The 55,262-nt window shown below is 68.0% G+C and carries 52 protein-coding genes, 1 tRNA gene, 1 pseudogene and 1 riboswitch (2 of these 55 only partly in view); of the genes and pseudogenes, 35 read left to right on the forward strand and 19 right to left on the reverse strand.

Annotated elements, in window-relative coordinates; translation table 11 throughout:
• From priB to dnaB, 4 genes are all read left to right on the forward strand, one after another.
• Positions 1-99 carry the 3' end of a primosomal replication protein N gene (gene priB / locus ACYVKR_RS06600; RefSeq protein WP_460480003.1) on the forward strand. It extends 198 nt beyond the left edge of the window, so only the last 99 of its 297 coding nucleotides appear in the window; its start codon lies beyond the left edge, outside the window; the stop codon is at positions 97-99.
• A 10-nt stretch (positions 100-109) separates the two neighbouring features.
• On the forward strand, positions 110-391 hold the full coding sequence (gene rpsR / locus ACYVKR_RS06605; RefSeq protein WP_460480004.1) for a small ribosomal subunit protein bS18: 282 nt from the start codon (positions 110-112) through the stop codon (positions 389-391).
• An 11-nt stretch (positions 392-402) separates the two neighbouring features.
• Complete coding sequence (rplI, locus tag ACYVKR_RS06610; protein ID WP_460480005.1) at positions 403-855, forward strand: bL9 family ribosomal protein; 453 nt, start codon at positions 403-405, stop codon at positions 853-855.
• A gap of 120 nt (positions 856-975) precedes the next feature.
• A complete protein-coding gene (gene dnaB, locus ACYVKR_RS06615) occupies positions 976-2,376 on the forward strand; it encodes a replicative DNA helicase (RefSeq protein WP_460480006.1) in 1,401 nt (466 codons plus the stop codon).
• A 90-nt stretch (positions 2,377-2,466) separates the two neighbouring features.
• Here the strand turns inward: dnaB and ACYVKR_RS06620 are convergent, their stop codons facing one another.
• Positions 2,467-3,369, reverse strand: a complete 903-nt coding sequence (locus ACYVKR_RS06620) for a LysR family transcriptional regulator (protein WP_460480007.1) — start codon at positions 3,367-3,369, stop codon at positions 2,467-2,469.
• Between the two features lie 249 nt (positions 3,370-3,618).
• Here ACYVKR_RS06620 and ACYVKR_RS06625 point away from each other — a divergent pair, with 249 nt between their 5' ends.
• From ACYVKR_RS06625 to ACYVKR_RS06635, 3 genes are all read left to right on the forward strand, one after another.
• On the forward strand, positions 3,619-5,388 hold the full coding sequence (locus ACYVKR_RS06625; RefSeq protein WP_460480008.1) for an adenine deaminase C-terminal domain-containing protein: 1,770 nt from the start codon (positions 3,619-3,621) through the stop codon (positions 5,386-5,388).
• An 80-nt stretch (positions 5,389-5,468) separates the two neighbouring features.
• Positions 5,469-6,197: a YczE/YyaS/YitT family protein gene (locus tag ACYVKR_RS06630; protein ID WP_460480009.1), complete on the forward strand. Its 729-nt coding sequence runs from the start codon at positions 5,469-5,471 to the stop codon at positions 6,195-6,197.
• Positions 6,198-6,326: 129 nt separating this feature from the next.
• Positions 6,327-7,391: a porin gene (locus tag ACYVKR_RS06635; protein ID WP_460480010.1), complete on the forward strand. Its 1,065-nt coding sequence runs from the start codon at positions 6,327-6,329 to the stop codon at positions 7,389-7,391.
• A gap of 80 nt (positions 7,392-7,471) precedes the next feature.
• Here ACYVKR_RS06635 and ACYVKR_RS06640 read toward each other — a convergent pair whose 3' ends face one another.
• Complete coding sequence (locus tag ACYVKR_RS06640; RefSeq protein WP_460480011.1) at positions 7,472-8,374, reverse strand: LysR family transcriptional regulator; 903 nt, start codon at positions 8,372-8,374, stop codon at positions 7,472-7,474.
• A gap of 139 nt (positions 8,375-8,513) precedes the next feature.
• On the opposite strand from ACYVKR_RS06640, the gene amaB reads away from it, so the two are divergent.
• Together amaB and ACYVKR_RS06650 are read left to right on the forward strand one after the other, a co-directional pair.
• Positions 8,514-10,046 (forward strand): aldehyde dehydrogenase family protein, encoded by a 1,533-nt coding sequence (gene amaB / locus ACYVKR_RS06645; RefSeq protein WP_460480012.1) that lies wholly within the window; start codon positions 8,514-8,516, stop codon positions 10,044-10,046.
• A 15-nt stretch (positions 10,047-10,061) separates the two neighbouring features.
• A complete protein-coding gene (locus tag ACYVKR_RS06650; protein ID WP_460480013.1) occupies positions 10,062-11,756 on the forward strand; it encodes a thiamine pyrophosphate-binding protein in 1,695 nt (564 codons plus the stop codon).
• Between the two features lie 75 nt (positions 11,757-11,831).
• On the opposite strand, the gene ACYVKR_RS06655 is transcribed toward ACYVKR_RS06650, so the two are convergent.
• The 3 genes from ACYVKR_RS06655 to ACYVKR_RS06665 all read right to left on the reverse strand — a co-directional run bounded on the left by ACYVKR_RS06655 (position 11,832) and on the right by ACYVKR_RS06665 (position 14,840).
• Positions 11,832-13,550: a PhoH family protein gene (locus ACYVKR_RS06655; protein WP_460480014.1), complete on the reverse strand. Its 1,719-nt coding sequence runs from the start codon at positions 13,548-13,550 to the stop codon at positions 11,832-11,834.
• A 272-nt stretch (positions 13,551-13,822) separates the two neighbouring features.
• Positions 13,823-14,311 carry a peroxiredoxin gene (locus ACYVKR_RS06660; RefSeq protein ID WP_460480015.1) on the reverse strand — a complete coding sequence of 163 codons (489 nt, stop codon included), beginning with the start codon at positions 14,309-14,311 and terminating at the stop codon, positions 13,823-13,825.
• Positions 14,312-14,462: 151 nt separating this feature from the next.
• The gene (locus ACYVKR_RS06665; RefSeq protein ID WP_460480084.1) at positions 14,463-14,840 is read right to left on the reverse strand and encodes an Mth938-like domain-containing protein; all 378 of its coding nucleotides are present in this window, start codon (positions 14,838-14,840) and stop codon (positions 14,463-14,465) included.
• Positions 14,841-14,953: 113 nt separating this feature from the next.
• On the opposite strand from ACYVKR_RS06665, the gene ACYVKR_RS06670 reads away from it, so the two are divergent.
• The 7 genes from ACYVKR_RS06670 (at position 14,954) to moaD (ending at position 22,629) form a co-directional block, all read left to right on the forward strand.
• Complete coding sequence (locus tag ACYVKR_RS06670; protein WP_460480016.1) at positions 14,954-16,189, forward strand: pyridoxal phosphate-dependent aminotransferase; 1,236 nt, start codon at positions 14,954-14,956, stop codon at positions 16,187-16,189.
• A gap of 70 nt (positions 16,190-16,259) precedes the next feature.
• Positions 16,260-17,594, forward strand: coding sequence for a homoserine dehydrogenase (locus ACYVKR_RS06675; protein WP_460480017.1), 1,335 nt, complete (start codon positions 16,260-16,262; stop codon positions 17,592-17,594).
• Between the two features lie 8 nt (positions 17,595-17,602).
• Positions 17,603-18,898, forward strand: coding sequence for a hypothetical protein (locus ACYVKR_RS06680; RefSeq protein WP_460480018.1), 1,296 nt, complete (start codon positions 17,603-17,605; stop codon positions 18,896-18,898).
• A gap of 192 nt (positions 18,899-19,090) precedes the next feature.
• Positions 19,091-20,518 (forward strand): threonine synthase, encoded by a 1,428-nt coding sequence (gene thrC / locus ACYVKR_RS06685; RefSeq protein ID WP_460480019.1) that lies wholly within the window; start codon positions 19,091-19,093, stop codon positions 20,516-20,518.
• A gap of 68 nt (positions 20,519-20,586) precedes the next feature.
• On the forward strand, positions 20,587-21,132 hold the full coding sequence (gene mobB / locus ACYVKR_RS06690) for a molybdopterin-guanine dinucleotide biosynthesis protein B (protein WP_460480020.1): 546 nt from the start codon (positions 20,587-20,589) through the stop codon (positions 21,130-21,132).
• Between the two features lie 10 nt (positions 21,133-21,142).
• On the forward strand, positions 21,143-22,375 hold the full coding sequence (locus ACYVKR_RS06695; RefSeq protein ID WP_460480021.1) for a molybdopterin molybdotransferase MoeA: 1,233 nt from the start codon (positions 21,143-21,145) through the stop codon (positions 22,373-22,375).
• Positions 22,372-22,629 (forward strand): MoaD/ThiS family protein, encoded by a 258-nt coding sequence (gene moaD, locus ACYVKR_RS06700; RefSeq protein WP_460480022.1) that lies wholly within the window; start codon positions 22,372-22,374, stop codon positions 22,627-22,629. The genes ACYVKR_RS06695 and moaD overlap by 4 nt, the downstream gene beginning before the upstream one ends.
• Here the strand turns inward: moaD and dapA are convergent.
• The 3 genes from dapA to ACYVKR_RS06715 form a co-directional block, all read right to left on the reverse strand.
• A complete protein-coding gene (gene dapA, locus ACYVKR_RS06705; protein WP_460480023.1) occupies positions 22,616-23,533 on the reverse strand; it encodes a 4-hydroxy-tetrahydrodipicolinate synthase family protein in 918 nt (305 codons plus the stop codon). The two genes, moaD and dapA, sit on opposite strands and share 14 nt — an antisense overlap.
• 267 nt (positions 23,534-23,800) lie before the next feature.
• Positions 23,801-24,121, reverse strand: a complete 321-nt coding sequence (locus tag ACYVKR_RS06710; RefSeq protein ID WP_460480024.1) for a hypothetical protein — start codon at positions 24,119-24,121, stop codon at positions 23,801-23,803.
• Between the two features lie 67 nt (positions 24,122-24,188).
• Positions 24,189-24,440 carry a hypothetical protein gene (locus tag ACYVKR_RS06715; RefSeq protein ID WP_460480025.1) on the reverse strand — a complete coding sequence of 84 codons (252 nt, stop codon included), beginning with the start codon at positions 24,438-24,440 and terminating at the stop codon, positions 24,189-24,191.
• An 80-nt stretch (positions 24,441-24,520) separates the two neighbouring features.
• Between ACYVKR_RS06715 and ACYVKR_RS06720 the strand changes: the two genes are divergently transcribed.
• A complete protein-coding gene (locus ACYVKR_RS06720; RefSeq protein ID WP_460480026.1) occupies positions 24,521-24,985 on the forward strand; it encodes a molybdenum cofactor biosynthesis protein MoaE in 465 nt (154 codons plus the stop codon).
• On the opposite strand, the gene ACYVKR_RS06725 is transcribed toward ACYVKR_RS06720, so the two are convergent.
• On the reverse strand, positions 24,982-26,016 hold the full coding sequence (locus ACYVKR_RS06725; protein WP_460480027.1) for an ABC transporter substrate-binding protein: 1,035 nt from the start codon (positions 26,014-26,016) through the stop codon (positions 24,982-24,984). The two genes, ACYVKR_RS06720 and ACYVKR_RS06725, sit on opposite strands and share 4 nt — an antisense overlap.
• Positions 26,017-26,160: 144 nt before the next feature.
• Here ACYVKR_RS06725 and ACYVKR_RS06730 point away from each other — a divergent pair, with 144 nt between their 5' ends.
• From ACYVKR_RS06730 to ACYVKR_RS06755, 6 genes and pseudogenes are all read left to right on the forward strand, one after another.
• Positions 26,161-26,814, forward strand: a complete 654-nt coding sequence (locus ACYVKR_RS06730; RefSeq protein ID WP_460480028.1) for a flavin reductase family protein — start codon at positions 26,161-26,163, stop codon at positions 26,812-26,814.
• A gap of 341 nt (positions 26,815-27,155) precedes the next feature.
• Complete coding sequence (locus ACYVKR_RS06735; protein ID WP_460480029.1) at positions 27,156-27,392, forward strand: hypothetical protein; 237 nt, start codon at positions 27,156-27,158, stop codon at positions 27,390-27,392.
• Between the two features lie 18 nt (positions 27,393-27,410).
• Positions 27,411-27,671 carry a translation initiation factor IF-1 gene (gene infA / locus ACYVKR_RS06740; protein WP_460480030.1) on the forward strand — a complete coding sequence of 87 codons (261 nt, stop codon included), beginning with the start codon at positions 27,411-27,413 and terminating at the stop codon, positions 27,669-27,671.
• Positions 27,672-27,741: 70 nt separating this feature from the next.
• Positions 27,742-28,083, forward strand: a pseudogene (locus tag ACYVKR_RS06745) (RNA recognition motif domain-containing protein); the annotation flags it as partial.
• Between the two features lie 46 nt (positions 28,084-28,129).
• Positions 28,130-28,342, forward strand: a complete 213-nt coding sequence (locus ACYVKR_RS06750; protein WP_460480031.1) for a hypothetical protein — start codon at positions 28,130-28,132, stop codon at positions 28,340-28,342.
• Between the two features lie 64 nt (positions 28,343-28,406).
• Positions 28,407-29,051, forward strand: a complete 645-nt coding sequence (locus ACYVKR_RS06755) for a glutathione S-transferase family protein (protein ID WP_460480032.1) — start codon at positions 28,407-28,409, stop codon at positions 29,049-29,051.
• Between the two features lie 236 nt (positions 29,052-29,287).
• Here ACYVKR_RS06755 and ACYVKR_RS06760 read toward each other — a convergent pair whose 3' ends face one another.
• The 5 genes from ACYVKR_RS06760 to ACYVKR_RS06780 form a co-directional block, all read right to left on the reverse strand.
• Positions 29,288-29,503, reverse strand: coding sequence for a hypothetical protein (locus tag ACYVKR_RS06760; protein WP_460480033.1), 216 nt, complete (start codon positions 29,501-29,503; stop codon positions 29,288-29,290).
• 122 nt (positions 29,504-29,625) lie between these two features.
• Positions 29,626-29,838 carry a hypothetical protein gene (locus ACYVKR_RS06765; RefSeq protein ID WP_460480034.1) on the reverse strand — a complete coding sequence of 71 codons (213 nt, stop codon included), beginning with the start codon at positions 29,836-29,838 and terminating at the stop codon, positions 29,626-29,628.
• Between the two features lie 223 nt (positions 29,839-30,061).
• Positions 30,062-30,754 carry a PA1136 family autoinducer-binding transcriptional regulator gene (locus ACYVKR_RS06770; RefSeq protein ID WP_460480035.1) on the reverse strand — a complete coding sequence of 231 codons (693 nt, stop codon included), beginning with the start codon at positions 30,752-30,754 and terminating at the stop codon, positions 30,062-30,064.
• A gap of 16 nt (positions 30,755-30,770) precedes the next feature.
• Entirely contained in the window at positions 30,771-31,634 is an 864-nt protein-coding gene (hchA, locus tag ACYVKR_RS06775; RefSeq protein ID WP_460480036.1) for a protein deglycase HchA, read from the reverse strand.
• Between the two features lie 324 nt (positions 31,635-31,958).
• A tRNA-Ser gene (locus ACYVKR_RS06780) sits at positions 31,959-32,046 on the reverse strand.
• Positions 32,047-32,194: 148 nt separating this feature from the next.
• A riboswitch (cobalamin riboswitch) is annotated at positions 32,195-32,451 on the forward strand.
• Between the two features lie 133 nt (positions 32,452-32,584).
• Here ACYVKR_RS06780 and ACYVKR_RS06785 point away from each other — a divergent pair.
• The 12 genes from ACYVKR_RS06785 (at position 32,585) to ACYVKR_RS06840 (ending at position 49,042) form a co-directional block, all read left to right on the forward strand.
• The gene (locus ACYVKR_RS06785; RefSeq protein WP_460480037.1) at positions 32,585-34,714 is read left to right on the forward strand and encodes a TonB-dependent receptor; all 2,130 of its coding nucleotides are present in this window, start codon (positions 32,585-32,587) and stop codon (positions 34,712-34,714) included.
• A gap of 63 nt (positions 34,715-34,777) precedes the next feature.
• Positions 34,778-35,809: an ABC transporter substrate-binding protein gene (locus ACYVKR_RS06790; protein WP_460480038.1), complete on the forward strand. Its 1,032-nt coding sequence runs from the start codon at positions 34,778-34,780 to the stop codon at positions 35,807-35,809.
• 10 nt (positions 35,810-35,819) lie between these two features.
• Positions 35,820-36,914 (forward strand): FecCD family ABC transporter permease, encoded by a 1,095-nt coding sequence (locus tag ACYVKR_RS06795; protein ID WP_460480039.1) that lies wholly within the window; start codon positions 35,820-35,822, stop codon positions 36,912-36,914.
• The gene (locus ACYVKR_RS06800; RefSeq protein WP_460480040.1) at positions 36,911-37,687 is read left to right on the forward strand and encodes an ABC transporter ATP-binding protein; all 777 of its coding nucleotides are present in this window, start codon (positions 36,911-36,913) and stop codon (positions 37,685-37,687) included. Before ACYVKR_RS06795 ends, ACYVKR_RS06800 begins: the two co-directional genes overlap by 4 nt.
• On the forward strand, positions 37,688-38,458 hold the full coding sequence (locus tag ACYVKR_RS06805; RefSeq protein WP_460480041.1) for a (2Fe-2S) ferredoxin domain-containing protein: 771 nt from the start codon (positions 37,688-37,690) through the stop codon (positions 38,456-38,458).
• Positions 38,459-38,562: 104 nt separating this feature from the next.
• Entirely contained in the window at positions 38,563-39,618 is a 1,056-nt protein-coding gene (cobW, locus tag ACYVKR_RS06810) for a cobalamin biosynthesis protein CobW (protein ID WP_460480042.1), read from the forward strand.
• 58 nt (positions 39,619-39,676) lie between these two features.
• Positions 39,677-43,480, forward strand: coding sequence for a cobaltochelatase subunit CobN (cobN, locus tag ACYVKR_RS06815; protein WP_460480043.1), 3,804 nt, complete (start codon positions 39,677-39,679; stop codon positions 43,478-43,480).
• A complete protein-coding gene (locus tag ACYVKR_RS06820; RefSeq protein WP_460480044.1) occupies positions 43,477-44,607 on the forward strand; it encodes an ATP-binding protein in 1,131 nt (376 codons plus the stop codon). The genes cobN and ACYVKR_RS06820 overlap by 4 nt, the downstream gene beginning before the upstream one ends.
• 80 nt (positions 44,608-44,687) lie before the next feature.
• Positions 44,688-45,281: a vWA domain-containing protein gene (locus ACYVKR_RS06825; RefSeq protein WP_460480045.1), complete on the forward strand. Its 594-nt coding sequence runs from the start codon at positions 44,688-44,690 to the stop codon at positions 45,279-45,281.
• An 89-nt stretch (positions 45,282-45,370) separates the two neighbouring features.
• Positions 45,371-46,252, forward strand: a complete 882-nt coding sequence (locus ACYVKR_RS06830) for a Rossmann-fold NAD(P)-binding domain-containing protein (RefSeq protein ID WP_460480046.1) — start codon at positions 45,371-45,373, stop codon at positions 46,250-46,252.
• Positions 46,249-47,760: an AMP-binding protein gene (locus ACYVKR_RS06835; protein ID WP_460480047.1), complete on the forward strand. Its 1,512-nt coding sequence runs from the start codon at positions 46,249-46,251 to the stop codon at positions 47,758-47,760. Before ACYVKR_RS06830 ends, ACYVKR_RS06835 begins: the two co-directional genes overlap by 4 nt.
• A 301-nt stretch (positions 47,761-48,061) precedes the next feature.
• Entirely contained in the window at positions 48,062-49,042 is a 981-nt protein-coding gene (locus tag ACYVKR_RS06840) for a Bug family tripartite tricarboxylate transporter substrate binding protein (RefSeq protein ID WP_460480048.1), read from the forward strand.
• A gap of 13 nt (positions 49,043-49,055) precedes the next feature.
• Here the strand turns inward: ACYVKR_RS06840 and ACYVKR_RS06845 are convergent, their stop codons facing one another.
• The 5 genes from ACYVKR_RS06845 to ileS form a co-directional block, all read right to left on the reverse strand.
• On the reverse strand, positions 49,056-49,949 hold the full coding sequence (locus ACYVKR_RS06845) for a LysR family transcriptional regulator (RefSeq protein WP_460480049.1): 894 nt from the start codon (positions 49,947-49,949) through the stop codon (positions 49,056-49,058).
• A 60-nt stretch (positions 49,950-50,009) separates the two neighbouring features.
• A complete protein-coding gene (locus ACYVKR_RS06850; protein WP_460480050.1) occupies positions 50,010-50,906 on the reverse strand; it encodes an ABC transporter substrate-binding protein in 897 nt (298 codons plus the stop codon).
• 13 nt (positions 50,907-50,919) lie between these two features.
• Positions 50,920-52,578, reverse strand: coding sequence for a Na/Pi cotransporter family protein (locus ACYVKR_RS06855; protein WP_460480051.1), 1,659 nt, complete (start codon positions 52,576-52,578; stop codon positions 50,920-50,922).
• Between the two features lie 282 nt (positions 52,579-52,860).
• Positions 52,861-53,361, reverse strand: coding sequence for a signal peptidase II (gene lspA, locus ACYVKR_RS06860; RefSeq protein WP_460480052.1), 501 nt, complete (start codon positions 53,359-53,361; stop codon positions 52,861-52,863).
• Positions 53,354-55,262: the 3' portion of an isoleucine--tRNA ligase gene (gene ileS / locus ACYVKR_RS06865; RefSeq protein ID WP_460480053.1), read on the reverse strand. The gene runs 950 nt beyond the window's last position; only the last 1,909 of its 2,859 coding nucleotides appear in the window; the start codon falls outside the window, past its right edge — the gene reads right to left on this strand; it ends in the stop codon at positions 53,354-53,356. The genes lspA and ileS overlap by 8 nt, the downstream gene beginning before the upstream one ends.

Genomic DNA, 55,262 nt, shown 5'->3' on the forward strand with positions numbered 1-55,262 from the left:
GTCGGAAGCATCTGGACGATCCAGGGCTTTCTGGCAACGCCCCGCAACAGCAAATCGGTGGTTCTGCACATCCAGGATATTCAACCAGATTCTTATTGAGAGGTCCGAAATGGCCACGTTCAAGAAATTCAACAAAGACAAGCGCCCCAAGCGCAACACCCAGTCGCTGCTGTTCAAGCGCAAGCGTTTCTGCCGCTTCACCGTGGCTGGCGTGGAAGAGATCGACTACAAGGATGTCGACACGCTGCGCGACTTCATCGCTGAAAACGGCAAGATCATCCCCGCACGCCTGACCGGCACGCGCGCCATCTACCAGCGTCAGCTGAACACCGCCATCAAGCGCGCGCGCTTCCTGGCCCTGGTGCCGTACACCGACCAGCACAAGATCTAAGGAGCACAGCCATGCAAGTTATTCTGCTCGACAAGGTTGTGAACCTGGGCAACCTGGGTGAGATCGTCAAGGTCAAGGACGGTTACGCTCGCAACTTCCTGATCCCCACCGGCCGTGCACGCCGCGCCACCGCTGCCGCCAAGGCCGAGTTCGAAGCCAAGCGCGCCGAACTGGAAAAGGCTGCCGCCGAGAAGCTGGCTGCCGCCCAGGCAAGCGGCGAGAAGCTGGCGGGCGCTACCGTTAAGCTGACCCAAAAGGCTGGCGTGGATGGCCGTCTGTTCGGTTCCGTGACGAACCACGACATCGCCGACGAACTGAACAAGATGGGCTTCTCCGTGGTCAAGTCGCAAGTGCGCCTGCCCAACGGCCCCATCAAGACCGTCAGCGACAACACCGTCGAAGTGGCTCTGCACACCGACGTGGTGGTGGAAGTCAGCGTGTCCGTCTACGGCGAGCACGTCTAAGCACCGCTTGCTGGCCGGGCCTGTTCCCGGCCGTGCAAACCAAAAAAGCCGCTGCAAAGCGGCTTTTTTATTGCGCTATCCTCACTCTTTTTCTCCACCGGTTTTCAGTCAGGATCATCCATGTCCGATGCACTCGAAGGGTTCGTGACCCCCGACCAGCAGGTCGCGCAGCTGCGCATTCCGCCGCATTCGATCGAGTCCGAATCCAGCGTGCTCGGCGGCCTGCTGCTCGACAACCAGGCCTGGGACCGCATGGGCGACGTGCTGGTGGAGACCGATTTCTACCGCCATGAGCACCGGCTGATCTTCAGCGCCATCGCGGGCCTGGTCAACGCCAGCAAGCCGGCCGACGTGATCACCGTCTTCGAGCAGCTGCAAAGCATAGGCAAGGCCGAGGAGGTGGGCGGGCTGACCTACCTGAACCAGCTGGCGCAGTACGTGCCCAGCGCCAGCAACATCCGGCGCTATGCCGAGATCGTGCGCGAGCGCTCGATCCTGCGCAAGCTGGTGACGGCCAGCGACGAGATCGCCACCAACGCCTTCAACCCGCAGGGCAAGCCCGTGGAGCGGGTGCTGGACGAGGCCGAGCAGAAGATCTTCGCCATCGGCGAGGAAGGCTCGCGCATGAAGCAGGGCTTCCAGTCGCTGGAGTCGCTGGTGGTGGACCTGCTGGACCGCGTGCAGGAGATGGCCGACAACCCCGCCGACGTGACCGGCGTGCCCACGGGCTTTTCCGACCTGGACCGCATGACCAGCGGCCTGCAGGCGGGCGACCTGGTGGTGCTGGCGGCGCGCCCGTCGATGGGCAAGACCTCGTTCGCGGTGAACATCGCCGAGCACGTGGCGCTGAACGAGGGCCTGCCGGTGGCGATCTTCTCGATGGAAATGGGCGCGGCCCAGCTGGCGGTGCGTATCGTCGGCTCCATCGGCCGGGTGAACCAGGGCAACCTGCGCACCGGCAAGCTCTCCGACGACGAATGGCCGCGGCTGACCGAGGCCATTGAGCGGCTGCGCACCGTGTCGCTGCACATCGACGAGACGCCGGGCTTGACGCCTTCGGAGCTGCGCGCCAACGCGCGGCGCCTGGCGCGCCAGTGCGGGCAGATGGGCCTGATCGTGGTCGACTACCTGCAGCTGATGAGTGGCTCGGGCTCGGCGAGTTCGGACAACCGCGCGACCGAGCTGGGCGAGATCTCGCGGGGCCTGAAGATGCTGGCCAAGGAGCTGCAGTGCCCGGTGATCGCGCTGTCGCAGCTCAACCGCTCGGTGGAGCAGCGCACCGACAAGCGGCCGATGATGTCCGACCTGCGCGAATCGGGCGCCATCGAGCAGGATGCGGACATCATCATGTTCATCTACCGCGACGACTACTACAACAAGGAGAGCAAGGAGCCGAACATTGCCGAGGTCATCATCGGCAAGCAGCGTAACGGCCCCACTGGCACGGTGAAGCTCTTCTTCCAGAAGAACCAGACCCGCTTCGAGAACCTGGCCATGGGCTACGGCAGCGACGAATACTAAAAAGCATAGCTGCTGGCGCTTGCTGTTAAATGCATTCAAATGGATTTCTATCTGAAATCCAATAGCAATAAGCGCTAGCAGCTCTCATTTTTAGTTGCCCAGTGCGCCCAATGCGCCCATGATCTCCTCGGCGTACAGCAGGCCGGCCAGGCCCCGGCCGTGCTTTTCGCGGCGCACCAGCGAGAGCACGTTGCGGCTGAAGGCGCGGTCGCGGATCGGCCGGTAGACGAGCTGGCCGGCGTGGTACTCCTCGGCGATGTCGAACTTGCTGAGGAAGGCGATGCTGTCGCTGGCGGCGGCCAGGCGCTTCATGGTCTCGATGGAGTTGGTGCGGAAGGCCGGCTCCACGCTCAGCCCGGCCTGCGCGAAGGTGTCGGCGATGATGCCGTGGATCAGCATGGCGCGGTCGGCGAAGATCAGCGGGTAGGCCGCGCAGTGCGCCAGCGGTATCGCCTCCATGCCTGCCAGCGCGTGGCGCGGCGAGATCACCGCGCCCAGGCTGGTGTCCATCTCCCACAGGCTTTCGAGCTGCGGCGACGGCGGCAGGTTGAAGCCCAGGCCCAGGTCAGCCTCGCCGCCCTGCACTGCGGCCACGATCTCCTGCGCCGCCATGATGCGGATCGACAGCCGGATCTGCGGGTGCTGCGCGTAGAAGCCCACGGCCGACGCCGCGACGATGCCGCTGGCCAGGCCGGTCATCGTGGCGATGATGACCTCGCCGCCGGCCAGCGTCTTCAGGTCGCGGATCTCGGCCTCGACCTGGCGGTACTCCAGCATGGTGCGGCGCACATGGGCCAGCAGGATTTCGCCGGCGGCGGTGGGCCTCAGGCCCCGCGGCAGGCGCTCGAACAGCGGCTCGCCGATCTCTTCCTCGAGCTGCAGCACGTGCTTGTTGATGGCCGACGGCGCGACATGCAGCCGCTCGCCGGCCGCGCGTATCGAGCCGCAGCGGGCCACCTCGTCGATGTAGCGCAGCAGGCGCGAGTGCAGCATGGGGTTCTCCCGGTGGTGTGTACTCGAAAAGCGAGCAGTCCGTGCAGAAATCGCTGCTTTTCAGAAGCGGTATTTTACGGTTTCATGGCACCTGTCGCGCAACGGAGCGCCGCCGCCGGGAAAGGGCGACGGAGGCTCCCTAGCGGCGGCGCTGCAATCTTTGAGGCCCCTCGATGCGAACGACTGGCGTTCGTTGCAGCGCCCACCCTGTTCGGCCCAACGCCAATCGAACGAAAGCGAGAAAAAGCCATGTACCAAGAAGTCAGCGAAAGAAACGTCCAGGCGTCCGGCGCGCAGGACTCCGTCGCCGCGCACGAGAGCCACGTGCGGGCCATCTTCGACATCCTGCACGGCAAGCGCGCCGCCGACCTGCTGCTGAAGAACCTGAACATCCTCGACGTGCACAGCGAGTCCGTCTACCAGGGCTCCATCCTGGTCTACGACAAGCGCATCGTGGCGCTGAACCCGGACGAAACCGTGGTCAAGGTGCGCGAGGTGTTCGACGGCCAGGGCCTGTATGCGATTCCCGGCCTGATCGACGCGCACGTCCACTTCGAGGCGCAGCTGGCCCACCCGGTGGCCTTCGGCGAGGCCATCGTGCCCTGCGGCACGACGACCATCTTCTCGGAATGCCTGGACTTCGTCAGCGCCGCCGGCCCCGAGGCCGTCGAGGCCACCCAGGGCCTGTTCAAGGACTACAAGACCCTGCCGTACCGCGTGTTCGCCTTCGCGCCGGGCAAGAAGACCTCGGTGGCGGTGACCGATGCGCTGCTGCAGATGGAGCCGGTGATCGGCCTGGGCGAGCTGGCCCACCTGACCTACAGCGTGGGCAACGACGACGACTTCCGCAAGTCGGCGCTGGGCCGGGCCAAGGGCGGCTTCATGAACACGCACTGGGGCGTGACCGCGCTGTCCGACATGATGCTGAACTACATGCCGGCCATCGGCGCCTATGCCAACCACGACGTGTGGAAGGAGGACGACATCGAGAAGAGCGTGCGCTACGGCCTGCAGACGCAGATCAAGTTCGGCGTGGGCAGCCCCGAGGTCATCAAGACCATGCTGCGCGCCATCGTCAAGCGCAAGTGGCCCACCGACAACTTCCAGCTCTGCGCCGACAACATCTCGGTCGACCGCGTGCTGACCAAGGGCCACATGGACTGGATCGTCTCGCTGTGCGCCGAGATGGGGATCGATCCCATCCAGGCCATCAAGATGGCCACGCTGCACACGGCGCGCGCCTTCAAGATGGACCGGCAGCTCGGCTCGCTGACGCCGGGGCGCTTCGCCGACATCGTGCTGACCGACAGCCTGTCGAAGATCAACCCGCGCTACGTGTTCAAGGACGGCGAGCTGGTCGCCCAGGACCGCAAGATGCTCAAGCGCGTGGAGATCGACTACTCCGGCATGGCCAAGCAGCCCCGCCCGGGCCTGGCCGACCTGGCGCCGGCCCAGCTCGACCTCGCGCCGATGGAAATCTCGGCGGACGGCCAGCAGGCCAAGGTCTACCTGTTCGACGTCTACGGCCGTGGCCACGAGAAGTTCTTCCAGGAAGTCTGGGTGCCCTACGTGGACGGCCAGGTCGTGCCCGAGTACCAGGGCGTGCGGCTCAACCGCATCTCGGTGGTGCAGCGCTATGCCAACGGCCAGCGCCACGTGGTCAACGGCCTGTTCAAGGGCGTGTCCATCGAGCGCGGCGCGGTCGCCACCTTCTGGCCGGCGCCCAAGGCCTACTTCGTGGCCGTGGGCAGCGACAGCGCTGAGATGTGCCACTGCCTGCAGCAGGTCGATGCCCAGGTGGGCGGCTGCATCGTCACCGACAATCGCCAGGTGAAGGCCGGGCTGCCGCTGGCCATCTACGGCGTGATGGCCAACATGGGCCTGGACGAGCTGCTGGCGGGCACCCGCGCCATCGACGCCGCGCTGGAGGACCTGGGCAACCGCAACGAGGGCGAGCCCGTGGTCAACAAGCTGCTGACCCTGTTCATCTCGCTGGACCGCTTCGGGTTCATGGTGTGACGGGCCTGCGCTAGCAGGCAAACCGGCGGGCGCCTCGACGCGCCCGCCTGGCAAAGACAAAAGAATCCAAGGAGACAAGCATGATTCACCACGAGACGGACGCAGGCATCGTCGACACCGGCAGCCTGCAGCGGCGCTGGATCACCTACGGCGCCGGCATCTACATCCTGACGCTGGGCGTGAGCCTGGCCATCCGCGCGGGCATAGGCATCTCGCCGCAGAGCAGCCTCACGCGCACCATGACCCTGGTGTTCCCGCCGCTGAGCCAGGGCACCTACAACTTCATCCTGGAGTTGTTCATGCTGCTGCTGACCTACCTGGTGCTGCCCAAGGACTTCAAGCTGAAGAACTTCGCCGCGCTGATCCCGGCCTTCGCGCTGGCGGCCTTCCTCGACCTGAACCTGATGCTCACCAAGTCCCTGGTGCTGACGGACTACGGCGCCAGGTTCGCGCTGCTGGCCTTTGCCGACGCGCTGCTCGCCTTCGGCCTGTTCCTGATGATCCGCGCCAACCTGGTGCTCATGCCCATCGACATGTTCGTCAACACCATCTTCAAGCGCACGGGCTGGAAGTGGGGCAACCTCAAGACCGGCTTCGACTGCACGCTGCTGGTGATCTCGGCGCTGATCGGCCTCATCTGCCTGGGCGAGCCCAAGTTCATCCGCGAGGGCACGATCATCAACGCCATCCTCGTGGGCCAGTACATCCGGCTCTACTTCTTCCTGTTCCGCAAGCTGACGGCGGCCAAGGCGCCCCAGGTGTCCGAGGACGCGGCCACGCCGCACATCGCGGGCAGCTCCGCCAAGTAAGGCCTTCCTTCTCACTCTGAAAACCCAAGGCGCGGCGCGCATGCCGCCGCGCCTGCGGCAGGGCTTTGCCCGTTTTTGCCAGCAAACATACCGAACACAAACACCAAACACCACACGGGGATGCGAATCATGAAAAAGACAATCGCCATGCTTGCGGCCACGGCTTGCGCCAGCGGCGCCTGGGCGCAGAACGTCACGTTGTCCGGCCTGGTCGATGCCTACGCCGGCTCGATGCAGGCCTCGGGCAGCCAGCGCGCGGCCGTCGTCAACTCGGGCGGCATGAGCACGTCATGGTGGGGCATGGAAGGCAAGGAGGACCTGGGCGGCGGCCTCAAGGCCGAGTTCAAGCTCGGCGGCTATTTCCGCGCCGACAGCGGCACGCCGGGGCGCTTCAATGGCAACGAGAGCTTCTTCAGCCGCAATGCCTTCGTGGGCCTGGCGGGCGATTTCGGCACCGTGCACCTGGGCCGCGACGGCGCGCCGAACTTCCTGCCCACCGCGCTGTTCAATGCCTTCGGCGACTCGTTCACCTTCTCGCCCATCATCCTGCACGGCGACGTGCCGCTGTACAACGGCACCGGCTGGGATTCGGCCAATGCCGCCGACACCGGCTGGAGCAACCAGATCCGCTACACCACGCCCAGTTTCGGCGGCCTCACGGCGAACCTGCACTACCAGTTCGGCGAGGTGCCGGGCGACAGCGGCAAGCGCAACATGGGCGCGAGCTTTTTGTACTTCAACGGCCGCTTCGGCCTCGGCGGCTTCGTGCACCGGGTGCGCATGGACAACCCGCTGCCCGGCACCATCGGCCAGGTCAAGCTCGGCTTCTCGCAGCAGGATGCGTGGATGCTGTCGGGCAAGGCCGGCTTCGGCCCGGTGAACCTGTACGCCAACTACGAGCAGACCAAGAACGACAATTACGCCGGCGCCCCCGGCAACGCCAAGAGCAAGACCTGGAGCCTGAGCGCCGACTACGAGCTGGGGCAGGGCAAGCTGCTGGCGGCCTACGCCAACACCCGCTGGACGGGCTCGGCCGGCGTGGCGATCGCCGGCCTCAAGCGCGGCACGCTGTCGCTGGGCTACGACCACCACCTCTCCAAGCGCACCGACCTGTACGCGGTGGCCATGGGCGACAAGATCACCGGCTACAACCGCGGCACCTCGTTCGCGGTGGGGGTACGGCACCGCTTCTGAGCAGCGGCAAGGATTGCGAGTGGAGTGAAATTGATAGCGTGTGGCGCTTGCTGTGCAAGGGCTACACGCTTTTTTTATGCCTATTCTGCCGCGCTGGGGCCTTGCTCGGCTATCCAGGCCTCGAAGGCCTGCAGCGCCTGCGAGGGCTCGCCGTGCTGCGGGTAGGCGAACCAGTAGCTCTGCGTGCCGGGCAGGGTCTGGCGGTGGGCGCGCACCACCTGGCCGGCATCCAGCGCGTTCTGCACCAGCGCCTGCGGCACCAGCCCCAGGCCCAGGCCGGCGGCCGCGGCGGCGATGACCATCGAGAACAGTTCGTACTTCGGCCCGCGCGAGGCCGGCACCGAATAGCCCCAGCCGGCCAGCGCGTACCAGTCGCGCCAGGCGTCGGGGCGGCTCTGCAAGCCGATGTGGGTCAGCTGGCTCCAGGCGGCCTCGTCGCCGAGGTCGTGCAGTTCGGCAAAGGCGGCGCTGCACACGGGGATGCATTCGCCGTCCTGCGCGATGCGCCGGCCCCGGGTGTGGGGCCAGAGCCGGTCGCCAGAGAAGATGGCGGCGTCGAACTGGCTCTGCTCCAGCGCGAACGGGTCGGAGCGCACCGACAGGTGCACCTGGATGTCGGGGTGGCGCTCGGCAAAGCGCGGCAGGCGCGGGATCAGCCACTGCGTGGCAAAGCTGGAGACCACGGCCAGGTGCAGCGCATAGCCCTGGCTGCGGCTGTTGGCGATCTCCTGCGTGTCGCGCTCCAGGCCGTTCAGGTGCTGGCGCACGCGCTGGGCATAGCGCCGGCCGGCGTCGGTCAGCAGCACGCGGCGCTTGTGGCGCACGAACAGCGGCACGCCCAGGCGCTCTTCCAGCGCCGCCACATGGCGGCTCACCGCGCTGGCGGTGAGCGCCAGCTCGTCGGCCGCGCGCGAGAAGCTGCCGTGCCGCGCCGAGGCCTCGAAGGCCTGCAGCAGGCCGATACCGGGAATGGCGTTACGCATCGGCCGCCACGGGGATGTTCGGAAAAATCACCATATTGCGCAATCTTGGCATTTTGCGGTTGCTGTTCCATCGCATAGCATGTTTGCCCAGTGTACGCATGCCGGGGCATGCGGCTTCAGTCGTTCAGAGGAAAGAGCAATGTCGGATTCCCGTACCCGTTTGCAGCAGATACAGAAGGCGCTTGGCCTGGACCTCCAGGCCCACGCAGGACCGGACTGGACCAGCCGCGCGCCGCGCGATGGCGCGGCGCTGGCCGGCGTGCGCGCACACACGGCCGACGAGGCACAGGCCGCGATCGGTGCCGCGCACCGGGCGTACCTGGCCTGGCGCAACGTGCCGGCGCCGGTGCGCGGCGAACTGGTGCGCCGCCTGGGCGAGCAGCTGCGCCGCCACAAGGCCGCTTTAGGCGAGCTGGTGTCGCTGGAGGCCGGCAAGATCAGCTCCGAGGGCCTGGGCGAGGTGCAGGAGATGATCGACATCTGCGACTTCGCCGTCGGCCTGTCGCGCCAGCTGCACGGGCTGACGATCGCCAGCGAGCGCCCCGGCCACCGCATGATGGAGACTTGGCATCCCATGGGCGTGGTGGGCATCATCTCGGCCTTCAATTTCCCGGTAGCGGTCTGGTCGTGGAATGCGGCGCTGGCGCTGGTCTGCGGCAATGCCATCGTCTGGAAGCCGTCCGAGAAGACGCCGCTCACCGCCATCGCCTGCCAGCACCTGCTGCAGCAGACCATCGCGGCCTTCAATGCCGAGAAACCCGGCGCCGTGCCCGAGGGCCTGAGCCAGCTGCTGATAGGCGGGCGCGACGTGGGCGAGGCGCTGGCCTCCAGCCCGCAGGTGGCCGTGGTCAGCGCCACGGGCTCGACCCGCATGGGGCGGCAGGTGGCCGTCCAGGTGGCCGAGCGCTTCGGCCGCTCCATCCTGGAGCTGGGCGGCAACAACGCGATGGTCGTCACGCCCTCGGCCGACCTGGAGCTGGCCGCGCGCGCCATCACCTTCGCCGCGGTGGGCACGGCGGGCCAGCGCTGCACCACGCTGCGCCGGCTGATCGTGCATGCCTCGGTGGCCGATGCGCTGCTCGCCCGGCTGGAAAAGATCTACCAGAGCATCGCCATCGGCGATCCGCTGGCCGATGGCACCCTGGTCGGCCCGCTGATCGACCGCGCTGCCTTCGACGCCATGCAGCAGGCGCTGGCCCAGGCCCGCGACCAGGGAGGCCAGGTGCTGGGCGGCGAGCGCGTGCGGGAGGACCTGGGCACCGATGCCTGGTACGTGCGCCCGGCGCTGGTGCGCATGCCGGCGCAGTCGGCGGTGGTGCAGCACGAGACCTTCGCGCCCATCCTCTATGTGCTGCGCTACGAGGGCGACACCGACGAGGCCATCGCCCTGCAGAACGCCGTGCCGCAGGGCCTGTCGTCGGCCATCTTCACCGCCAGCCTGGCCGATGCGGAGCGCTTCATGTCGCCTGCGGGAAGCGACTGCGGCATCGCCAATGTCAACATCGGCACCTCGGGCGCGGAGATCGGCGGCGCCTTCGGCGGCGAGAAGGAGACCGGCGGCGGCCGCGAGTCCGGCTCCGACGCCTGGAAGGGCTACATGCGCCGCGCGACCAACACCATCAACTACAGCGGCGCGCTGCCGCTGGCGCAGGGCGTGCGCTTCGACGTTTGACAGGGAGACAAGGCGATGACGGAATCCGCGAACAAATCGGCGCGCACCGGCGGCCAGCTGGTGGTGGACCAGCTGCGCGTGCACGGCGTGCAGCAGCTCTTCACCGTGCCGGGCGAGAGCTTCCTGGCGGTGCTCGATGCGCTGCACGACGCCCCCATCGAGGTGACGATCTGCCGCCAGGAGGGCGGCGCCAGCATGATGGCCGAGGCCCAGGGCAAGCTCACGGGCCGGCCCGGCATCTGCTTCGTCACGCGCGGGCCGGGCGCGACGAATGCCTCGGCGGGCCTGCACATCGCGATGCAGGACTCGACGCCGATGATCCTCTTCGTGGGCCAGATCGAGCGCGCCGCGCGCGACCGCGAGGCCTTCCAGGAGCTGAACTACCGCGCCGTCTTCGGCCCCATGGTCAAGTGGGCGACCGAGATCGACGACGTGCACCGCGTGCCCGAGACCATCGCCCGCGCCTTCTCAGTGGCCACCAGCGGCCGCCCCGGCCCGGTGGTGATCGCGCTGCCCGAGGACATGCTGCGCGAGACCTCCACGGTGGCCGACGCGCGACCGTACCAGCCGGCCAGCGCCGCGCCGGCGCCCGCCGACGTGCAGCAGGTGGTGGCGCGCCTGGCCGCCGCCGAGCGGCCCATCATCATCGCCGGCGGCTCGCGCTGGAGCGCGCAGGCGCACGCCGACCTGGCGGCCTTTGCCGAGCGCCTGGCCGTGCCGGTGGCCTGCTCGTTCCGCCGGCAGATGCTGTTCCCGGCCGACCACCCCTGCTATGCGGGCGACGTGGGTCTGGGCATCAACCCCAAGCTGGTAGAGCGCATCCGCGATGCCGACCTGGTGCTGCTGCTGGGCGGGCGCATGTCCGAGGTGCCGTCGCAGGGCTACACGCTGCTGGACATTCCCACGCCGAAGCAGCCGTTGATCCACGTGCATCCCGATCCCGACGAGCTGGGCCGCGTCTACCAGGCCGAGCTGGCCGTGGTGGCCGCACCCGATGCCTTCTGCGCCGCGCTGGTGCAGGCAGATGCGCCGGCTGCATCCGCTGCTCGCCAAGCCGCAGTGAAGGCCGCGCATGATGCCTACCTGGCCTGGAGCGACCCGGCGCCGATCTGCGTGCCCGGCGAGCTGCAGATGGGCGCCGTGATGCAGCACCTGCGCGAGGTGCTGCCGGCGGATGCGGTGTTCTGCAACGGCGCGGGCAACTTCGCCACCTGGGTGCACCGCTTCTGGCCCTTCACCCACTACGGCACGCAACTTGCGCCCACCAGCGGCAGCATGGGCTACGGCTTTCCGGCGGCGGTGGGCGGCCAGCGCCTGCGGCCCGAGCAGACCTTCGTCTGCTTCGCCGGCGACGGCGATTTCCTGATGCACGGCCAGGAGTTCGCCACCGCCGTGCAGTACCGGCTGCCGGTGATCGTGGTGCTGATCGACAACGGCATGTACGGCACCATCCGCATGCACCAGGAGCGCGACTACCCCAACCGCGTCAGCGGCACCGAGCTGCACAACCCCGACTTCGTGGCCTACGCCCACGCCTTCGGCGGCAAGGGCGCGCTGGTGGAAAAGACCGCCGACTTCGCCCCCGCGCTGGCCGAGCTGCGCACCTGGGCCGCCGAGCACCGCCTGCCGGTGCTGCTGCACTGCAAGCTCGATCCGCAGGCCATCACGCCTTCGCGCAGCCTGGACCAGATCCGCGGCACGGGCGTTTAACCAGATTTCAATAAAAAATAGCTGCCAGTGCTTGTGTAGCAAGCGCTGGCAGCTATGGTTTTAGGAGTTCTGGTTTTACAGCACTTCGCTGGCGAAGTCCGCCAGGCGCGAGCGTTCGCCGCGCGCCAGCGTGACGTGGCCGCTGTGCGGCCAGCCCTTGAAGCGGTCCACCACATAGGTCAGGCCCGACGAGCCCTCGGTCAGGTAGGGCGTGTCGATCTGCGCCAGGTTGCCCATGCAGATGATCTTGGAGCCCGGGCCGGCGCGGGTGATCAAGGTCTTCATCTGCTTGGGCGTCAGGTTCTGCGCCTCGTCGATGATGACGTACTTGTTCAGGAAGGTGCGGCCGCGCATGAAGTTCATGCTCTTGATCTTGATGCGGCTGCGGATCAGCTCGTTGGTCGCGGCGCGGCCCCATTCGCCGGCGTTGCCGCCGTCGCCCTTGGCCAAAAATTCAAGGTTGTCGTCCAGCGCGCCCATCCACGGGCCCATCTTCTCTTCCTCGGTGCCGGGCAGGAAGCCGATGTCCTCGCCCACGCTCACGGTGGCGCGGGTCATGATGATCTCGGTGTAGCGGCGCTCGTCCAGCACCTGGGTCAGGCCGGCGGCCAGCGCCATCAGGGTCTTGCCGGTGCCGGCCGTGCCGGCCAGCGTGACGAAGTCCACGTCCGGGTCCATCAGCAGGTTGAGCGCGAAGTTCTGCTCGCGGTTGCGCGACGTCACGCCCCAGACGTTGTTCTTCTGGTGGCCATAGTCCTTCAGCGTCTCCAGCACCGCGGTCTTGTCGCGGATCTCGATCACGCGGGCGTACAGGCTGTTCTCGCCCGGCGCCTCGTAGTAGACGAACTGGTTGATGTGCAGCTCTTGCGTGAATGGGCCGCTGATCCGGTAGCGCGTGGCGGGGCCGGACTGCCAGCTCTCCACCTTCTTGCCGACCTTGCTCCAGAAGTCCGGCGGCAGCGCGAGCATGCCGCCATACAGCATGTCGCCGTCTTCCAGCGTCTTGTCGTTCTGGTAGTCCTCGGCCTCCAGGCCCAGCGCGCGCGCCTTGACGCGCATGTTGATGTCCTTGGACACCAGCACCACCTGGCGGGTCGGGTAGCGCGTGCGCAGCGCATCGACCACGCCGAGGATCTGGTTGTCGGCCTTGCCCTGCGGCAGGCTGCCCGGCAGCTCGTAGCTCAGCGGCTCGGTCTGGAAGAACAGGTGCCCGGCGGCGCCGCGCTGGCCGGTGGCATCCAGGCGGATGCCCTGGTCCAGCGCCCCCGAGTCCTGCGTGGCGACCAGCGCGTCCAGCGTGCGGCTGGCCTGGCGGCCGTTGCGGGCCACTTCGGTCATGCCCTTCTTGTGGGCGTCCAGCTCCTCGAGCACGATCATCGGCAGGTAGATGTCGTGTTCCTCGAATCGGAACAGGCTGGTCGGGTCGTGCAGCAGCACATTGGTGTCCAGCACGAACAGCTTGGGCACGGTGGAATGGCCGACGGTCTTCGGCGCCTTGGCGGGCGCGGCAGCCGGCACGAGCTGCGACGGGGCAATGGCGACGGGCTTGCCGCGCTGGCGGGCGTTGCCCTTGGGCGCGGCGGGCTTCGGTGCGGGCTTGCTGGCCACGGGTACATGAGCAGGCGCAGGTGCGGCCATCGCGCTGACTGCTGCCGGCTGTACGTCGGCCAGGTCCTCGTCGTCGGCTTCCGGCATTTTGGCCAGGTTGGATGCCTTGGCCTTGGCAGCGGCCTTGTCGTAGCCGGAAGGCGAGAGGCGGGCGGCGCGCTTGGTGGGGGCGGGAGGCAAGGGCATGAATCGGGGCCTTTACTTCGGTAGGGAATACATCGGGTCGATCCGGGGCGGCGCGGGTACCCCCCAAGACAAAAGGCTATCCTGCTCGCAAGATAGCCTTGGTTCGGGTGGGAAACACGTGCTCGCCGCGCTCAATCGCATGGTTTCATTATGCACACTCCAGGTCGCCGGAATGTCATTGGATTGCCATACATCGGTCACCAAAACAAAAGCGCGCCGAAGCGCGCTTTGCCGGGGCCGGGACAGGCCGCGGAACAGGTGGGAGTAGGCGTTTAAGCCGCCTTCTTCTGGGCGGCCTTCATCGACTTGACGGCCTTGAGCACTTCTTCCACGTGGCCGGGCACCTTGAGGCCGCGCCATTCCTGCACCAGAATGCCTTCGGGGCTGATCAGGAAGGTGCTGCGCTCGATGCCCTTGACCTTCTTGCCGTACATGATCTTGTTCTTGACCACGCCGAACATGTGGCACATCTTCTCCTCGGTGTCGGCGATCAGCTCGAAGGGCAGCTCGAGCTTGGTCTTGAAGTCGTCGTGCGACTTCATGTTGTCGCGCGAGACGCCGAACACGGCAGCGCCGGCCTTGACGAAGTCGGCGTACTGGTCGCGGAACTGCATGGCTTCGGTGGTGCAGCCGGGGGTGTTGTCCTTCGGGTAGAAGTAGAGCACCACGATTTGCCCCTGGTGAGAGGTGTTGGAGACTTTCACGCCTCCAGTCGCCTGAGCCTCAAATTCGGGGAGGGATTTGTTGACAACAACTGCCATAGCGCTTCATTTGCTCCAGAATAGTCGTGAACAGGCCGAAGGAGACGGGGAATATGTTATTGTTGTGAGGGCCTTCGACCGCAGACCGCTATTTTAGCGCGAAACGCGATATTTATCTAACCCCTGATATGCCAAAACTATGGCAAAGGGGTTATACGGCCGCTTCCAGCACCGCCGCGAGCAGCACCTTGCGGCCTTCTCCAGCCAGAATGTTGTAGGTTCGGCACGCAGCCTGTGTGTCCATGGTCTCCACGCCCAGGCGCTTTCCCATCAGTGGCGCGAGCCAGGCCGGCGGCGGAAAGCGCAGCCGCTGGCCGCTGCCGAAAATGATGGTTTCCACCCCGAAATCGGCCAGCTGCGCGAAATGCTCGGCCCCCAGATCCTCGAAGCGGCTGCAATGCCAGTCGCGCAGCTCGCCCAGCGAACTCAGCACGATGCTGTGCGTGAGCTTTTCCTGGTCGACGGCGATCCAGCCTGGCCCATAGGCGGTGATGGTCTTGGTGTCGGATTTGTCAGGTTGAAACTTCATGTAAATGGCGGCAAAGGAGGGCGCGTGACAGCGAATGTGGGCGCTTTCATGGGTCTGCGCGGGAACTGTGGTCAAATTATAGGTTTCACCCCTTTCAAGCACTGGTCTTTGCCATGAAGTCGATCCACAAGTCAGCCAAGCTGAGCAACGTTCTCTACGATGTCCGGGGTCCTATCGTGGATGCGGCCAAGCAGATGGAGGACGAGGGCCAGAAGATCATCAAGCTGAACATCGGCAACATGGCCCCCTTCGGCTTCGATCCGCCGGAAGAGGTGGTGCAGGACATGGCGCGCAATCTGCCCGATTCCGCCGGCTATTCGGACAGCAAGGGCATCTTCGCGGCGCGCAAGGCCGTGATGCACTACACGCAGCAGCAGGGCATCGCCGGCGTGACGCTGGAAGACATTTACCTCGGCAACGGCGCCAGCGAGCTGATCGTGATGGCCACCAACGCGCTGCTCAACGACGGCGACGAGCTGCTGCTGCCCTCGCCGGACTACCCGCTGTGGACGGCGGCCACCAGCCTGTCGGGCGGTGTGCCGGTGCACTATGTATGCGACGAGGCCAACGGCTGGATGCCCGACCTGGCCGACATGCGCGCCAAGATCACGCCGCGCACGCGCGGCATCGTGGTGATCAACCCCAACAACCCCACCGGTGCGCTCTATAGCAACGAGCTGCTGCGCGGCATCGTGCAACTGGCGCGCGAGCACGACCTGGTGCTGCTGGTGGACGAGGTCTACGACAAGGTGCTGTACGAAGGCGTCAAGCACACGGCGATGGCCTCGCTGTCCACCGATGTGCTCACGCTCACCTTCAACTCGCTGTCCAAGGCCTACCGCTCCTGCGGCTTCCGCGCCGGCTGGATGGTGGTGTCGGGCGATAAGCCGCGCGCCCGCGACTACATCGAGGGCCTGAACATGCTGGCCAACCTCAAGCTCGGCTCCAACGTGCCGGGCCAGTGGGCCATCCAGACCGCGCTGGGCGGCTACCAGAGCATCAACGACCTCATCAAGGAAGGCGGGCGCCTGCGCCGCCAGCGCGACCTGGCCTATGAGCTGATCACGAAGATTCCCGGCGTCACCTGCGTCAAGCCGCAGGCGGCGCTGTACATGTTCCCGCGGCTGGACCCGGAGATGTACCCGATCGCGGACGACCGCCAGTTCTTCATGGAAGTGCTGCGCGCTACGCGCGTGATGCTGGTGCAGGGCTCGGGCTTCAACTACCCGGACAACCAGCATTTCCGCATCGTCTTCCTGCCGCACGAGGACGACCTGCGCGAGGCCATCAACCGCCTCGCGGGCTTCCTGGCCAGCTACCGGCTGCGCCACGGCAAGGCGGCCGCCTGATACTCATTTTTTAATAGCTGATGGCGCTCATGGACAGGGCGCTGAAGCCTTGTTTGACTGGTAATCTGATATGAAATCCATCCAAGTCGGCCTGTTGGGCATCGGTACGGTAGGCAGCGGCGTGTTCAGCGTGCTGCGCCGCAACCACGACGAAATCCGTCGCCGCGCAGGCCGCGACATCGAAATCACCATGGTGGCCGACCTGGACGAGGCCCGCGCCCGTGCCGTGGTGGGCGATTCGGTGAAGGTGGTGAACGACGCACGCGCCGTGATCGCCAACCCCGACATCGACGTGGTGATCGAGCTGATCGGCGGCTACGGCATCGCCAAGCAGCTGGTGCTGGAGGCGATTGCCGCCGGCAAGCACGTGGTGACCGCCAACAAGGCACTGCTGGCCGTGCATGGCACCGAGATCTTCAAGGCCGCCGCCGCCAAGGGCGTGATCGTGGCCTACGAGGCGGCCGTGGCCGGCGGCATCCCGATCATCAAGGCGCTGCGCGAAGGCCTGACGGCCAACCGCATCCAGTGGGTGGCGGGCATCATCAACGGCACGACGAACTTCATCCTGTCCGAGATGCGCGACAAGGGCCTGGACTTCGACGTGGTGCTCAAGGAGGCGCAGCGCCTGGGCTATGCCGAGGCCGATCCGACCTTCGACATCGAGGGCGTGGACGCCGCGCACAAGGCCACGCTGATCAGCGCCATCGCCTTCGGCATCCCGGTGCAGTTCGACAAGGCCTATGTGGAAGGCATCACCCGCCTGTCGGCGTCCGACATCCGCTATGCCGAGCAACTGGGCTACCGCATCAAGCTGCTGGGCATTGCCAAGCGCGGCGACAAGGGCATCGAGCTGCGCGTGCACCCCTCGCTGGTGCCGGCCAAGCGCCTGATCGCCAACGTGGAAGGCGCGATGAACGCCGTGGTCGTGCACGGCGACGCCGTGGGCACCACGCTGTACTACGGCAAGGGCGCGGGCTCCGAGCCCACGGCCAGCGCGGTGATCGCCGACCTGGTCGACATCGCCCGCCTGCAGGGTGCCGACGAGGCGCACCACGTGCCGGCGCTGGCCTTCCAGTCCAGCTCGCTGGCCGAGGCCGCGGGCGAGCTGCCCATCCTGCCGATGTCCGAAGTCATCACCAGCTACTACCTGCGCCTGCGCGTGGCCGACGAGGCCGGCGTGCTGGCCAAGGTCACCGGCATCCTGGCCGATGCCGGCATCAGCATCGACGCGCTGCTGCAGCGCGAGGCCGATGAGGTGGGTGGCGAAGGCTCGACCCAGACCGACCTGATCATCCTCACGCACGACACCCGCGAGGGCGACATGGACGCCGCGCTGGCGCAGATCCAGGGCCTGCCGTCGGTGCTGGCGCCGATCACCCGCATCCGCAAGGAAGGCCTGAACTGACCAGGCCCATGCGCCATCGCACCCGACCCGGAGCCATTCCTGTGCGGTGCGATGCGCGCACTCACCTTTCCAAAGGCTGGCGCCCCGTGGCGCTAGCCTTTTTCATGGGCGCCTCAAGCCTTGCAGGGGCCGCGCCCGTCGAGGTCTACCGCGGCACCCTGGGCCAGGCCGAGGTGGTGATGGAGTTGGGCGCGCCCCAGGCGGACGGCACGCGCACAGGGCGTTATTTCTACCTGCGCCACGGCGTGGACATTCCGCTCCGGGGTCGCCTGGACCAGCTGGCCGAAGCCCAGCCCTTGACCGGCGAGCTGCTGCAAAAGCGGGAGGCCGGCGCACCGGATGCGCCGTTGTTCCAGGACGCCGCGCAGCGGCAGGTCATCTGGCACGCCCGCCTGCAAGGCGATGCGCTGGCGGGCGAGTGGGAGGACGGTATCCGCGGCGGCAGGCTGCCATTCAGCCTTGGACGCGTTGCGCAATACGACCCCGAGAAGATCGCACCGCGAGGCGTGGAAGCGGTGACCCAGGCCATTGTGCAAGGCGCAGGCAGCGGAATTGCGGAAGGCGTCGCCATCAGCATGCAGGCCACGCCTTACGACTACCTGCGCGTGGCCCGCCCGCTGGAGCAGGGCAGGGAGGTGGTGGTGACCTCCAACCTGGCCTGGCGGCCCGTGCGCGATACGCGCACCCGGTTCTGGTATCCGCGCCTGACACGCCACCCCGACGCAGGCATCCTCGCCCAGGCCAATGCCCTGCTGGAGCAGCGCCATTGGGCCATGAGTTTGCAGGCGCTGGCCTGCAAGTCCTCCCTCTACGAGAGTACCGGCCCCGAGGCGGGGACGCTGGGCTATTTCGACCACGAGCAAATCAAGCCCAGCTATCTGTCCACCACCTTGATGAGCGTGACCGAGTCCGGCTCCCCTTCCTGTGGCGGGGCGCATCCCAACAACCATTTCGATCCGTTCACGCTGGATCTGCTGCGGGGCGGCTATCTGGATTTTTCGCGCCTGCTCAAGGGCTATCGCCATGGCCCGGAGGGCCGCGAATACAGCCCCCAGCTGGTGAGCTTCATCCGGAAGGCGGTTGCCAGCCAGCCCAAACCCCGGGATGACCATGAATGCACGGACCTGTTGCCCAACTACATGGCGCTGAGGTTCGAAGCGCCGGGCAAGCTCGGTTTCGTGATCTCGGGCATAGGCCATGCCGGGAGTGTGTGCCTTGGCAGCGGCGTGAGCCTGCCGTTTGGCAAGCTCAAGCCCATTCTCAAGCCCGAGGCTGCCCGCTATTTGTTCCCCCCGGCCCGATAGCCAACAGCCCGTGCGCGGGCCCGGCAATGCAAATGCGATGGCAGGGGGCGCTCGCTGTGACCGATAATGGAAGGCTTGGCGGCATGGCTGATGCCGCCGACCCGGGCGCACGGTGGCTGAGGCCGCTTGCATGGCAATGCAGGTCTCGAAGCGGCGGCGCACGCTCCGAATGCTGATTTTGACGAGTTCCTGATGCTGTATCTGTCCACCCGCGGTCACGCAGACCGCAAGCGTTTCTGCGACATCCTGCTCGAAGGCTTGGCGCCCGATGGCGGCCTGTACCTGCCCGAGCAATACCCGCGCATCGACGATGCCAGGCTGACCCAGCTGCGCGAGACGTTGGCCACCCAGGGCTATGCGGCGCTGGCGTACGAGATCCTGTCGCTGTACATCGACGATATTCCGGCTGACGACCTGCGCGCGATCTGCGCCAAGACCTATACGAAGGAAGTCTTCGGCACCGCCGCCATCGTGCCGGTGCGACAGCTCGAAGGCAACTTGCTGATCGAAGCTCTGTCCAATGGCCCCACGCTGGCCTTCAAGGACATGGCCATGCAGTTGCTGGGCAACCTGTTCGAATACGAGCTCAAGCGCCGCGGCGAGCAGCTCAACATCCTGGGTGCCACCAGCGGCGACACCGGCAGCGCTGCCGAATACGCCATGCGCGGCAAGCAGGGCGTGCGCGTGTTCATGACCAGCCCGCACGGCCGCATGAGCCCCTTCCAGCAGGCGCAGATGTTCAGCCTGCAGGACGAGAACATCCACAACCTGGCCATCGAAGGCGTGTTCGACGACTGCCAGGACATCGTCAAGGCGGTCAGCAACGACCACGCCTTCAAGGCGAAGTACAAGATCGGCACCGTCAACTCCATCAACTGGGCGCGCCTGCTGGCCCAGGTGGTGTACTACTTCGCCGGCTACCTGCAGGCCACCAAGGCGAACGCCGAGCAGGTCAGCTTCACCGTGCCCTCGGGCAACTTCGGCAACATCTGCGCCGGCCATGTGGCGCGCCAGATGGGCCTGCCGATCGCCAAGCTGGTCGTGGCCACCAATGAGAATGACGTGCTCGACGAGTTCTTCCGCACCGGCGTGTACCGCGTGCGCGGCGCGGCCCATACCTACGAGACCTCGAGCCCGTCGATGGACATCTCGAAGGCCAGCAATTTCGAGCGCTTCGTGTTCGACCTGGTGGGCCGCGACGGCGCGCGCACCAACGAGCTGTTCGCCAACGGCGTGGGCAGGCAGGGCGTGTTCGACCTGAGCCAGGACCCGGCCTTCCAGGACGCCGCCGCGCGCTACGGCTTTGCCAGCGGCAAGAGCACGCACGCCGACCGCCTGGCCACCATCAAGGACACGTACCAGCGCTTCGGCCAGATGATCGACACCCACACCGCCGATGGCGTGAAGGTGGCGCGCGAGCAGCTGCAGCCCGGTGTGCCGATGATCGTGCTGGAGACCGCGCTGCCCATCAAGTTCGCCGAGACCATCGAAGAGGCGCTGGGCCGCGCGCCCGAGCGCCCGGCGCAGTTCGACGGCATCGAGTCGCTGCCCAAGCGCGTCAAGGTGCTGCCGGCCGATGTGCAGCAGGTCAAGCAGTACATCGCCGCGCACTGCGACTGATTTCAAATAAAAAATGGCTCCAGCGCTTATGTAGAAAGCGCTGGTAGCTATCAATAATGGAGCGTGATATGCATGTGGTGTGCTTTGCGGGCTATTCGGGCAGCGGCAAGACCACCCTGATCGAACGGCTGATCCCGCTGCTGTGCCAGCGGGGGCTGCGGGTGTCGGTCATCAAGCACACGCACCACCGCTTCGACGTCGACACGCCCGGCAAGGACACCTGGCGCCACCGCGAGGCCGGGGCGCTGGAGGTGCTGGCCGCGTCCGACATGCGCACCGTGCTGATGCGCGAGAACACCCGGCCCCGCGAGCCCGACGTGCACCAGCTGATCGCGCAGCTCGACGCCTCGGCGGACTGGGTGCTGGTCGAAGGCTTCAAGCACAGCGACCTGCCCAAGCTCGAGGTCCGGCGCAGTGCAGCACTCTCCGACGACCGGCCGGCGCTGTACCCGCACGACGCCTGCGTGCAGGCCGTGGTCACGGACCTGGCGCTGGCCACCCGCCTGCCGCTGCTGCCCGTCGACGACCCGCAGGCCGTGCTGCACTGGCTGCTGGCGCGGGCCGACGCATTTGCCTACACACCGCCCTGCGTCTTCGCCGGCGATGTCGCCTGAAAGGAAACCCATGTCGAACCCCACCCGTCCTCCGTTGAAGCCGCTGCAGCAGGCCTGGGAAGAGCTGCTGGCCTATGCCGTGCCGCTGGCCGCGCCCGAGCTGGTGCCGACGCACGAGGCCGACGGCCGCGTGCTGGCCGAGTCCATCCGCGCCGAGCTGCAGGTGCCGCCGCAGGACAACAGCGCCATGGACGGCTACGCCGTGCGCAGCGCCGACATCGCGCAGGCTGGCATCGCGCTGCCTGTCAGCCAGCGCATCGCCGCCGGCGACAACGGCCAGCCGCTGGCCGCCGGCACGGTGGCGCGCATCTTCACCGGCGCACCCATTCCGCCCGGCGCCGATGCGGTGGTGATGCAGGAAGACACCGCGGCCCAGCCCGATGGCGCGGTGGCCTTCAACGCCGTGCCCACGGCTGGCCAGAACGTGCGCCGCGCGGGCGAGGACATTACCCGCGGCGCCGAGATCCTGGCCGCCGGCACGCGCCTCACGCCCGCCGAGCTGGGCCAGGCCGCCAGCGTGGGCCGCGCCCAGCTGCTGGTGGCGCGCCGGCCGCGCGTGGCGCTGCTGTCCACCGGCGATGAACTCATCATGCCGGGCGAGGTCGCGCCGCAGGACATGCGCCCCGGCAGCATCTACAACAGCAACCGCTTCTTCCTGCGATCGCTGCTGGTGCGCCTGGGCTGCGAGGTGCACGACATGGGCAACGTGCCCGATTCGCGCGAGGCCACCGTGGCCGCGCTGCGCGAGGCGGGGGCGAGTTTTGACCTGGTGCTGACCAGCGGCGGCGTCTCGGTGGGCGAGGAAGACCACATCAAGCCCGCCGTGCAGCTGCTGGGCCAGCTGCACCTGTGGCAGCTGGCCATCAAGCCGGGCAAGCCCTTTGCCTACGGCACCGTGGGCCAGGCCCATTTCATCGGCCTGCCGGGCAACCCGGTGTCGAGCTTCGTCACCTTCTTGCTGCTGGTGCGGCCCTTCGTGCTGCGGCTGCAGGGGCTGTCGCAGCTGGAGCCGCCGCGCGTGGCCATGCGCGCCGACTTCGACTGGGCGCGGCCCGACAAGCGGCAGGAATTTCTGCGCGTGCGCCGCAACGCCAACGACGGGCTCGACCTGTACCCGAACCAGAGCTCCGGCGTGCTGACCTCGGTGGTCTGGGGCGATGGCCTGATCGACAACCCCGGCGGCGGCACCATCCGCCGCGGCGACACGGTGCGCTTCATCCCGTTCGCGGAGCTGCTGGTATGACGACACGCATCACCGTGCGCTATTTCGCGTCGATCCGCGAGGCCGTGGGCACCGGCAGCGAGCCGCTGGCCACGCAGGCGGCCACGCTGGGTGCGCTGCGCGATGAGCTGATCGCCCGCGGCGGCGCCTACGCCACGGCGCTGGCGCGCGGCAAGGCTGTGCGTGTGGCGCTGGACCAGACCATGTGCAGCGAAGACGCGGCCCTGGCCGACGGCGCCGAGGTCGCGTTCTTCCCGCCGGTCACGGGCGGCTGAGTTCCAACTCCTGCGCCGCCGCCAGCGCGGCGATGTGCGCGGCGCAGCTGCTGCTCGCGGCCTGCATCGGTGCGCGCAAATGCGGCTGCATCTGGCCCCTAGCGGCCAGCAGCGCCTTGATCGGCGCCGGGTTGGGTTCGGCGAAGCAGGCCTCGGCCACCGGCTGCAGCGCTTGCCACAGGCGCCGGGCGCCGGGCAGGTCGCCCTCGGCCACACAACGCATCATCTGCACGAAGCTCTGCGGCTGCCAGTGCGCGCTGGCGGCGATGGCACCATGGCCGCCCAGCGCCAGCGTGGCGAGGATGTGCGCGTCCTCGCCGGCCAGCACCTGCAGCTGGCCGTCGGCGATCAGCGCCTGGGTCTTGGCCGCGTCGGCGCCGCAGTCCTTGAGGGCGCGGATGTTGGGGTGCGCGGCCAGTTGGCGCAGCGTGGCCAGCTCCAGCGTGGCGGCGGTGCGGTACGGGATGTCGTAGACGATCAGCGGGTGGGCGCTGGCCTCGGCAATGGCCGTGAACCACTGCAGCAGCCCCTGCTGGCACGGGCGGATGTAGTGCGGTGCCGCCACCAGCACCCCGGCCAGCGGGCGCGAGCCGAAGGCGCGCACGCGCGCCAGCACATGGCCCAGGTGGTAGCCCGACAGCCCCATCGCCACGCGCAGCCGGGGTGCTGTGCTCTCCACGGCTTGCAGCACGGCATCGAGCACCTCGTCCTGCTCGGCGTCGGACAGCGCAGCGGCCTCGCCGGTCGAGCCGCAGACCACGAGGCCGGCAATGCCGCTGGCGGCCAGTTGGGCCACCAGCGCCTTCAGCGCCACATGGTCGATGCCGCCGTCGGCGTGGAAGGGGGTGACCAGCGGGATCCACAGGCCGGAGAAATCGGGGGAGACAGAAGTCGCAACAGACATGGCTTTCCTTTTCGAACGCAGTGATGACCGACCAATCCATCCGGATGGGCGCGGAGTCAGGGCTGCGAGAAAGGAGGGGGGAAGTCTGTGCTTGCCGGCTGCCGGGTTCCGTCGCTCATCTGGACGGAACCACAGCTCCGGTCAGACGAGCTGGGATTTTTTGGCTTTGGCTGCCACCGCGCATGCCGGTGCCGCCGCGCGGATGGCGCAGGGGTGTTGGCAGAAGGTGGCGGACGCAAGCATGGGCGGCAGTATAGCGAAAAGGGCTCAATCGCCGCTTGCGGGTAATTCCGGGGATTTCCAGTCCAGCAGCTCGGCCAGGCGCAGCACCACCCAGCGCGCCTCGGGGGCAGAAACGCCCGAATCGGCGCCGCTCAGGCCCTGGTGGATGCTGAGCAGGATGGCCGATTCGGACGGCGCGCTCTGGAAGTACAGCAGCTGCGCCTGCTCGACCAGCGCATTGGCCAGGTCCTCGCACAGCTCGTAGCGGGCCTGCAGCTCGGCGAGCGGCAGGCGCAGGCGGCCGTGGCGCTCAGCATACAGCGCGATGAAGGAATCGGGGATGAAGAGCTGGCTATCGGAGGACATGGATTGCTATTGAATATATAGCTGCTTGCGCTTGATGGTATTTGTCTGGAGGCTGATTTTATTCAAATCACGGTGTGAAGCGCTTCTCGAAGCGGGCGATGTCGGCTTCCAGCTCGAAGGTCACGACCTGGCCCATCTTCTTGTCCGACTCGCGGCAGGCGGCGAAGACGCTGGTCTTGCCCTGCAGGTCCATGGCGGGGATGTCGATGATCGCGTAGGGATGCGGCACGAAGAGGTGGAACTCGAACACCTCGCGGTGCCGGTTGCGCGGGTTGGGGTAGAGCAGGTAGCCGTGGGCGCTGAAGGTCTGGGTGGCCATGGTGGGAATCGGGTGGAGAACGGCATAGTGTGCCGCAGACCGGTTCATACTAGGGCCTGTAGCGCTTTTTTTGACCTGCCATGTTCCATTCCCATATCGCCATCCAGACCGCCGACTTCGACGTGAGCCAGGAACTCGCGGCGCTGCGGGCGGGCGATGCGCGCATCGGCGCCGTGTGCTGCTTCGTCGGCACGGTGCGCGACCGCAACGACGGCAGCGCCGTGGCCTCGATGGAGCTGGAGCACTACCCGGGCATGACGGAGAAGTCCATCGCCGGCATCGTGGCGCAGGCGCGCGAGCGCTTCGAGATCTACGGCGCTCGCGTGATCCACCGCGTGGGCCTGCTCGCGCCCGAGGCGCAGATCGTGCTGGTGGCGGTGTCGTCTGCGCACCGCGGCCAGAGCTTCCTGGCCTGCGAATACCTGATGGACTACCTCAAGACCCAGGCGCCGTTCTGGAAGAAGGAGCAGACCCCCGAGGGCGCGCGCTGGGTCGATGCCCGGGTCTGCGACGACGAGGCGCTGGCGCGCTGGGAACAGAGCTAGGCCCGCGGCAGCAGATCCAGCTCGGCAGCGCTAGGCAGAAAGCTGCCGTTCCACACGGCCGCGGCCGGGATGGGGTTTTTGGTGGCGTAGGCCTTGGCCACCTGCTCGGCCATCTTCTGCAGCCGCTCGGGGCGCAGGCGGCCAAAGCCTTCGGCGCGGGCGCCGGCGCTGTCCACAGCGGTTTCGATGGTCAGCTTCAGGCGCTTGACTTCGAGCGGCACATTCACCAGGCCGTCCTTGGCCTTCATCGAGGCGATGGCGGCCTCGGGTTGGGCCACGGCCTCCTTCATGCCCCGGGCGAAGGCCCGCAGAAAGGCGCGCACCGCCTCCGGCTTTTCGGCGATCAGCCGGGGGCTGGCGATGATGACGTTGCCATAGAGCTGCACGCCATGCGTGGCGTAGGGCAGCACCACCACGTTCTCGCGCGGGATGCCGCGTGCCTCCAGGTTCAGCAGGCTGGTGAAGGTGTAGCCGGTGACGGCATCGAGGTCGCCGCGCGCCAGCATGGTTTCGCGCAGCGGCGGGTCCATGGTGGACCACTGCACATCGCCCACGCCATTGGCCTGGGCAAAGAGGGGAAAGCTGCGGCGGCCCGCGTCGAAGATGGGGGCGCCGAGCTTGCGGCCCGTCAGGTCGGCGGCCTTGGTGATGCCCGACTTTTTGAGCGCCATGACGGAGGCGGGCGTGGTGTTGTAGATCACCATGATGGCCACGGGCTTGATGGGCGCGTCGGGGTTGTTGGCGTGGAACTCCATGAGCGCCGCCAGATCGGCGAAGCCCAGGTCGTGCGTGCCCGAGGCCACGCGCTGGATGGCGCCGGCGCCGCTGGCAGCCTCGACGCTGACGTTGAGCCCCGCTTCCTTGAAATAGCCCTTCTGCTCGGGATGCACGAAGAAGGCGGCGGGCCCTTCGAAGCGCCAGTCGAGCTGGAACTTGAGCGGCACGGGTGGCTGGCCGGCGGCGCGCGCCGCGGGCGTGGACGGAAGGGCCAGCAGGGCCAGCGAAGACTGCAGGAAGCGGCGTTTTTTCATGGTCGGGATGGACAGTGGGTGACCTCCCTGGCAAAGCAAGAGCGATGCCAACGGCTGCGGGGCAGGGGGCACCTTCCTGGTGCAAGCCGCAGGCACGCGAATTGCAAACGTGCTGTCTGGCGCATGCAAAGGAGGCGCCCGTACATGACCGAGATCGATTTCGCCGGGTTGGACACCCATGCCCGCTACAAGCTCATGGCCAGCCTGATCGTGCCGCGCCCCATCGCGCTGGTCACCACGCTGGGCGCGGATGGCACGGTGAACGCGGCGCCCTTCAGCATGTTCAACATGATGGGTGAGGACCCGCCGGTGGTCATGCTCAGCGTCAACAAACTGCAGGCGGGTGCGCAGAAAGACACAGCGGCGCACATCCTGCGCACGCACGAGTTCGTGGTGCACATCGTCGACGAGGCCATGGCCGCGGCCATGCACCGTTGTGGTGACCGGCTGCCGGTGGACCGGAGCGAACTGGACTACGCCGGGCTGGCGGCAGTGCCAGCGCGGAGCGTGGCGCCGCCGCGCATCGTGCAGGCGCCGGTGGCCTTCGAGTGCGTGCTGCACGAGACGCTGGAGACCGAGAGCCGCTACGTCTTCATCGGCCGTGTGCAATGGCTGGCCGCGCGCGAGGGGCTGGTGGACACCGAGCGCTGGCGCGTGCGCCTGCAGGAGTTCTTTCCCGTGGGCCGTTTCGGGGCGAGCTTCTACGTCAACTGCCGCGAGCGCTTTGCCATCGAGGCGCACGAAGGCCGGGCGGCCGTGCGCAGCGGTGGTGCAAGCACAGCCATCGATGAGATGTGAGGACCCTGCATCGCGTTGGCGCGCATCCGCATGGGCACCAGGCATCAGGGCGTTCATGTACCAGAATTCGGCCCAAAAGCAAAAGACGGTACAATAGACAGGTTGCAGTTAATTGCTTACCTTCACTGCAACAAGGTCTGACAATGGGCAGCGGTTCCCCAACACCGCACTCCTGAAACCACCGCGCCCCGCAGAGGCCGCTTTGGTGGTCAACTTTCTCCCTACGGCAAGCCCTACACCGGTCGGTCTCCGCACCGCACCCTGACTGCCCATGCAGCACTGTGCATTCGCACGCTGCATGTCTTGTTTTCCTGCCAGCCTCCGGCTGCACTATTGTCCTTATGACCTTACCCCCTGCCCAGCCTTTCATGGCTGGCAAATACCTGATCACTCCCTTGTCGCGTATCGCGAGGAGTGGCCGCTACACCGCATCGGTGTCCATCCGGCGCGGTCAGGGTTGCGGCACCAACGACCGTATCTACACCTTCAAGCCCGAATTCATCACCCGCGAGAGCGCCCTGCTGCACGCGGTAACGCAAGGGCGCCGCTGGATACACTACCCCCAGGCCTTTGCCTGATCTGACTGAGGAGAGGCCATGGCCAAAGAAGAACTGATTGAAATGCAAGGCAAGGTGGACGAAGTGCTGCCGGACTCCCGTTTTCGGGTGACGTTGGACAATGGCCATAGCCTGATCGCCTATACCGGTGGCAAGATGCGCAAGTTCCGCATCCGCATCCTGTCGGGCGACCGGGTGTCGCTGGAGATGTCGCCTTATGATCTGACCAAGGGGCGCATCACCTTCCGCCACCTGGAGAACCGCTCGTCTGGCCAGCCCCCGCGGCACCATACCCGATAATTTCCGCGGCGCGTAGCGCCGCTGTTTCCCCTGCGTCATGTACCGTGGCGCTTTTCATGAAAGGCTCACTATGAGCAACAAACTGTACGTCGGCAACCTGTCTTACTCGGTGCGCGATGCTGACCTGGAACAACAATTCTCGGCCTTTGGCACCGTCCAATCCGCCAAGGTGATGATGGAGCGTGACACCGGCCGTTCCAAGGGCTTCGGCTTTGTGGAAATGGGCAGCGCAGACGAAGCCCAAGCCGCAATCAACGGCATGAATGGCCAGCCCATGGGCGGCCGCAACCTGGTGGTCAACGAAGCCCGCCCGATGGAGCCGCGTCCCCCCCGCAGCGGTGGCGGCTTTGGCGGTGGCGGCGGCTATGGCGGCGGTGGCCGTGGCTTCGGCGGTGGTGACCGTCGCGGTTACTGATACCCTGGCTACCTGAGCCGGTATCCTGGCACGAAAGGTCTGTATGAACCAAGCGCCCCTTCCTCAGCCCAGGCAGGACGCACTTCGTGCCCAACTGCCCCAGGTTGCCGATCTGCTGCAGCAGCGCCGGGCCAGTGAAATCGATGAAACCGTCATCGACGATCTGGTATCGCTGGCGTGGCTGGAGTGGGTCGGCGGCAGCCTGCAGTTGACGACCACCGGCACCAATATCTGCCGCCGACGGCAGATGGAGTAATCGCCCTGGCACCGGGCGTGCGTCTGGTGCTCAGTGGCGTCATGCAACCACCTGGGGGCATGCCATGATTCCCACCATTACCGCTTTTGAGCAATCGCCTGATCGTGGCAAGGGGCTGGCGCGCGACATGCGCATCCGCTGGGCCCTGGAAGAAGTGGGCCAGCCGTACGAGGTTCGGCTGATTTCGTTCAAGGCGATGAAGGAGCCCGCGCACCTGGCGCTGCATCCCTTCGGGCAGATTCCCACCTATGAAGAAGGCGATCTCGTCCTGTTCGAGTCGGGCGCCATCGTGCTCCACATCGCGCAGCGCCACGCAGGGCTGCTGCCGGACGACGAGAACGCACGGGCGCGGGCGATTTCCTGGATGTTCGCCGCGCTGAACACGGTGGAGCCGCCCATTCTTGACCTGCAAACTGCCAAATTTCTGGAAGGCGACCAACCCTGGTCCGCAGCACGCCTGCCGCTGGTTCAGGACCGCATCCACCACCGGCTGAGCGAGCTTGCCGTTCGCCTCGGCGATTCCGAATGGCTCGATGGCGCATTCAGTGCGGGCGACCTCCTGATGGTGCATGCGCTGCTGCGGCTGAAGCCATCCGGCATGCTGGACGCATACCCGGGGCTTGCTGCCTACGTCGCCCGTGGCGAATCGCGTCCGGCCTATGTGCGTGCCTTCGCTGCCCAGTTGGCGGTTTTCACCGGCAAGCCTTGATCCCTGTTGGGTCTCTTGAGCGCTAGTGTGAGAGACAGGCTGCGGTGGGTGTGACCGATGCAGATTGATCCATTTGCACGAGCGAAGCCGGCCCACTTCCGGCATCGGTCTGAAAAGCCTTGGTTCAATACCAAGAAGCCCCGAGGCAGGACCCGATGCCTGAAAAAGATTTGTCCTGCTCCCCTCCATGCGCCCAGGTCGGCAACCAGCCTCGCATTGTTTGGGTCTGGCGGCCTTCAGGTTTGCTGCTGCAGGCGCGTGGCCTTCGCTTGGTCGAGTTGCTGCGGCTCCTCGTTTCCCTCTTGCTGAGTTTGCCTTTTTTCCTTTTCGGACAAGCCTCCATCCGCTTGATCTTCGTCATGGATCGGGACGGCTGGTTTTTTCATGCGAGACGACGGACTTGGCGCCTTGGCATCCCTCACGCGGTGGATGAGTGACTTGAATTCAGACATGCAGACCTCCGGTCTCGTCAGGTGGTCGGGATGGAGCACCCGGACCCACGGTACTCTCATTCAGGAGGTGGAACCGTTTGCGTAACAACTCTTACGTGGAAGTCCCGCGATAGTCGCGCCAATCACCGTCTCCTTGCGCTTTGCACCAGCACCATCCCGTCCTCGCGCCAAAAAGCCTCTTCGCCATATTCGTTGAGGACCGGGGGATTGAGTGCCCACCAACCATGTGGTCCTTCATACGCTTGCGCGAGCGTTCGCACAGAGCCGATGGCCAGCATGACGGACATCTCGTCAGTGCGGGTAAGCATCACTTTGTCGCCGGTGTTGAATTTCATCATCACCTCCTTGAGGATGATTGTGCGCCCGATTGGCTGGCGGCAATGCAATCCCTTGGGAAGCCTCCGGCAGGCCATGGCGTTGGGCTACGGCCTGCCCTGGGCTGTGCAGGGACTTACTGCCGATTCCACTATCCGGCTTGCAGGTCTCCTCACAGCGAAACCACGCTCAAGCCCCGTCGCGCGAGCCATTAGAGGCGAGAAGAGAACTTGGCAGCCGCCTTCATGACGTAATTTCTCCGGACCTGATGGCCATGCGGACCGCTTCCGCGGTGGTCTTCGCGCCCAATCGCTGGCGGATGCGCCGAAGGTGGTTTTCGATGGTGCGCTCGGAGAGGCCCATGATGGCCGCGGTTTCGGCCTGCCGCTTGCCCGCGGCCATCCAGCGCATGACCGTTTGTTCGCGCGGGGTCAGCCGCGATGGTCCTTTTGCTTCGGCCGTCGATGAAAACGACATCACCCTTCTGAGCGCCGCCTGGCCGATCAAGGTCAGGGCCAGCCGGGTGGCCAGGGAATCGTCGATACGGCTGCCGCCAAAGCTCATGGCCCCCACCAGTCCGTGAGGGCCGAAGACCGGCACCTGCCAGCCATGGATGCCGAGCCCGCGGGGGCTGTGCACGACACGGTAGGTTTCCGAGCCAGGTTCGCCGCGCTTCGTCCAGAAGAAGGGGCGGTCGGTCTCCAGGATGTGGTGGTTGACCGGGCACGATTTCAGGTAGGCCTTGGCATCCACTGGCGCACCGTCGCCAAACCAGTCACCTTCGGCCCAGTGCACATGCTCGACCACTTCCTTCCTGGATGGCATGGACGAATACAGGACAAAGCGATCGAATCCCCGCGGGCAGGCGAAGGCGCGCACCGCCCTGGCCAGGGCAGACAGGGTTTCGCTGCGCTCGATGGCGGCGATGGTGCGCACCACATCCTCCATCGGATCAACCCTTGGCCACTTCGTCCAGCAGTGCCCGCGCGGCGAGCTTGCCCAGGGCGTTGGAGGCAAAGGGGCTGTCGCCCGTGATCAGCTTGCGGTCCTGGTGCGTCGCTCCCGTCACATCGCTGTTGAGGATCGTGACGCCTTGTGCGCGCAGCTGCTCGCCAAAGAACCAGGTGAGGCCGCCCGGCATGTAGCCGATCGCCGGTGTCTGGCGATCCACTCCGTCAGGGAAGGCGCAGATGGAATATCCGCTGAAGGGCGATGCCTGGCCGAAGGCTCCGGCAGCGGCCAGCGCAGCCGGCCCATGGCATAGGGAGATGACATGCCGGTCGTTGTCCATGGCCCAGCGCAGCACCTGGGAGACAGCCTCGCTTTGCGGCAGTCCGATCAGGGCGCCGTGCCCGCCCGGGATGAACACGGCCAGGTATTCCGAATTACGGTCCAAGGTTTCGGCGATGTCGGAGAGCTTGCGGGGCTTCAGGAACTGGGGCAGATAGCTTTGGTGCAAGTCCGTGATCTCCGGCTGTGCCGTCGGCATGGCCCACATCTCGAACTTGACCGGATTGCCGGACAGCGTGGCCACGTCGATGCCGAAGCCGGCCTGGTGCAGGTGGTACATGGGCACCAGTGTCTCGACGGGATGGTTGCCCGTGGAGAACAGTTTGCCGGTATCGGTGGGCAGGTAACGCTCGTCCGCCGCGATCATGAGCACCTTCCGGCTGCCCTGGTAGGCATCCGGGTACGCATCGCCATCTATAGGCGTCGTGGGGCTGGTGAACTCGCCCAGCGAATAGGGGGAGGGGAAATAGGCATTGAACTCCGCCGGATCGGGGCTGGGTTGTTTGCTGCGGTCGCCGTCTGACATGCTGTGTACTCCTCGGGTTGGATGAGACTGATGTCTATGGTGATGCCACGGCCCTGTTTGCCATTGAGGGGAAATCCCTCAATCGGTGAGAGGCGATATCGCGCGAGCAGGACGCTTGCGGGACCCGATGCCCGGTGCATGTCCGGCATTGCCATACCGGCTGTCGTCGGCTTGCCAATATTGGCGGCAGAAGCTTGAGGGAGCGGTTGGCGACAAAGCAGAAAAGGCCGCAAACCGGAGCCTGCAGCCTTTGTTTTTTGGGTCTTTTGTGGGTTGGGTGTAAAAATCAGACTTGTCGATAAGTCATTGATTTTCATAATGTCTTGGCGGAAGCGGTGAGATTCGAACTCACGAACGGTTGCCCGTTGCCGGTTTTCAAGACCGGTGCAATCGACCACTCTGCCACGCTTCCTGGAGCCGGCCATTGTATGCGGATTTGCCTAGGCGTTTCGCAGGCGGGCAGGGCCTGGCGCGCCGGTGGGCTCGCTGGTTCCTGCAGGTTGGGCCATAGGGGCGGCTGGTAAAATCCGCCGCGCATGCCCTGCCAATCGATTGGCGGGGCGTGTTTCGTATCGGAAGGTGCTCGCCACGGATTGGATTTCGGGCGGGTGAAACGGGAACAAGGTTCAAGCCTTGGCTGCCCCCGCAACGGTATGCAGGAAAACACCCCAGGCAGGCGCCATGCGCGCTTGCGGCCACTGGGCAGGCGCATGTCGATCCTCGATCGCACACCATGCGCCGCCCGGGAAGGTGGGGTGCGGGCTCGTTCAACGAGCCGCCTGCGAGCCCGGAGACCGGCCCGCCGATGATCTCGGAGCGCTCCTGCCTTGGGGGCGCTCGCCTTCAACTGTCTGCGGGGTGTAGATGGCGATCTCGGCGGAGGTGGCTCGGCGTTCATGGCCCGGCCCGCGTCGCAGCCATCGCTTCAGGCAGTTGCATCTGGTCTGGATATGCGCTGCGTTCGTGAGCCTGCTTCCTTCTTTCCCGTTGCCGCGCGCTGCGCGGCGTTGAACCTGTTGCTGTGCCCGGCCGCCGTGCTGGCGCAGCAGACGCTGCCCGAAATGCAGGTGACGGCCCGGCCCGAGGGCGGCCTGGGCCTGTCCCTGCCTTCGACCTCGGGCAGCCGCACCGGCATCGCCACGCGCGACCTGCCCGCAAGCCTGGACCCGGTGGACAGCGAGACCTGGCAGGAGCGTGGCGATACCCGCATGGCCGACATCATCGGCCGCACGGTGGGCATGATGCCGATGAGCGCCTCGGGCTACAACAGCCTGTCGTTCAGCACGCGCGGCTTCACCGGCACCAACTCGGTGGGCATTGCCGAAGACGGCGCGCGGCTGAGCGTGGCTTCGAGCACCACCCCGTACCCCGGCGACGGCTGGGGCTACGAGCGCGTGGAGGTGCTGCGGGGCCCGGCCTCGATCCTGTACGGCACGGGCACGGTGGGCGCAACGGCCAACATCGTGCGCAAGCAGCCCAGCCGCGAACCGGTGCGCGAGGTGCTGGTGGGCGCAGGTTCGCACGGCACGGCGAAGCTGGGCGTGGGCCTGGCCGGCCCGTTGGGCGAGGCGCTGAGCTACCGCCTGGACGCCTACGGCCACTACACCAACGGCGAGCGCGACTTCGGCCGCGCCAGCGGCGGCAAGCTGATGAGCACCCTGCGCTGGCAGCCTAGCGGTGCGCTGCGCTTCGAGCTGCTGGCCGACGTGAGCGACCAGAAGCCCGAGCGCTACTTCGGCACCCCGGCGGTCGGCGGCCAGATCGTGAGCAGCCTGCGGCGCAGCAACTACAACGCCGAGGACGCCACTATCCGCATCAAGGACAACCGGGTGCGCGGCCGCATGCAATGGCAGGTCAACGAGGTGCTGACCGTGCGCGACGAGCTCTACCACTTCCAGGCCGACCGGCACTGGAGGAACATCGAGGGCTACCGCTACAACCCGGCCAGCGACACCGTTTCCCGCTTCGACTACCTGGAGATCGGGCATGACCTGGAGCAGACCGGCAACCGGCTGGAAGCCGCGATCCAGGCGGGCGCGCACCAACTGGTTGTGGGCTGGGAGGCTTCCAAGGCCCGGTTCCGCTACGCGGGCAATTCCCCCTACCGGGGCGATCCCTCCCGCTCGGCGCCCACGGTGTCTGCCAGCGATCCGGACCGCGGCCTCTGGGCCAGCCTCGACCCTACGCTGAACGTCTTCCAGACCGAGGCCACCACGCACGACTTCTATGCCGAGGATGCCTGGACGCTGGGTGAGCGCTGGCTGCTGCTGGCCGGCCTGCGCCGCGACATCACCGACATGTCGCGCCACGAATTCACCGGCGGCAAGCCCTTCGACAAGACCCTGGGCGGCACGGCGTGGCGCCTGGGCCTGACGTACCGGCTCGATGCGCAGACCAACCTCTACGGCCAGGTCTCGCAGGGACACGATCCGGTGACCAACATCCTGACGCTGAACCTCGCCAACCGCGACTTCAGGCTCACCACGGCACGCCAGGTCGAAGTGGGGCTGAAACAGCAGTTCGGCCAGGGCCTGGGCGAGTGGACGGCGGCGGCCTACCGCATCGACAAGCGCGACATCGTCACGCGCGATCCGGTCACGCCATCGCTGTCGGTGCAAGGGGGGCGGCAGCGCTCCCAGGGCCTGGAGCTGAGCGCTGCGCTGCGCCTGTCGCCGAACTGGCGCCTGGAGGGCAACTACGCGCTGGTCGATGCGAAGTTCGACGAGCTGGTCGAGGCCGGCGGCGCCGACCGCCAGGGCAACCGCCCGGCCAACGTGCCGCGCCAGATGGCCAACCTGTGGGCGCATTACAGCGCCGACAGCGGCCTGGGCCGCTGGCAGGCTTCGCTGGGCGCGCGCGCGGTGGGGCAGCGCTACGCCGACAATGCCAACACGGCCAGCACCGGCGGCTTCACCGTCTGGGATGCCGCCCTGAGCTGGCGCCCCCAGCCACGCGCTACCTACCGCCTGACGGTGCGCAACCTCACGAACAAGCTCTACAGCTATTCGGCCATCTCCGGCAGCCAGGCCTACCTGGGCGATGGGCGCCGCGTCGACCTGACGGCGCAGTTTGCATTCTGATGACTGCAGCAAAAACCATAGCGGCTCGCGATTGACTGCTCTATGAATCAGCGGAAAACATATTTGAACTCTAGAAATGGCAAGCGCCAGGCGCTCCTGTTTTTACAGTGCGCTGCCGTGGCCTGCGTGCTGCTGGCCGGCTGCTCCGAGCGCCGCGAGGCCCCGCCCCTGGCCGGGCCTGCCGCTGCGCCCGCGCAGGCGCGCGCGCCCGTCACCCTGTCGGTCTGCGGCCAGCCGGCCAGCTACACCGCGGTGCCGCGGCGCGCGGTGGCGCATGGCATCAACATCGTCGAGATGATGCTGGCGCTGGGGCTGGAGGACCGCCTCGCGGGCTACGGCGGCCTGCGCGACCTGCAGCGCCTGCCGCCGGCCATGCGGGCGCAGCTGGCCGGGGTGCCCGACCTGTCCAGCACCGGCATGAACCTGGAAACCATCCTGGGCGCGCAGGCCGATTTCGTCTTCAGCGGCTGGAGCTATGGCTTCCGCGACGGGCAGGTCACGCCGCAGGGCCTGGGCGAGCTGGGCATCGCCAGCTATGTGCTGACCGAGTCGTGCATCCGCAAGGTGGCGCGCCAGCGCGTGGCGCTCGAAGACACCTTTGCCGACCTGCTGGCGCTGGGCCGCATTTTCGGCATCGAGGCCCGTGCTCAGGCGCTGGTCGATGGCCAGCGCGCCGAGCTGCGGCGCATCGGCGAGGCGCTGCAGGGCGTGGCACGCCCCAGGGTCTTCGTCTACGACAGCGGCACCGACATCCCGGTCACCACCGGCCGCTACGCCATGCCCCAGGCCATGATCGAGGCCGCGGGCGGCAGCAACATCTTCGCCGACCTGGACAGCAGCTGGATGCGCGGCAACTGGGAAGACGTGATCGCCCGCGACCCGGACTGGGTCGTCATCGTCGACAACGACCGGCCCGCGCCCGGCGGCAAGCAGGCCTTCCTGCTCGGCAAGCCCGAGCTGGCCCAGGTCAGGGCGATCCGCGAGCGCCGCTTCGTGCTGCTGGACTTTGCCGAGGCCACGCCCGGCCCGCGCAACCTGGCCGGCGTGCAGCGCATCGCGCGGGCGCTGCATCCGGACCGCCTGCCCACGCCATGAGTCCCACGCCATGAATCCCGTGCCGACCCCCGTGCGCTCTGCCTTCGCGCTGCAGCGGCGCCACCTGGCCTGGTGGCTGGCCGGCCTGCTGGCCTTGCTGGCGCTGTCGCTCACGCTGGCGGTCACGCTCGGGCCGGTGCGGCTGGCGGCTGGCCAGGTCTGGCACATCGCCGGGTTCGAGATCGGCCAGCGCCTGGGGCTGGACCTGGCGGCGGGCGACTGGAGCCTGCCGCAGGCGCAGATCGTCTGGCGCGTGCGCCTGCCGCGCGTGCTGCTGGCCGCGCTGGCCGGCGCCGGGCTGGCGCTGGTGGGCGTGGCCATGCAGGCCATGGTGCGCAACCCGCTGGCCGACCCGTACCTGCTCGGCGTGTCCTCGGGTGCTTCGGTGGGCGCGGTGGCGGTGCTGGCCTATGGCGTGCTGGCCTTCGCCGGCAGCTGGGCGCTGCCGCTGGGCGCCTTCGGCGGCGCACTGGCGGCCTGCGTGCTGGTGTATGCGCTGGCGCATTCGGACGGGCGGCTGCAGGCCTCGCGCCTCATCCTGGGCGGCGTCGCCATCGCCTACTGCCTGGGCGGCATCACCAGCCTCATCGTGCTCACCGCCGACCAGCGCGAGCTGGCGAACGCGGTGCTCACCTGGACCATGGGCAGCCTGGCGGGCACGCGCTGGGACGAGCTGGGCCTGCCCAGCCTGCTGCTGCTGGCCGGCATGGCGCTGCTGCTGGCGCAGGCGCGCGCGCTCAATGCGCTGCTCAGCGGCGAAGACAGCGCCGCGACGCTGGGCGTGGACACCACGCGCACGCGCCGCTGGCTGTTCGTGCTGGTGTCGCTGGTCACCGGCACGCTGGTGGCGCTGGCCGGGCCGATAGGCTTCGTCGGCCTGATGGTGCCGCACATCACGCGCATGCTGGTCGGTGCCGAGCACCGGCGCGTGCTGCCGGTGTCGGCCCTGGTGGGGGCGATCTTCCTGGTCTGGGTGGACGTGCTCTCGCGCACCGCGTTCGCGCCGGCGGAGCTGCCGCTGGGCGTCATCACCTCGCTGGTGGGCGGGCCGTTCTTCGTCTGGATGCTGTACCGCCACCACGCGGCGCGGAGGCTGGCGGCATGAACCACCTGGAGGCCCGGCACCTGCACTGGCAGGCGGCAGCCGCGCACATCGTGCGCGATGTCAGCCTGCACGCGGCGCGGGGCGAGTTCGTGGGCCTGCTCGGCCCCAACGGCAGCGGCAAATCCACGCTGCTGCGCATGGTCTACCGCATCCTCAGGCCGGCTGGCGGCCAGGTGGCCGTCGACGGCCGCGACGTGTGGCTGGGCAGCGCGCGCGACAACGCCCGCCGCATGGCGGTCCTGGCGCAGGAGAACGCCGGCGAGTTCGACCTGCGCGTGCGCGACGTGGTGCTGATGGGCCGCACGCCGCACCAGCCGCCCTTCGCGCGCGACAGCGAGGAGGACTTCCGCATCGTGGCCCAGGCGCTGCGGCGCACCGATGCCGAGGCCCTGGCCGAGCGCATGTTCTCCACGCTGTCCGGCGGCGAAAAGCAGCGCGTGCTCATGGCCCGGGCGCTGGCCCAGCAGGCGCCGCTGCTGGTGCTGGACGAGCCCACGAACCACCTGGACATCCGCCACCAGTTCGAGCTGATGAACCTGATCCGCCGCCTGGGCCTGACCACGCTGGCCGCGCTGCACGAGCTGCCGCTGGCCGCGCACTACTGCGACCGGCTCTACCTGCTGCACCATGGCGCGCTGGTGGCCGAAGGCACGCCGGCCCAGGTGCTGACGCCCGAAACCATCGCCGCGGTCTATGGCGTGCGCGCCCTGGTGCGCCCCAGTCCGCGCACCGGCAAGCCGCTGATCGAATACCTGCCGGACGAGGCACCCTGAATGCACGACACATCCCTGGCCGTCATCCTGCTGAGCCGTGGCGCCGCCTATGCGGCCGGTGAAACCGAACTGGCGCAGCTGGCAGAGCGCGTGCAGGCCGCGATGGCCGCCCAGGGCATGGCGCCGCTGCGCGTGCAGCCCGCCTTCGTGGACCGCTGCCAGCCGGCCCTGCCCGAGGCGCTCGATGCCTGCGCCGCCGCGCAGGCCGTGGTCATCGTGCCCATGATGGTGCCCGACGAGCCCTCTTTGCGCCGCTGGCTGCACAAGCTGGTCATGCGCTGGCGGGCGGGCCGCACCAACTGTCCGCGCCTGGTCTTTGCCGAGCCGCTGCTGCAGGCGCCGCGGCTGGCCGACACGCTGGTCCACACGGTGCGGCAGTCGCTGGCGGCGCCCGACGTGCCCGCCTTGGTTGGCGACGACACCTGGGAGCGCGACCCCGCCGGCTGGTCCAGCGTGCCCGAGCACCAGCACCATGTGCTGTGGTGCGTGGGGCCGCGCTGCGCGGCCAAGGGCTCGGTGCAGCTGTGGCCCGGGCTGGCCCGGACGGTGCGCGAAACGCCCGGCCTCAGGAAGCGCGTGATGCTGCTGCAGACCGGTTGCCAGTACCCCTGCAACCACGGGCCGCTGATGATCGTCTACCCCGACAGCGTGTGGTACGGGCCGCTCGCTGAGGCCGACCTCGGGCGCGTGCTCGTGCAGCATGTGCTGCACGGCGAGGTGGATGCGGCGCTGCATGTGCACGGGCCGCGGCAGGTACTTCAAAAACAATAGCTTTTAGCGCTTGGTATTCAATGATTTCAAATACATAACGATCCAGATTGCTTGCGAATAAAGCGCAAGCAGCTATCTTTTTCAATTCAACCAGAGACCACTCCATGCAGACCACCAAGATCCCCGCCACCATCGTCACCGGCTTTCTCGGCAGCGGCAAGACCACGTTGATGCGCCACATCCTCCAGCAGGCCCAGGGCCTGCGCGTGGCCGTCATCGTCAACGAGTTCGGCGAGCTGGGCATCGACGGCGAGATCCTGCGCACCTGCGCCATCGGCTGCCAGGAAGAGGGCGGCGCCGACACGCAGGCGGGCCAGATCTACGAGCTGGCCAACGGCTGCATGTGCTGCACGGTGCAGGAGGAGTTCTTTCCGGTGATGCGGGCGCTGGCCGAGCGCCGCGCCGACATCGACGTGCTGCTGATCGAGACCAGCGGCCTGGCCCTGCCCAAGCCGCTGGTGCAGGCCTTCCAGTGGCCCGAGATCGCCAGCGCCTTCACCGTGGACTCGGTGGTCACCGTGGTCGACACGCCCGCCGCCGCCGCCGGCCAGTTCGCCCACGATCCGCATGCCGTCGACGAGCAGCGCCAGGCCGATCCCAACCTCGACCACGAGGCCAGCCTGCACGAGCTGTTCGAGGACCAGCTCTCGGCCGCCGACCTGGTCGTGCTGTCCAAGGTCGATCTGGTTTCGCCCGCCGAGCTGGCCCAGGTGCGCGCGCTGGTCGCGGGCGAGGTGCCGGCCGAGGTCAAGATGGTCGAGGCCGAGCAAGGCCGCGTGCCGCTGTCCGTGCTGCTGGGCCAGCAGCGCGCGGCCGAGGCCCATATCGACGAGCGCCACTCCAACCATGACCACGACGAAGACCATGACCACGACGCCTTCGACTCGCTGTTCATCGACCTGGGCGCGGTGGACCGCGAGCGCCTGCTGCAGGCGCTGCAGGCCATCGTGCAGCAGCACGCGGTGCTGCGCGTCAAGGGCTTTGCCGCGCTGCCGGGCAAGAAGATGCGGCTGCTGGTGCAGGGCGTGGGGCGGCGCTTCGACGCCTACTTCGACCGCGCCTGGAACGAGGGCGAGGCGCCCGCCACGCGCCTGGTCTTCATCGGCAAGGGGCTGGACGCGGCGGTGCTGCGCACGGCGCTGGCGGCTGCAGAAGTTTGAAGTGAAATCAGCCTCCAGCCCTTATCCATCAAGCGCAAGCAGCTCTATTTTTTGAACCATGCACCTGCTCAGCACCCGCCCCGGCGGCTTTGTCGAAGACGACAGCATCATCACCCGCCTCGACCAGACGCCCGCCGAGATGGTGGTGCTCAGCTCGGCCGACACCACACTGTCGCTGCTGGCCGATGCCTACCGGCTGTGGCGGCAGGCCGAGCCGGATGCTCCCACGCTGCGGCTCGTGAACCTGCTGCACCTGCGCCAGAGCGCATCGCTCGACCTGTACATCGACGAGGTGCTGCAGCACGCCCGGCTGGTCATCGTCGACCACCTCGGCGCCGAGTCGGCCTGGCCCTACGGCATCGAGCAGCTGCGCAGGCTCGCGCAGCGCCAGGGGCAAAAGCTCGCCATGTTCTCGGGCGACAGCCAGGAGGATGCCGAGCTGCTGGCCAAGGGCACGCTGGCTCCAGAGCACAGCCGCGCGCTGTGGCAGTACCTGCGCGCCGGCGGCCTGGCCAATGCGCGCGAGTTCCTGCGCATGGGCGCGGCCTGGGGCCTGGGCCGGGCCGTGGAGGGCGCGCCGGTGCGCGTGCTGCCGCCGGTGGCCGTGCATGTGCCGCTGGCCTGGGCGGACGATACGCCGGGCCGCATCCCCGGCCTCGATGACCTGCAGGCGCGCTGGCAGCCGGGCGCGCCGGTGGTCATGCTGGTGTTCTACCGCTCGCACCTGCTGGCGGCCAATACCGATGCCTTCGATGCCATGGCCGAGGCGCTGCTGGCGCAGGGCCTGAACCCGCTGCCGCTGGCGCTGGAGTCGCTGAAGGACGCGCTGTGCCTGCAGACGCTGCGCGCGCTGTGCGCGGCGCATGGCGTGCAGCTCATCCTCAACACCACGGCCTTCGCGGCGCTGGGCGAGCATGCGCGCGCGGGCGAGGTTGCCGATGCGCTGGCCGGCGACATCCCGGTGCTGCAGGTGATCGCCAGCGGCGCCAACCGCGACGACTGGCTGGCCGACCCGCAGGGCCTGCGCCCGCGCGACATCGCCATGCAGGTGGTGCTGCCCGAGATGGACGGCCGCATCATGACGCGGGCCATGAGCTTCAAGGGCCTGGCCCACCGCTGCGAGCTGACGCAGACCGACGTGGTCGCCTACCAGGCCGAGCCCGACCGCGTGCAGTGGATCGCCGAGCTGGCCCGGCGCTGGTGCGTGCTGCGCAGCAAGCCGGCGGCCGACAAGCGCGCCGCGCTGGTGCTGGCCAACTACCCCGGCAGCGAGGCCCGCCTGGGCAGCGGCGTGGGGCTGGACACGCCGGCCTCGGTGCTCGCGCTGCTGGCGCAGCTCGAGCGCGACGGCTGGAACCTGGGCGATGCGGGCGAGCGCCCCGCCGATGGCCAGGCGCTGATGGAGCGCCTGCAGCAAGGCATTGCCAACGACCCCAGGCAGTGGCCGCTGCGCGCGGCCCGCCAGGGCTATGCGCTGCAGGCCTACCGCCAGCGGCTGGCGCAGCTGCCCGCGGGCATGGCCGAGGCCATCGCCGCCCGCTGGGGCGCGCCCGAGCAGGACCCGATGCTGCGCGAGGGCTGGTTCATGGTGGCCGGGCTGCAGCTGGGCAATGTCTTCGTCGGCATCCAGCCGGCGCGTTCACTTGATGGCCGCAACGACTACGCCCAGTACCACGACGCCGAGCTGGTGCCGCCGCACCACTACCTGGCCTTCTATTTCTGGCTGCGCGATGCCTTCGGCGTCGATGCCATGGTGCACGTGGGCAAGCATGGCAACCTCGAGTGGCTGCCGGGCAAGAGCCTGGCGCTGTCGCAGCAGTGCTGGCCCGATGCCATCCTGGGGCCCCTGCCCCATGTCTACCCCTTCATCGTCAACGACCCCGGCGAGGGCGCGCAGGCCAAGCGCCGCAGCCAGGCCGTCATCATCGACCACCTGATGCCGCCGCTGGCCCGCGCCGAGAACCACGGCCCGATGCAGGAGCTGGAGCGGCTGGTGGACGAGTACTACGACGCGCTGCTGGTGGACCAGCGCCGCGCCGGCCTGCTGCGCCGCCAGATCCTCGACGCTGCTCGCGGCCAGGACCTGCTGCGCGAGCTCGGTGTGGGTGCCGAGCAGGACGAGCAAATCCTGGAGCGCATCGACGCCTACCTGTGCGAACTGAAGGAAACCCAGATCCGCGACGGCCTGCACATCTTCGGCAGCTCGCCCCGGGGTGGCCTGCGCGACAGCACCCTGCTGGCCCTGGCGCGCTACCCCGCGGCGGGCGAGCAGGGCCTGTTGAACGCGCTGGCCGCCGACCTGCTGCCGGGCCATGATTGGAACCCGCTGGACATGGATGCGGCCGCCGCCTGGACGGGCCCGCGCCCGCCGGTGCTGGCCGAGCTCGACGCCAGCCCCTGGCGCCATGGCGGCGACACGCGCGAGCGCCTGGAGCTGCTGGCGCTGCGCGTGCTGCAGCAGCCCGAGATCGCCCAAGGCTGGCCGCAGACCCTGCAGGTGCTGGCGCGCATCCACGCGCAGATCGCGCCGGCGCTCGACGCCTGCGGCGGCGAGGAGCTGCGCCAGTTCTCGCGCGCGCTGCAGGGCCGCTTCGTGCCGCCGGGCCCCAGCGGCTCGCCGTCGCGCGGGCGCTGCGACACCTTGCCCACCGGGCGCAATTTCTACACCGTGGACACGCGCGCCATCCCCACGCAGACCGCCTGGGCGCTGGGCCAGCAGGCCAGCGAGCGGCTGATCGCGCGCTACCTGCAGGAGCATGGCGAGTACCCGGCGGCCATCGGCATCTCGGTCTGGGGCACGGCCACCATGCGCACCGGTGGCGACGACATCGCCCAGGCCTTCGCGCTGATCGGCGTGCGCCCGAAGTGGGCGCCGGGCAGCCAGCGCGTGGTGGACTTCGAGGTGATCCCCAGCGTGGGCCTGCGCCGCCCGCGCGTGGACGTGACGCTGCGCATCAGCGGCTTCTTCCGCGATGCGTTTCCGGGCGTGGTGCAGATGTTCGACGCCGCCGTGCGCGCCGTGGCCGAGCAGGACGAGGACGCCGAGGACAACCCGATCCGCGCCCGCGTGCTGCGCGATGCCGCCGCGTGGGTGGAGCAGGGTGTGGGCCTGGCCGAGGCCCGCGAACAGGCGCTGTGGCGTGTGTTCGGCGCGCCCGCGGGCAGCTACGGCGCCAGCATGCACGAGCTGCTGCGCTCGGGCCAGTGGAGCGACGCCGGCGACTTCGCGCGCCACTACCTGCACTGGGGTGCTTTCGCCTACGGCCGGCAGGCCGACGGCGTGCCCGCGCGCCAGGCGCTGGAGCGGCGCCTGCAGGCGCTGGACGTGGTGCTGCAGAACCAGGACAGCCGCGAGCACGACCTGCTCGACTCCAGCGAGTACTACCAGCACCAGGGCGGCATGGTGGCCGCCGTGCGCCACCTCGGCGGCGGCGAGCCGGCCGTCTACCATGGCGACCACGGCAACCCGCAGTCGGCCAGGGTCCGCTCGCTGGCCGAGGAGATCGGCCGCGTGGTGCGCGCCCGCGTCACCAACCCCAAGTGGATCGCGGGCGCCATGCGCCACGGCTACAAGGGCGCGTTCGAGATGGCGGCCACGGTGGACTACCTGTTCGGCTTCGACGCCACCACGCAGCTGGTGTCCGATGCACACTACGCGCTGGTCACCGAGGCCTATGTGCAGGACGATGCCGTGCGGCAGTTCCTGCGCGAGCACAACCCGCGCGCCCTGGGCGACATCGTGGGCCGGCTGCTCGAAGCCATCGACCGCGGCATGTGGGAGCAGCCCGGCGCGCTGCACGAAGCGCTGCTGGCGCGCCTGCTGGAGCATGAGGAATGCATGGAAGGACGAGCACCGCAATGACACCGACATTTCCCCTATCGGCCATCCAGGGCCAGCCGCAGCTGGTGCAGGCCCTGCTGCTGGCCGCCATCGAGCCGGCGCTGGGCGGCGTGCTGGTCCAGGGCCCGCGCGGCACGGCCAAGTCCACGGCGGCGCGTGCGCTGGCCGACGTGCTGGCGCCCGCGCCCTTCGTCACGCTGCCGCTGGGCGCGTCCATCGAGCATGTGGTGGGCAGCTTCGACCTGGCCAAGGCGCTGGCGGGCCACGAGGTGGCCTTCGCGCCCGGTCTGCTGGCCAGGGCGCATGGCGGCGTGCTCTACGTCGACGAGATCAACCTGCTGCCCGACGCCATCGTCGATGTGCTGCTGGACGTGGCCGCCTCGGGCGTGAACCGTGTCGAGCGCGACGGCATCTCGCACGGCCACGCGGCGCGCTTCGTGCTGATCGGCACCATGAACCCCGAGGAGGGCATGCTGCGCCCGCAGCTGCTGGACCGGCTGGGCCTGTGCGTGCAACTCGCCAACGCGCAGGAGCCGCAGCTGCGCAGCGCCATCGTCAAGGCGCGGCTGCGCTTCGACCTCGACCCCGCCGGCTTTGTGCAGGCCCACGCGGCTGAGCAGGCCCGCATCGCAGCGCGCCTGCAGCAGGCGCTTGCGCGCTGCGCCGATGGCGGTCAACTGCCCTGGAGCGATTCTGTGCACGACGAAGTGGCGCGCCAGTGCATCGCGGCCCGGGTGGACGGTCTGCGCGCCGACCTGGTGATGCTGCGCGCGGCGCGCGCGCTGGCCGCCTGGGAGGGCAGCGAGGCGATCGAAGCCCGCCATGTGGCCGAGGTCGCGCCGCTGGTGCTGCTGCACCGCGCGGCCGAGGCACCCGCCGAGGCCACGCCGCGCCCGGCTTCGGCGCCATCGCCGGCCTCCGCGCCGCCGCCATCACCATCCTCGGCGCCATCGCCCACGGATCGCACGGCTGATGCCCGTCCGGCCAGTCCTTCAAGCTCGGGCCTGCAGCAGCCACCCGCCGGCTGGGGCGAGCCCCAGCCCCTGGCCAGCACGCCCTTTGCCGCGCACGAGGCCGATGCCTTGGCGCAGGCCGCGATGGAGGCCCTGGCCGCAAAAAAAGCCCGCGCCCCCGGCCTGCCGCGCTGAAGCCCTCGGTATACCGCCCCGGCCGGGGGCAGGCATCGGCGGCTGCGGCTGCGGCCGCGCTCGCCAGCCACGCGCAGCCTGTGGCGCGGCGCCAGCCGGGCGCTGCGCTCGACTGGCCGGCGACGCTGCGCGCGCGCCACGGCCAGCCGCTCGCGGCCGCGCACCTGCGCTGGCGCCAGCCGCAGGGCCGGCCCCGGCCCCTGCAGGTGTTCGCGCTCGACTGCTCGGCCTCGATGCTGGAGAGCGGCGCCTTCGCCCGGGCCAAGGGCCTGCTGCTGCAGTGGATGCGCTGGGCCTACCTGCAGCGCATGCCGGTGGCGCTGCTGTGCTTTGGCGCCGGCCAGGTGCAGTGGCGTCTGTCGCCGCGCCGTGCGCCGCAGTGCAATGCGGCGCTGGTCGAGCCCTTGCGCGGCGGCGGTGGCACGCCGCTGGCGCAGGCGCTGCACACGGCCTGGGCCCTGCTGGCGCAGCGGCCCGAGCCCGACGCCTGCCTGTGGGTGCTCAGCGACTTCCGCAGCCCCGAGGTGCTGGCATTGCAGCACGAGCCAGCGCCGCCCGGGCTGGCCCAGGTGCTGGTCGATTGCGAAGCCCCGGCGCGCGCCGGCCGGCCGGCCTTTGGCGGTGCCGGGCGCCTGGCGCAGGCCTGGCCGGGAACGGTGCGGCTGGCTTTGTAGCCATGGTGGAAACAAACTGCGTCCGGTTTGCTCCTTTATGAGAAACAGCGCGTTCATTACAGTGGGCCTGTACTTCCAAGGAGACAGGCATGTTCGAACCCCATCTGTTCGCAGGGCAGCGCATTCTCATCACCGGTGGCGGCACCGGCCTGGGGCTGGCCATGGCCCGCAAGCTGGCCTCGCTGGGCGCGGAAATCCACCTGTGCGGCCGCAGGCTCGATGTGGTCGAAGCCGCCGCGGCACAGTTGCAGGCGGATTTCGGCGCGGCCGCCTTCGCGCATGCGCTGGACATCCGCTCGCCCGAGGCCGTCCAGCAGACCATTGACGATCTCTGGCAGCGCCACGGCCCGCTGACGGCCCTGGTCAACAATGCCGCGGGCAATTTCGTCAGCCGTACCGAAGACCTCAGCGTCAACGGCTTCCATGCGATCTCCGATATCGTGTTCCGCGGCACGTTCTATGTGACGCAGGCCGTGGGCCGCCAATGGATCGCCCGGCAGTTGCCGGGCGCGGTGCTGTCCATTGTGGTGACTTGGGTGGACACGGGGGCGCCGTTCGTCGTGCCCTCGGCCATGTCCAAGGCCGGGCTGGATGCGATGACCAAGTCCCTGGCCGTGGAATGGGGCCCCAAGGGCATACGCTGCAATGCGATTGCGCCGGGCGTGATCCCCACCCAGGGCGCGAGCAGCCGGCTGCGGCCCGGCATCAAGGGCAACGAGGATTCGGCCGCGCGGCGCCAGGCCGACAACCCCATGCGCCGCCTGGGCACGGGCGAGGACCTGGGCAACCTGGCCGCCTACATGCTGGCGCCGGGCAACACCTGGCTGAACGGCCAGACCATCACGCTCGATGGCGGCGATGCGCTGGCCAATGGCGCCTATTTCACCGAGTACCAGCACTGGGGCGACGAGGACTGGGCCCAGGCCAGGCAGCGGGCCATCAGCGCCAACCAGACCGCGAGGGCCGCATGATGCAGGCGCCGCAACCCCTGTCCACCCTGGTGTTCCAGGGCACCGAGACCGATGCGCAGCAGCAGCACAGCCGCGGCAGCCGCCTGGCCCAGGGCCTGCGGTCCCTGGGCCTGCAGGCCGGTGATGTGGTGGCCGTGCACCTGCGCAATGGCCTCGAGTACGCCGACGTGGTGCATGCCTGCCGCATAGGCGGCATGAGCTACTGCCCCTTGAGCTGGCACTTCACCGCGCCGGAGATCAATTTCATCCTGGGCGACAGTGGCGCCAAGGCGCTGGTCACCAGCCAGTCGCTGCTGGACGGCCTGCAGCAGCCGCTCGACGACACCATCCCCCGCCTGGTCGTGGGCGCCCATACCGATACCGGGGCGCTGGACTACGAGCGCTGGCTGGCAGGGCAGCAGCCCTACGATGGCCCGTTCGTGTCGCCGCGCGGGCACATGGCCTACACCTCGGGTACCACGGGACGGCCCAAGGGGGTGGTGCGGCAGGCGGTGCCGGTCGAGGAACTGCCCGCGCGCCAGGCCATGAGCCGCCGGCTGGTAGAGACCGCCTACGGCCTGCGCGCAGGCGCGCGCACGCTGCTGGCCGCGCCCATCTACCACAGCGCTCCCAGCCTGTATTTCCAGAACGCACTCATGCTGTCGGAACTGGTGGTGCTGGAGCAGCGCTTCGACCCCGAGGGGTTCCTGCGGCTGGTGCAGGAGCACCGCATAGACACGGCCTACATGGTGCCCATCATGTACGTGCGCCTGCTGCGCCTGCCCCGCGAGGTGCGCGAGCAGTACGACCTGTCGTCGCTGCGCTTCATCGCGTCCACCGGCTCGCCCTGCGCGCCCGACATCAAGAAGGCCATGATCGAGTGGCTGGGCCCCGTGATCAACGAGACCTATGCGTCCAGCGAAGCCGGCCTGGTCACCTTCATCGACTCGCAGCAGGCCTTGGCGCATCCCGGCAGCGCGGGCCGGCCGCTGCTCGATGCCCAGGTGCGCATCCTCGACAAGGCGGGTGCGCAGCTGCCGGCCGGCGAGGTGGGACTGATCTATGTGCGCCAGCCGGCCTATGCCGACTTCAGCTACCAAGGCAACGACGAGGCGCGGCGCAAGATAGACCGGGACGGCCTGGTGACGCTGGGCGACATGGGCTACCTCGACGACGAGGGCTTTCTCTATGTCTGCGACCGGGACTCCGACCTGGTCATCTCGGGCGGGGTCAACATCTACCCGGCCGAGATCGAGAACGAGCTGCTCAGGCACCCCTCGGTCTCGGACTGCGCGGTGCTGGGCATTCCCGATGCGGAGTACGGCGAAAGCCTGCACGCGCTGATCGAATCGCCCGCTGCCGGCCCGGCCCTGGCCGATGAACTCCAGGCCTGGCTCAGGCAGCGGCTCGCCGCCTACAAGGTGCCCAGAAGCATGGAGTTCCGTACGCTGCCCCGCGACGACAACGGCAAGATCGCCAAGCGCCGGCTGCGCGACCAGTTCTGGGGCGCGCAGCAGCGCAAGGTCTAGAGCGTGTTATGCACTTTTACGTACCCGCGTTGGGGCGGCAGGCCTGTGATCGCAAGGCGCAGTGCGCAGCCAAGGCTCATGCCTTGGCAAGCGCTGCAACACAGCGAGCGCCGGCCTGCCGCCCCAACCCTTCGGGAAAGCCGGGGAGAGGCCCGGCCACTTTGTTGCAGTCCGCGAGCGGTGTGCGAACCGCCCCGCGGCCTGCGTCGCGTTGCCGGGCCTCTCCCCGGCTTTCGCGGGCACGTCAAAGTGCATAACACGCTCTAACCACTCATACAAGCATCCAAGGAGACAAACCATCATGAAGAAGAACCTGATCTGCCTGGTCCTGGCCGGCATGGCATCGCTGGCAGGCACCCCGGCCCTGGCCCAGGCTGATTACCCCAGCAAGCCGCTGAAGCTCGTGGCCCCGTATGCGCCGGGCGGCTCGGCCGACCTGCTGGCGCGCACGCTGGCCACCCACCTGTCCGAGCAGATCAAGCAGCCGGTGGTGGTGGAGAACAAGCCCGGCGCCAACACCATGATCGCGGCCACGGCCGTGTCGCGCGCGCCTGCGGATGGCTACACGCTGCTGCTGGCCAGCAACGCCAGCATGGTGCTGAACCCGCTGCTCTACAAGAAGCTCAGCTACGAGCCGGCCAAGGATCTGACGTTGACCAATATCCTGGCCGAGGCGCCGCTGGTGCTGGTCACCAACAGCCAGACCGGCATCAAAAACGTGGCCGAGCTGAAGGCCCATGCCCAGGCCCACGCCGGCCGGCTGAACTACAGCTCCATCGGCCTGGGCAATCCGCTGCAACTGACCACCGAGCTCATCAAGAGCCGCCTGGGCGTGGAGGCCACGCACATCCCCTTCAACGGCAGCGCGCCGGCGCTGACGGCGCTGATGTCCAACGATACCCAGCTCATGGTTGATGTGGTGGGCACCTCGCTGCCGCAGATCAAGGCGGGCAAGCTCGTGCCCATCGCCACGACGGCCCTGGCGCGCTCCAGCTTCCTGCCCGATACGCCGACCATTGCCGAGTCGGGATTCCCGGGCTTCAGGGCGGCCACCTGGTTCGGCGTGGCCCTGCCTTCGGGCACGCCGGCCTCCGTCAGCGCCAAGCTCAAGGCGGCCGTCGACGCGGTGCTGCAGAAGCCCGAGTTCGCCTCGGCGCTCCACACCCAGTACCTGGCGGGCCGCAAGCCGCAGGCCCAGCCGGAGCTGGAAGCCTTCCTGAAAGAGGACAGCGCCATGTGGCGCAATGTGATCGCCGACAACCGGATCGCGCTGGAGCAGTGAGCCGGAACGGGCCTCACTCCACGAACCGGCGCAGCCGCGCCTGCAGGAACTCCGTCATGACCTTGACCGCATGCGGCGGGCGGCGATTGGCCAGCGTGATGACGTAGAGCCGGTCGCCCAGCCCGGACACGCGCCAGTCCGGGCACACCCGCTGCACGGTGCCGGCGCGCAGCTCGTCGATCACCATGTACTGGGGCAGGGCGGCCACGCCGCAGCCCATCAGCATCGACTGCTTGAGGAAGGGGAAGTGCTCGCTGGTGACATAGGGCTCGCATTGCAGGTGCAGGGTCTGCTGCGGGCTGCTGACGGTGATGGCGTAGGTCTTGCCGTCGCCCGGCGGCGTCAGCAGCACGCCGTGGGGAATGTCGGCGGGGGTGCGGAACGCATGCGTCCGCGCGAAGTCCCGGCTGGCATACAGCGCGGTCTCGACCGTGCCCAGTTCCCGGGCCACCAGGCTGCCGTGCACCTCGCCCGTCACCCGCACCGCGATGTCGATCTCGGCGCCCATCAGGTCGCTTACCCGGTTCGAGAACAGCACGCGGATGCGGACCTGCGGATGGTGCTTGTGGAACTCGAGCAGCATCTCGGCCAGGTACAGCTCGCCCAGGCCCGTGGGGATGCTCAGCCGCACCGTGCCGGTCACCGCGTGCTGCAGCGCGTCGATGGAGCCCCGGGCGGCCTCGACCTGCTCGATGATGTTGCAGCCGCGCCCATACAGCACCTCCCCGGCCTCGGTGAGCGAGATGCTCCGGGTGGAGCGGTGCAGCAGCCGGGTGCCCAGCGAGGCCTCCAGCGCCTTCAGCTCCTTGCTGACCTTGGAGCGGGTGACGTCCCGGCGCCGCGCGGCCTCGCTGAGGCTGCGGGCGTCCACCACCTCGACAAAGTTTCGGATGAGATTGATATCCATGTACTGCGGGCCGCGCCGGCACCCTGGAGCCTGAACAGGCCGCTATTCTCGCTCCGGCGTTCAGCGCGCGCCAGGCGGCGGCAGGTCCCGCAGGCATTGCACGATGCGCCGCGCGGCCTCGTCGATGCGCGGGCCGGGCCGCACCAGGGTGTCGAACTCGGCGTTGGGGATGCGGCAGTGGCGCTGCTCGCGCAGCGCGACGAGGCGGCTCCAGCCCTGGCGCTCGGCCGGCGGCACCGGCATGTCGGCCATGGTGATGATCACGTCGGGATTGGCGCGCACCACGTACTCGGGGCTGAGCTTGGGGTACATGGGCAGGTCGCGCCCGGCGATGTTGACCAGGCCCAGGCTGCGCAGCGTCTGGCCGATGAACGAGGCCTCGCCCGCGGCCGCCATGCCGCTGTGCAGCTCGAAATACACCTTCCTGCCGCGCCACTGCGGCGGCATCTCCTGCCGCAGCGCGTCGAGCCGCTGCTGCGTCTGCTGCCACAGCCGCGCGCCGGCGCCGGGCCGGCCCAGCAGCGCGGCCAGCATTTCCAGCTCGCGCGCCATGTCCTCGTGGGTCTGGGCGTTCAGCGTCAGCACCCGGATGCCCAGGCTCTCCAGCCGCTCGTCCACCTTGTGGTTGGGGCGCGCCAGCACCAGGTCGGGCCTGAGGGCCACGATGCGCTCGATGTCGGGGTCGCGCAGGCTGCCGACCTTGGGCAGCGCGGCGGCCTGCGGTGGCCAGGTGGAGAAGCGGTCCACGCCCACCAGCGCATCGCAGCCGCCCAGCGCGCAGATGGCCTCGGTGAAGGACGGCTGCAGCGAGACGATGCGCCGCGCGGGCCGGGCGAATTCCACGTTGCGCTGGCGGGCGTCGGTGAGCTGGAGCGTGCCTTGCGGCGCGGCCTGCGCGGGCGCTGTGGCCAGCGAGAGGGCCGAGGTCAGCGCCAGGGCCTTGAGGTAGTCGCTCATGTCGTTGTTGGGTTCAGCGGTCCTGCATCTGCGTCGTCTTCAGGCGGCTGGGGGCCAGTGCGCCGGCGGACTCGAGGATGGGATAGGCCACCGAGCACAGCAGCGAGTTGATGCGCTTGAGGTCGCTGATCAGGTCGATGTGCAGCGAGCTGGTCTCGATGCTGGTCACCGTGTTGTCCGACAGGCGGTTCAGGTGGGTGGCCGAGTAGGCCAGCTCGAGGTCGCGGAAGCGCACCTTCTCTTCCAGCAGCTTCTGCGCCTCGCGCACATTGCCATTGAGGAACACGCTCATGGCCAGGCGCAGGTTGTTCAGCAGGTGCTGGTGCAGCTCGTGGATCTCCTGCATGCCGGCGGCCGAGAAGTGGCGGCCCTTGGTGATCTTCTTGTCCTCGATGTCGATCAGCACGCGCTCGATGATGTCGCCGATCTGCTCCATGTTGATGGTGAAGCTGATGATTTCCGTCCAGCGCTGGCCCTCGCGCTCGTCCAGCTCGCTGCGCGAGATCTTGGTCATGTAGTACTTGATGGCCGAGTACAGCTCGTCCACCGTGTCGTCCAGGCCGCGCAGCTCCTGCGAGAGCTTGAGGTCGTCGCTGTCCAGCACCTGGCGGATGCCGATCAGCATGGACTCGACGATGTCGGCCTGGTGCAGGGCCTCGCGCGCGGCGCAGGAGATGGCCAGCGACGGCGTGGACAGCGCCGAGGCGTCGAGGTGGCGCGGGCGCAGCCGGCTGGCGGCGTTGGCCTCGGGCTTGGGCGACAGCGCCGTGACCCAGCGCGCCACGGTCTCGATCAGCCCGATGAAGCACAGGCTGTTGAAGATGTTGAAGGCCAGGTGGAACAGCACCACGCCCTGGCCGCGGTGGCCGATCAGCGGCTGCACATGGGCCATCCACAGGCCCAGGCACGGCGCCGCGATCGCCACGCCCATGAGCTTGAACAGCATGTTGCCGATGGTGACCTGGCGCACCTCCGTGCTGGACTTGAGCGTGCTCAGCACCGCCACCAGGCCGCTGCCCAGGTTGGCGCCCAGCGTCAGGCCCAGGGCCACTTCCATGGGGATGGCGCCCGAGCTGGCCATGGCGGCGATCAGCAGCACCACGGCCAGGCTGGAGTAGGCCAGCACGGCCAGCGTGGCACCCAGCAGCAGCTCCATGAAGATGTCGCTGGTGACCGAGGCCAGCAGCGTGCGCACGGCGGGCGACTCGAGCAGCGGCTCGGTGGCGGCCACCACCAGCTGCAGCGCCAGCAGCATCAGGCCCAGGCCGATGAGCACGCGGCCGACGCGGCCGGGCGTCGCATCCTGGCGGCTGATGAACAGCACCACGCCGACGAAGATGAACAGCGGCGACAGCCACGACAGGTCGGCCGAGAACAGCACGGCCATCAGCGCGGTGCCCACGTCGGCGCCGCGCATCACGGCCAGCGCCGACGGCAGCGTGATCAGCCCCTGGCCGACGAAGGCCGAGGTCATCAGCGCGGTGGCGGTGCTCGACTGCACCAGCGCGGTCACGCCCAGGCCCGAGAGGGCCGCCGAGAGGCGGCTCTTCATGCTGTGGGCCAGCCAGTCGCGCAGCTTGGCGCCGAAGACGCGCAGGACGCCGTTGCGCACCATGTGCGCGCCCCAGACCAGCAGGGCGATGGCGGCGAGGAGGTTCAGTAAATGCTTCATGTGCTGCGAGGAAATATACCCCCGGCGGCAGCTCCCGGTGGCGGGAATGGGGCCTGTGCGCTCATTTGGGTTCGAATTTGGTAAATGTAATTTTCGTTTTGGTTCTTTTTGCTTTGAATTGGGGTTTTGTGCAATAGCGAGGGAAAACCCCGTGCCCGCCGGCCTGGGAAGGGATAGCTATAAAAAGATAGCTGCCCGCGCTTGCCAGCAAAGCGATTCAGTATCGAAGATATCTGAAAAGCTTGTACAGCAAGCGCGAGCAGCTATGTTTTTGGTGAGGGCTTAGCCCGTGGCCTTGGCCCGCCGCATGCGCAGCAGCTCGTCCAGGATCAGCAGGAAGGCACCGGTGCTGATGGCCACGTCGGCGATGTTGAAGGCCGGGAAGTGGGCCGTGCCCCAGTAGAAGTCGAGGAAGTCCACCACGTAGCCGTGGCGCATGCGGTCGACCACGTTGCCGATCGCGCCGCCCATGATGCACGACAGCGCCAAGCAGAACAGCGTGTTGGCGCTGTGGCGCCACAGCTGCCAGGTGATGACCAGGGCCACCACCACGCCGATGCCGGTGAACAGCCAGCGCTGCCAGCCGCCGGCCGCGGCCAGGAACGAGAAGGCCGCGCCGGGGTTGTGCGCCCGCACGATGTTGAAGAAGCCCGTGATGGGCGTGTAGTCGCCCAGCTGGTAGTGCTGCAGGATCCAGTCCTTGCTGAACTGGTCGGCCCAGAACAGGGCCACGGCCCACAGCATCCACAGCACGAAGCGCTTGGCGGAGCCGCGCTCAGGCATGGTGGCGCACCTCGCCGCTGCCGTGCAGGTTGCTGTCGCAGCGGCCGCACAGCGTGGGGTGGGCCGGGTTGCTGCCCACGTCCGCGCGGTAGTGCCAGCAGCGCTCGCACTTGGCGTGCTCCGAGGGCGTGACCGCCACGGCCAGGGCCTCGCCCGCCACGGCCTGCGCGGCCGAGGTGATGAGCACGAACTTCAGGTCGTCGGCCAGCGTCTGCAGCAGCATCAGGTCCTCGGGCTGGGCGGCCACGGTGACCTCGGCCTGCAGCGAGGCGCCGACCTTGCCGTCGGCGCGCAAGGCCTCGATGTCCTTGTTGACCACGTCGCGGATCTCGCGGATGCGCGCCCACTTGGCCAGCAGGGCCTCGTCGCCGGCGGGCAGGTCGGTGAACTTCTCGAGGAAGATGGTGTCGCTGGCGCCGAACACCTTCCAGGCCTCTTCGGCGGTGAACGACAGGAAGGGCGCCATCCAGCGCAGCATGGCGTGGGTGATCTGGTGCAGCGCGGTCTGGGCCGAGCGGCGCGCCAGGCTGCCGGCGGCGCTGGTGTAGAGGCGGTCCTTCAGCACGTCGAGGTAGAAGCCGCCCAGGTCTTCCGAGCAGAACAGCTGCAGCTTGGCCACGACGGGGTGGAACTCGTAGACCTTGTAGTGCGCCAGCAGCTCGGCCTGGAACTCGGCCGCGCGCGCCAGCGCCCAGCGGTCGATCTCCAGCATCTGCGCGTAGGGCACGGCGTCCTTGGCTGCGTCGAAGTCGCTGACGTTGGCCAGCAAAAAGCGCAGCGTGTTGCGGATGCGGCGATACGCATCGACCACGCGGGCCAGGATCTTGTCGTCGATGCCCAGGTCGCCCGAGTAGTCGGTCGAGGCCACCCACAGGCGGATGATCTCGGCGCCCATCTTGCCGCTCACATCCTGCGGCGCCACGGTGTTGCCCAGCGACTTGGACATCTTCTTGCCCTGGCCGTCGACGGTGAAGCCGTGCGTCAGCAGGCCGCGGTAAGGCGCGCGGCCGAAGATCGCGGCAGCCAGCAGCAGCGAGCTGTGGAACCAGCCGCGGTGCTGGTCGTGGCCTTCCAGGTACAGGTCGGCCTCGGGGCCGCTGTCGTGGTGCATCTCGGGGTGGGTGCCGCGCAGCACATGCCAGAAGGTGGAGCCGGAGTCGAACCACACCTCGAGGATGTCGGTGCTCTTGGTGTAGTGCTTCGCGTCCTCGGCGCCGAGGATGTCCTCGGCCGTGGCGCGGCTCCAGGCCTCGATGCCGCCCTGCTCGACCATGGCCGCGGCCTGGTCCAGGATCTCCATGGTGCGCGGGTGCAGCTCGCCCGAATCCTGGTGCAGGAAGAAGGGCAGCGGCACGCCCCAGCTGCGCTGGCGCGAGATGCACCAGTCGGGCCGGCCGGCGATCATGTCGCGCAGGCGGGTCTTGCCATTCTCGGGGTAGAAGTGGGTCTGCTCGATGGCGTCCAGCGCCAGCTGGCGCAGCGTCTTCTCAGGCTTCTGGGCCGGGTCGGTGAACACTCCTTCACCCTCGTCCATGCGGATGAACCACTGCGCGGCGGCGCGGTAGATCACCGGTGTCTTGTGGCGCCAGCAGTGCGGGTAGCTGTGGGTGAGGCCCGTGGTGTCCAGCAGGCGGCCGGCGACCTTGAGCGCGTCGATGATGACGGGCACGGCCTTCCAGATGTGCTGGCCGCCGAACAGCGGCAGCTCGGGCGCGTAGACGCCGTTGCCCTGCACGGGGTTCAGGATGTCCTCGTAGGGCATGCCGTTGGTGACGCAGGAGTTGAAGTCGTCCAGACCGTAGGCGGGTGCCGAGTGCACGATACCGGTGCCGTCGTCGGCCGTTGCGTAGTCGGCCAGGTACACGGGCGAGATGCGGTCATAGCCCTTGTCGGCCTGCGCC

The organism is Comamonas humi, assembly GCF_054782535.1.

What these genes read in the sequence shown, in the direction of transcription:
- mobB (WP_460480020.1), top strand. Translation starts at nt 20,587, where the DNA reads ATGCATGTGGTGTGCTTTGCGGGCTATTCGGGCAGCGGCAAGACCACC.
- ACYVKR_RS06800 (WP_460480040.1), top strand. Translation starts at nt 36,911, where the DNA reads ATGAACCACCTGGAGGCCCGGCACCTGCACTGGCAGGCGGCAGCCGCG.
- ACYVKR_RS06840 (WP_460480048.1), top strand. Translation starts at nt 48,062, where the DNA reads ATGAAGAAGAACCTGATCTGCCTGGTCCTGGCCGGCATGGCATCGCTG.
- ACYVKR_RS06805 (WP_460480041.1), top strand. Translation starts at nt 37,688, where the DNA reads ATGCACGACACATCCCTGGCCGTCATCCTGCTGAGCCGTGGCGCCGCC.
- ACYVKR_RS06845 (WP_460480049.1), bottom strand. Translation starts at nt 49,949, where the DNA reads ATGGATATCAATCTCATCCGAAACTTTGTCGAGGTGGTGGACGCCCGC.
- ACYVKR_RS06635 (WP_460480010.1), top strand. Translation starts at nt 6,327, where the DNA reads ATGAAAAAGACAATCGCCATGCTTGCGGCCACGGCTTGCGCCAGCGGC.
- ACYVKR_RS06820 (WP_460480044.1), top strand. Translation starts at nt 43,477, where the DNA reads ATGACACCGACATTTCCCCTATCGGCCATCCAGGGCCAGCCGCAGCTG.
- ACYVKR_RS06655 (WP_460480014.1), bottom strand. Translation starts at nt 13,550, where the DNA reads ATGCCCTTGCCTCCCGCCCCCACCAAGCGCGCCGCCCGCCTCTCGCCT.
- amaB (WP_460480012.1), top strand. Translation starts at nt 8,514, where the DNA reads ATGTCGGATTCCCGTACCCGTTTGCAGCAGATACAGAAGGCGCTTGGC.
- ACYVKR_RS06795 (WP_460480039.1), top strand. Translation starts at nt 35,820, where the DNA reads ATGAATCCCGTGCCGACCCCCGTGCGCTCTGCCTTCGCGCTGCAGCGG.
- lspA (WP_460480052.1), bottom strand. Translation starts at nt 53,361, where the DNA reads ATGCCTGAGCGCGGCTCCGCCAAGCGCTTCGTGCTGTGGATGCTGTGG.
- ACYVKR_RS06650 (WP_460480013.1), top strand. Translation starts at nt 10,062, where the DNA reads ATGACGGAATCCGCGAACAAATCGGCGCGCACCGGCGGCCAGCTGGTG.
- ACYVKR_RS06750 (WP_460480031.1), top strand. Translation starts at nt 28,130, where the DNA reads ATGAACCAAGCGCCCCTTCCTCAGCCCAGGCAGGACGCACTTCGTGCC.
- ACYVKR_RS06765 (WP_460480034.1), bottom strand. Translation starts at nt 29,838, where the DNA reads ATGAAATTCAACACCGGCGACAAAGTGATGCTTACCCGCACTGACGAG.
- ACYVKR_RS06850 (WP_460480050.1), bottom strand. Translation starts at nt 50,906, where the DNA reads ATGAGCGACTACCTCAAGGCCCTGGCGCTGACCTCGGCCCTCTCGCTG.
- dnaB (WP_460480006.1), top strand. Translation starts at nt 976, where the DNA reads ATGTCCGATGCACTCGAAGGGTTCGTGACCCCCGACCAGCAGGTCGCG.
- ACYVKR_RS06730 (WP_460480028.1), top strand. Translation starts at nt 26,161, where the DNA reads ATGACCGAGATCGATTTCGCCGGGTTGGACACCCATGCCCGCTACAAG.
- ACYVKR_RS06675 (WP_460480017.1), top strand. Translation starts at nt 16,260, where the DNA reads ATGAAATCCATCCAAGTCGGCCTGTTGGGCATCGGTACGGTAGGCAGC.
- thrC (WP_460480019.1), top strand. Translation starts at nt 19,091, where the DNA reads ATGCTGTATCTGTCCACCCGCGGTCACGCAGACCGCAAGCGTTTCTGC.
- ACYVKR_RS06680 (WP_460480018.1), top strand. Translation starts at nt 17,603, where the DNA reads ATGCGCCATCGCACCCGACCCGGAGCCATTCCTGTGCGGTGCGATGCG.
- infA (WP_460480030.1), top strand. Translation starts at nt 27,411, where the DNA reads ATGGCCAAAGAAGAACTGATTGAAATGCAAGGCAAGGTGGACGAAGTG.
- ACYVKR_RS06755 (WP_460480032.1), top strand. Translation starts at nt 28,407, where the DNA reads ATGATTCCCACCATTACCGCTTTTGAGCAATCGCCTGATCGTGGCAAG.
- ACYVKR_RS06830 (WP_460480046.1), top strand. Translation starts at nt 45,371, where the DNA reads ATGTTCGAACCCCATCTGTTCGCAGGGCAGCGCATTCTCATCACCGGT.
- ACYVKR_RS06640 (WP_460480011.1), bottom strand. Translation starts at nt 8,374, where the DNA reads ATGCGTAACGCCATTCCCGGTATCGGCCTGCTGCAGGCCTTCGAGGCC.
- ACYVKR_RS06835 (WP_460480047.1), top strand. Translation starts at nt 46,249, where the DNA reads ATGATGCAGGCGCCGCAACCCCTGTCCACCCTGGTGTTCCAGGGCACC.
- moaD (WP_460480022.1), top strand. Translation starts at nt 22,372, where the DNA reads ATGACGACACGCATCACCGTGCGCTATTTCGCGTCGATCCGCGAGGCC.
- ACYVKR_RS06625 (WP_460480008.1), top strand. Translation starts at nt 3,619, where the DNA reads ATGTACCAAGAAGTCAGCGAAAGAAACGTCCAGGCGTCCGGCGCGCAG.
- ACYVKR_RS06630 (WP_460480009.1), top strand. Translation starts at nt 5,469, where the DNA reads ATGATTCACCACGAGACGGACGCAGGCATCGTCGACACCGGCAGCCTG.
- ACYVKR_RS06665 (WP_460480084.1), bottom strand. Translation starts at nt 14,840, where the DNA reads ATGAAGTTTCAACCTGACAAATCCGACACCAAGACCATCACCGCCTAT.
- ACYVKR_RS06855 (WP_460480051.1), bottom strand. Translation starts at nt 52,578, where the DNA reads ATGAAGCATTTACTGAACCTCCTCGCCGCCATCGCCCTGCTGGTCTGG.
- rplI (WP_460480005.1), top strand. Translation starts at nt 403, where the DNA reads ATGCAAGTTATTCTGCTCGACAAGGTTGTGAACCTGGGCAACCTGGGT.
- ACYVKR_RS06710 (WP_460480024.1), bottom strand. Translation starts at nt 24,121, where the DNA reads ATGTCCTCCGATAGCCAGCTCTTCATCCCCGATTCCTTCATCGCGCTG.
- cobN (WP_460480043.1), top strand. Translation starts at nt 39,677, where the DNA reads ATGCACCTGCTCAGCACCCGCCCCGGCGGCTTTGTCGAAGACGACAGC.
- ACYVKR_RS06670 (WP_460480016.1), top strand. Translation starts at nt 14,954, where the DNA reads ATGAAGTCGATCCACAAGTCAGCCAAGCTGAGCAACGTTCTCTACGAT.
- cobW (WP_460480042.1), top strand. Translation starts at nt 38,563, where the DNA reads ATGCAGACCACCAAGATCCCCGCCACCATCGTCACCGGCTTTCTCGGC.
- ACYVKR_RS06735 (WP_460480029.1), top strand. Translation starts at nt 27,156, where the DNA reads ATGACCTTACCCCCTGCCCAGCCTTTCATGGCTGGCAAATACCTGATC.
- ACYVKR_RS06760 (WP_460480033.1), bottom strand. Translation starts at nt 29,503, where the DNA reads ATGTCTGAATTCAAGTCACTCATCCACCGCGTGAGGGATGCCAAGGCG.
- ACYVKR_RS06715 (WP_460480025.1), bottom strand. Translation starts at nt 24,440, where the DNA reads ATGGCCACCCAGACCTTCAGCGCCCACGGCTACCTGCTCTACCCCAAC.
- hchA (WP_460480036.1), bottom strand. Translation starts at nt 31,634, where the DNA reads ATGTCAGACGGCGACCGCAGCAAACAACCCAGCCCCGATCCGGCGGAG.
- ACYVKR_RS06720 (WP_460480026.1), top strand. Translation starts at nt 24,521, where the DNA reads ATGTTCCATTCCCATATCGCCATCCAGACCGCCGACTTCGACGTGAGC.
- ACYVKR_RS06785 (WP_460480037.1), top strand. Translation starts at nt 32,585, where the DNA reads ATGCGCTGCGTTCGTGAGCCTGCTTCCTTCTTTCCCGTTGCCGCGCGC.
- ACYVKR_RS06660 (WP_460480015.1), bottom strand. Translation starts at nt 14,311, where the DNA reads ATGGCAGTTGTTGTCAACAAATCCCTCCCCGAATTTGAGGCTCAGGCG.
- dapA (WP_460480023.1), bottom strand. Translation starts at nt 23,533, where the DNA reads ATGTCTGTTGCGACTTCTGTCTCCCCCGATTTCTCCGGCCTGTGGATC.
- ACYVKR_RS06620 (WP_460480007.1), bottom strand. Translation starts at nt 3,369, where the DNA reads ATGCTGCACTCGCGCCTGCTGCGCTACATCGACGAGGTGGCCCGCTGC.
- rpsR (WP_460480004.1), top strand. Translation starts at nt 110, where the DNA reads ATGGCCACGTTCAAGAAATTCAACAAAGACAAGCGCCCCAAGCGCAAC.
- ACYVKR_RS06725 (WP_460480027.1), bottom strand. Translation starts at nt 26,016, where the DNA reads ATGAAAAAACGCCGCTTCCTGCAGTCTTCGCTGGCCCTGCTGGCCCTT.
- ACYVKR_RS06695 (WP_460480021.1), top strand. Translation starts at nt 21,143, where the DNA reads ATGTCGAACCCCACCCGTCCTCCGTTGAAGCCGCTGCAGCAGGCCTGG.